This window comes from Ruegeria sp. AB5, assembly GCF_056542645.1.
The window spans coordinates 1-54453 of the sequence record NZ_JBQGAE010000011.1 but is presented as its reverse complement, the minus strand read 5'-3'; the positions used below and the strand labels follow the sequence as shown (position 1 = coordinate 54453).

63 protein-coding genes, 1 tRNA gene and 1 pseudogene (1 of these 65 only partly in view) are annotated in these 54453 nt (G+C 56.6%); 26 read left to right on the top strand and 39 right to left on the bottom strand.

Annotated elements, in window-relative coordinates; genetic code table 11:
* The 7 genes from ACR0L4_RS17060 to ACR0L4_RS17030 form a co-directional block, all read right to left on the bottom strand.
* Positions 1-48, bottom strand: the 5' portion of a protein-coding gene (locus tag ACR0L4_RS17060) for a M16 family metallopeptidase (RefSeq protein WP_480514314.1). Its footprint begins 1263 nt before the window's first position; the window shows 48 of its 1311 coding nt (coding positions 1-48); its start codon is at positions 46-48; its stop codon lies beyond the left edge, outside the window.
* A complete protein-coding gene (locus ACR0L4_RS17055; protein WP_480514313.1) occupies positions 45-1385 on the bottom strand; it encodes a M16 family metallopeptidase in 1341 nt (446 codons plus the stop codon). The genes ACR0L4_RS17060 and ACR0L4_RS17055 overlap by 4 nt, the downstream gene beginning before the upstream one ends.
* An 82-nt stretch (positions 1386-1467) precedes the next feature.
* On the bottom strand, positions 1468-1983 hold the full coding sequence (locus ACR0L4_RS17050) for a DUF3035 domain-containing protein (protein WP_480514312.1): 516 nt from the start codon (positions 1981-1983) through the stop codon (positions 1468-1470).
* Positions 1984-2033: 50 nt separating this feature from the next.
* Positions 2034-2504, bottom strand: coding sequence for a signal peptidase II (gene lspA / locus ACR0L4_RS17045; protein WP_480514311.1), 471 nt, complete (start codon positions 2502-2504; stop codon positions 2034-2036).
* Entirely contained in the window at positions 2504-4093 is a 1590-nt protein-coding gene (purH, locus tag ACR0L4_RS17040) for a bifunctional phosphoribosylaminoimidazolecarboxamide formyltransferase/IMP cyclohydrolase (RefSeq protein ID WP_170751433.1), read from the bottom strand. Before purH ends, lspA begins: the two co-directional genes overlap by 1 nt.
* Before the next feature lie 22 nt (positions 4094-4115).
* Positions 4116-5855: a heparinase II/III family protein gene (locus ACR0L4_RS17035; protein ID WP_480514310.1), complete on the bottom strand. Its 1740-nt coding sequence runs from the start codon at positions 5853-5855 to the stop codon at positions 4116-4118.
* Positions 5856-5945: 90 nt separating this feature from the next.
* On the bottom strand, positions 5946-7202 hold the full coding sequence (locus ACR0L4_RS17030; RefSeq protein WP_480514309.1) for an RsmB/NOP family class I SAM-dependent RNA methyltransferase: 1257 nt from the start codon (positions 7200-7202) through the stop codon (positions 5946-5948).
* 89 nt (positions 7203-7291) lie between these two features.
* Here ACR0L4_RS17030 and ACR0L4_RS17025 point away from each other — a divergent pair, with 89 nt between their 5' ends.
* A complete protein-coding gene (locus ACR0L4_RS17025) occupies positions 7292-7474 on the top strand; it encodes a DUF1674 domain-containing protein (protein ID WP_480514308.1) in 183 nt (60 codons plus the stop codon).
* Between the two features lie 4 nt (positions 7475-7478).
* On the opposite strand, the gene ACR0L4_RS17020 is transcribed toward ACR0L4_RS17025, so the two are convergent.
* Positions 7479-8333 (bottom strand): LysR family transcriptional regulator, encoded by an 855-nt coding sequence (locus tag ACR0L4_RS17020; RefSeq protein ID WP_480514307.1) that lies wholly within the window; start codon positions 8331-8333, stop codon positions 7479-7481.
* Between the two features lie 99 nt (positions 8334-8432).
* Here ACR0L4_RS17020 and tmpA point away from each other — a divergent pair, with 99 nt between their 5' ends.
* From tmpA to ACR0L4_RS17000, 4 genes are all read left to right on the top strand, one after another.
* Positions 8433-9569: a 2-trimethylaminoethylphosphonate dioxygenase gene (gene tmpA, locus ACR0L4_RS17015; RefSeq protein WP_480514306.1), complete on the top strand. Its 1137-nt coding sequence runs from the start codon at positions 8433-8435 to the stop codon at positions 9567-9569.
* Positions 9566-10156 carry a (R)-1-hydroxy-2-trimethylaminoethylphosphonate oxygenase gene (gene tmpB, locus ACR0L4_RS17010; RefSeq protein WP_480514305.1) on the top strand — a complete coding sequence of 197 codons (591 nt, stop codon included), beginning with the start codon at positions 9566-9568 and terminating at the stop codon, positions 10154-10156. Before tmpA ends, tmpB begins: the two co-directional genes overlap by 4 nt.
* Positions 10153-10821, top strand: a complete 669-nt coding sequence (locus ACR0L4_RS17005) for an ureidoglycolate lyase (protein ID WP_480514304.1) — start codon at positions 10153-10155, stop codon at positions 10819-10821. The genes tmpB and ACR0L4_RS17005 overlap by 4 nt, the downstream gene beginning before the upstream one ends.
* A 91-nt stretch (positions 10822-10912) precedes the next feature.
* Positions 10913-11764 (top strand): hypothetical protein, encoded by an 852-nt coding sequence (locus tag ACR0L4_RS17000; RefSeq protein WP_480514303.1) that lies wholly within the window; start codon positions 10913-10915, stop codon positions 11762-11764.
* 6 nt (positions 11765-11770) lie between these two features.
* Here the strand turns inward: ACR0L4_RS17000 and dapB are convergent, their stop codons facing one another.
* Positions 11771-12580 (bottom strand): 4-hydroxy-tetrahydrodipicolinate reductase, encoded by an 810-nt coding sequence (gene dapB / locus ACR0L4_RS16995; protein ID WP_480514302.1) that lies wholly within the window; start codon positions 12578-12580, stop codon positions 11771-11773.
* A gap of 91 nt (positions 12581-12671) precedes the next feature.
* Between dapB and rbfA the strand changes: the two genes are divergently transcribed.
* The 7 genes from rbfA to ACR0L4_RS16960 all read left to right on the top strand — a co-directional run bounded on the left by rbfA (position 12672) and on the right by ACR0L4_RS16960 (position 18066).
* Positions 12672-13067, top strand: a complete 396-nt coding sequence (gene rbfA, locus ACR0L4_RS16990) for a 30S ribosome-binding factor RbfA (protein WP_142640024.1) — start codon at positions 12672-12674, stop codon at positions 13065-13067.
* Complete coding sequence (locus ACR0L4_RS16985; RefSeq protein WP_480514301.1) at positions 13064-13801, top strand: phosphodiester glycosidase family protein; 738 nt, start codon at positions 13064-13066, stop codon at positions 13799-13801. The genes rbfA and ACR0L4_RS16985 overlap by 4 nt, the downstream gene beginning before the upstream one ends.
* Positions 13802-13861: 60 nt before the next feature.
* The gene (gene truB, locus ACR0L4_RS16980) at positions 13862-14767 is read left to right on the top strand and encodes a tRNA pseudouridine(55) synthase TruB (RefSeq protein ID WP_480514300.1); all 906 of its coding nucleotides are present in this window, start codon (positions 13862-13864) and stop codon (positions 14765-14767) included.
* 21 nt (positions 14768-14788) lie between these two features.
* Positions 14789-15292, top strand: a complete 504-nt coding sequence (locus ACR0L4_RS16975) for a DUF1643 domain-containing protein (protein ID WP_480514299.1) — start codon at positions 14789-14791, stop codon at positions 15290-15292.
* A gap of 95 nt (positions 15293-15387) precedes the next feature.
* Positions 15388-16395, top strand: a complete 1008-nt coding sequence (locus tag ACR0L4_RS16970; protein ID WP_480514298.1) for a calcium-binding protein — start codon at positions 15388-15390, stop codon at positions 16393-16395.
* 144 nt (positions 16396-16539) lie between these two features.
* Positions 16540-16809 (top strand): 30S ribosomal protein S15, encoded by a 270-nt coding sequence (rpsO, locus tag ACR0L4_RS16965; RefSeq protein ID WP_170751405.1) that lies wholly within the window; start codon positions 16540-16542, stop codon positions 16807-16809.
* A gap of 393 nt (positions 16810-17202) precedes the next feature.
* The gene (locus tag ACR0L4_RS16960; RefSeq protein ID WP_480514297.1) at positions 17203-18066 is read left to right on the top strand and encodes a hypothetical protein; all 864 of its coding nucleotides are present in this window, start codon (positions 17203-17205) and stop codon (positions 18064-18066) included.
* Between the two features lie 145 nt (positions 18067-18211).
* Here ACR0L4_RS16960 and ACR0L4_RS16955 read toward each other — a convergent pair whose 3' ends face one another.
* Genes ACR0L4_RS16955 through ACR0L4_RS16945 form a run of 3 tightly spaced genes read right to left on the bottom strand, consistent with a single transcriptional unit; the run spans position 18212 to position 21882 of the window.
* Complete coding sequence (locus ACR0L4_RS16955) at positions 18212-19291, bottom strand: ATP-grasp fold amidoligase family protein (RefSeq protein ID WP_480514296.1); 1080 nt, start codon at positions 19289-19291, stop codon at positions 18212-18214.
* 11 nt (positions 19292-19302) lie between these two features.
* Positions 19303-20202 (bottom strand): hypothetical protein, encoded by a 900-nt coding sequence (locus ACR0L4_RS16950; protein ID WP_480514295.1) that lies wholly within the window; start codon positions 20200-20202, stop codon positions 19303-19305.
* Positions 20203-20223: 21 nt separating this feature from the next.
* On the bottom strand, positions 20224-21882 hold the full coding sequence (locus tag ACR0L4_RS16945) for a glycosyltransferase family 2 protein (protein WP_480514294.1): 1659 nt from the start codon (positions 21880-21882) through the stop codon (positions 20224-20226).
* Between the two features lie 273 nt (positions 21883-22155).
* Here ACR0L4_RS16945 and ACR0L4_RS16940 point away from each other — a divergent pair, with 273 nt between their 5' ends.
* From ACR0L4_RS16940 to ACR0L4_RS16915, 6 genes are all read left to right on the top strand, one after another.
* Positions 22156-23031 (top strand): carbon-nitrogen hydrolase family protein, encoded by an 876-nt coding sequence (locus ACR0L4_RS16940; RefSeq protein WP_480514293.1) that lies wholly within the window; start codon positions 22156-22158, stop codon positions 23029-23031.
* Between the two features lie 90 nt (positions 23032-23121).
* The gene (gene infA / locus ACR0L4_RS16935; RefSeq protein ID WP_005978431.1) at positions 23122-23340 is read left to right on the top strand and encodes a translation initiation factor IF-1; all 219 of its coding nucleotides are present in this window, start codon (positions 23122-23124) and stop codon (positions 23338-23340) included.
* Between the two features lie 11 nt (positions 23341-23351).
* Positions 23352-23930, top strand: a complete 579-nt coding sequence (locus tag ACR0L4_RS16930; protein ID WP_480514292.1) for a Maf family protein — start codon at positions 23352-23354, stop codon at positions 23928-23930.
* Entirely contained in the window at positions 23927-24949 is a 1023-nt protein-coding gene (locus tag ACR0L4_RS16925) for a ribonuclease E/G (protein ID WP_480514291.1), read from the top strand. The genes ACR0L4_RS16930 and ACR0L4_RS16925 overlap by 4 nt, the downstream gene beginning before the upstream one ends.
* Positions 24946-25128 carry a DNA gyrase inhibitor YacG gene (locus tag ACR0L4_RS16920; RefSeq protein ID WP_480514290.1) on the top strand — a complete coding sequence of 61 codons (183 nt, stop codon included), beginning with the start codon at positions 24946-24948 and terminating at the stop codon, positions 25126-25128. The genes ACR0L4_RS16925 and ACR0L4_RS16920 overlap by 4 nt, the downstream gene beginning before the upstream one ends.
* Before the next feature lie 79 nt (positions 25129-25207).
* A tRNA-Phe gene (locus ACR0L4_RS16915) sits at positions 25208-25282 on the top strand.
* Positions 25283-25305: 23 nt separating this feature from the next.
* Here ACR0L4_RS16915 and ACR0L4_RS16910 read toward each other — a convergent pair.
* The 3 genes from ACR0L4_RS16910 to ACR0L4_RS16900 form a co-directional block, all read right to left on the bottom strand.
* A complete protein-coding gene (locus tag ACR0L4_RS16910) occupies positions 25306-25686 on the bottom strand; it encodes an SDR family oxidoreductase (protein WP_480514289.1) in 381 nt (126 codons plus the stop codon).
* Positions 25679-26134 carry a nuclear transport factor 2 family protein gene (locus tag ACR0L4_RS16905; protein ID WP_480514288.1) on the bottom strand — a complete coding sequence of 152 codons (456 nt, stop codon included), beginning with the start codon at positions 26132-26134 and terminating at the stop codon, positions 25679-25681. Before ACR0L4_RS16905 ends, ACR0L4_RS16910 begins: the two co-directional genes overlap by 8 nt.
* A 61-nt stretch (positions 26135-26195) precedes the next feature.
* The gene (locus ACR0L4_RS16900) at positions 26196-26657 is read right to left on the bottom strand and encodes a DMT family transporter (RefSeq protein WP_480514287.1); all 462 of its coding nucleotides are present in this window, start codon (positions 26655-26657) and stop codon (positions 26196-26198) included.
* 106 nt (positions 26658-26763) lie between these two features.
* On the opposite strand from ACR0L4_RS16900, the gene ACR0L4_RS16895 reads away from it, so the two are divergent.
* A complete protein-coding gene (locus tag ACR0L4_RS16895) occupies positions 26764-27375 on the top strand; it encodes a TetR/AcrR family transcriptional regulator (RefSeq protein WP_480514286.1) in 612 nt (203 codons plus the stop codon).
* A 76-nt stretch (positions 27376-27451) separates the two neighbouring features.
* Here the strand turns inward: ACR0L4_RS16895 and ACR0L4_RS16890 are convergent, their stop codons facing one another.
* Positions 27452-28861 carry an aminotransferase-like domain-containing protein gene (locus ACR0L4_RS16890; RefSeq protein WP_480514285.1) on the bottom strand — a complete coding sequence of 470 codons (1410 nt, stop codon included), beginning with the start codon at positions 28859-28861 and terminating at the stop codon, positions 27452-27454.
* A 120-nt stretch (positions 28862-28981) separates the two neighbouring features.
* Here ACR0L4_RS16890 and ACR0L4_RS16885 point away from each other — a divergent pair, with 120 nt between their 5' ends.
* Complete coding sequence (locus ACR0L4_RS16885) at positions 28982-29371, top strand: DUF983 domain-containing protein (protein ID WP_170751368.1); 390 nt, start codon at positions 28982-28984, stop codon at positions 29369-29371.
* A 102-nt stretch (positions 29372-29473) separates the two neighbouring features.
* On the top strand, positions 29474-30319 hold the full coding sequence (locus ACR0L4_RS16880; RefSeq protein WP_480514284.1) for a methylenetetrahydrofolate reductase: 846 nt from the start codon (positions 29474-29476) through the stop codon (positions 30317-30319).
* Positions 30320-30391: 72 nt separating this feature from the next.
* Here the strand turns inward: ACR0L4_RS16880 and ACR0L4_RS16875 are convergent, their stop codons facing one another.
* From ACR0L4_RS16875 to ACR0L4_RS16815, 13 genes and pseudogenes are all read right to left on the bottom strand, one after another.
* Complete coding sequence (locus ACR0L4_RS16875; RefSeq protein WP_480514283.1) at positions 30392-31366, bottom strand: SDR family NAD(P)-dependent oxidoreductase; 975 nt, start codon at positions 31364-31366, stop codon at positions 30392-30394.
* A gap of 195 nt (positions 31367-31561) precedes the next feature.
* The gene (locus tag ACR0L4_RS16870) at positions 31562-31723 is read right to left on the bottom strand and encodes a YobI family P-loop NTPase (protein ID WP_480514282.1); all 162 of its coding nucleotides are present in this window, start codon (positions 31721-31723) and stop codon (positions 31562-31564) included.
* Positions 31711-32322 (bottom strand): annotated as a pseudogene (locus ACR0L4_RS16865) (YobI family P-loop NTPase). The gene ACR0L4_RS16870 and the pseudogene ACR0L4_RS16865 overlap by 13 nt, the downstream one beginning before the upstream one ends.
* 62 nt (positions 32323-32384) lie before the next feature.
* Positions 32385-33323 carry a 3,5-dioxohexanoate:acetyl-CoA acetone transferase gene (gene kce / locus ACR0L4_RS16860; RefSeq protein WP_480514281.1) on the bottom strand — a complete coding sequence of 313 codons (939 nt, stop codon included), beginning with the start codon at positions 33321-33323 and terminating at the stop codon, positions 32385-32387.
* Between the two features lie 4 nt (positions 33324-33327).
* A complete protein-coding gene (locus ACR0L4_RS16855; RefSeq protein ID WP_480514280.1) occupies positions 33328-34356 on the bottom strand; it encodes a branched-chain amino acid ABC transporter permease in 1029 nt (342 codons plus the stop codon).
* The gene (locus tag ACR0L4_RS16850; RefSeq protein ID WP_480514279.1) at positions 34353-35216 is read right to left on the bottom strand and encodes a branched-chain amino acid ABC transporter permease; all 864 of its coding nucleotides are present in this window, start codon (positions 35214-35216) and stop codon (positions 34353-34355) included. Before ACR0L4_RS16850 ends, ACR0L4_RS16855 begins: the two co-directional genes overlap by 4 nt.
* 1 nt (position 35217) lies before the next feature.
* Positions 35218-35925 (bottom strand): ABC transporter ATP-binding protein, encoded by a 708-nt coding sequence (locus ACR0L4_RS16845; RefSeq protein WP_480514278.1) that lies wholly within the window; start codon positions 35923-35925, stop codon positions 35218-35220.
* On the bottom strand, positions 35918-36646 hold the full coding sequence (locus ACR0L4_RS16840; RefSeq protein WP_480514277.1) for an ABC transporter ATP-binding protein: 729 nt from the start codon (positions 36644-36646) through the stop codon (positions 35918-35920). Before ACR0L4_RS16840 ends, ACR0L4_RS16845 begins: the two co-directional genes overlap by 8 nt.
* 50 nt (positions 36647-36696) lie before the next feature.
* Positions 36697-37977, bottom strand: coding sequence for an ABC transporter substrate-binding protein (locus ACR0L4_RS16835; RefSeq protein WP_480514276.1), 1281 nt, complete (start codon positions 37975-37977; stop codon positions 36697-36699).
* Between the two features lie 43 nt (positions 37978-38020).
* Complete coding sequence (locus ACR0L4_RS16830; RefSeq protein ID WP_480514275.1) at positions 38021-38944, bottom strand: 3-hydroxyacyl-CoA dehydrogenase family protein; 924 nt, start codon at positions 38942-38944, stop codon at positions 38021-38023.
* A gap of 3 nt (positions 38945-38947) precedes the next feature.
* Positions 38948-39733: an SDR family NAD(P)-dependent oxidoreductase gene (locus ACR0L4_RS16825; RefSeq protein ID WP_480514274.1), complete on the bottom strand. Its 786-nt coding sequence runs from the start codon at positions 39731-39733 to the stop codon at positions 38948-38950.
* Positions 39734-39744: 11 nt separating this feature from the next.
* Positions 39745-40089, bottom strand: coding sequence for a cupin domain-containing protein (locus ACR0L4_RS16820; RefSeq protein ID WP_480514273.1), 345 nt, complete (start codon positions 40087-40089; stop codon positions 39745-39747).
* A 61-nt stretch (positions 40090-40150) separates the two neighbouring features.
* Positions 40151-40987, bottom strand: coding sequence for a cyclase family protein (locus ACR0L4_RS16815; protein WP_480514272.1), 837 nt, complete (start codon positions 40985-40987; stop codon positions 40151-40153).
* Between the two features lie 214 nt (positions 40988-41201).
* Here ACR0L4_RS16815 and ACR0L4_RS16810 point away from each other — a divergent pair, with 214 nt between their 5' ends.
* The gene (locus ACR0L4_RS16810; protein WP_170751342.1) at positions 41202-41948 is read left to right on the top strand and encodes an IclR family transcriptional regulator; all 747 of its coding nucleotides are present in this window, start codon (positions 41202-41204) and stop codon (positions 41946-41948) included.
* Positions 41949-42134: 186 nt separating this feature from the next.
* Here the strand turns inward: ACR0L4_RS16810 and ACR0L4_RS16805 are convergent, their stop codons facing one another.
* The 10 genes from ACR0L4_RS16805 to ACR0L4_RS16760 all read right to left on the bottom strand — a co-directional run bounded on the left by ACR0L4_RS16805 (position 42135) and on the right by ACR0L4_RS16760 (position 50345).
* Positions 42135-43247, bottom strand: a complete 1113-nt coding sequence (locus ACR0L4_RS16805; RefSeq protein WP_170751340.1) for a cytochrome c peroxidase — start codon at positions 43245-43247, stop codon at positions 42135-42137.
* 8 nt (positions 43248-43255) lie between these two features.
* On the bottom strand, positions 43256-43561 hold the full coding sequence (locus ACR0L4_RS16800; protein ID WP_170751339.1) for a hypothetical protein: 306 nt from the start codon (positions 43559-43561) through the stop codon (positions 43256-43258).
* Positions 43562-43629: 68 nt separating this feature from the next.
* Positions 43630-44436 carry an amidohydrolase family protein gene (locus ACR0L4_RS16795; protein ID WP_170751337.1) on the bottom strand — a complete coding sequence of 269 codons (807 nt, stop codon included), beginning with the start codon at positions 44434-44436 and terminating at the stop codon, positions 43630-43632.
* Positions 44437-44457: 21 nt separating this feature from the next.
* Entirely contained in the window at positions 44458-45324 is an 867-nt protein-coding gene (locus ACR0L4_RS16790; RefSeq protein WP_480514271.1) for a dioxygenase family protein, read from the bottom strand.
* A 10-nt stretch (positions 45325-45334) separates the two neighbouring features.
* Positions 45335-46639: a TRAP transporter large permease gene (locus ACR0L4_RS16785; RefSeq protein ID WP_480514270.1), complete on the bottom strand. Its 1305-nt coding sequence runs from the start codon at positions 46637-46639 to the stop codon at positions 45335-45337.
* The gene (locus ACR0L4_RS16780; protein WP_480514269.1) at positions 46636-47187 is read right to left on the bottom strand and encodes a TRAP transporter small permease subunit; all 552 of its coding nucleotides are present in this window, start codon (positions 47185-47187) and stop codon (positions 46636-46638) included. Before ACR0L4_RS16780 ends, ACR0L4_RS16785 begins: the two co-directional genes overlap by 4 nt.
* Positions 47188-47217: 30 nt before the next feature.
* Positions 47218-48291, bottom strand: a complete 1074-nt coding sequence (locus ACR0L4_RS16775; RefSeq protein WP_480514268.1) for a C4-dicarboxylate TRAP transporter substrate-binding protein — start codon at positions 48289-48291, stop codon at positions 47218-47220.
* A gap of 33 nt (positions 48292-48324) precedes the next feature.
* Complete coding sequence (locus ACR0L4_RS16770) at positions 48325-48780, bottom strand: OsmC family protein (protein WP_480514370.1); 456 nt, start codon at positions 48778-48780, stop codon at positions 48325-48327.
* Between the two features lie 18 nt (positions 48781-48798).
* Positions 48799-49464 (bottom strand): malonic semialdehyde reductase, encoded by a 666-nt coding sequence (locus ACR0L4_RS16765; RefSeq protein ID WP_480514267.1) that lies wholly within the window; start codon positions 49462-49464, stop codon positions 48799-48801.
* Complete coding sequence (locus tag ACR0L4_RS16760) at positions 49461-50345, bottom strand: fumarylacetoacetate hydrolase family protein (protein WP_170751324.1); 885 nt, start codon at positions 50343-50345, stop codon at positions 49461-49463. Before ACR0L4_RS16760 ends, ACR0L4_RS16765 begins: the two co-directional genes overlap by 4 nt.
* Positions 50346-50429: 84 nt before the next feature.
* On the opposite strand from ACR0L4_RS16760, the gene ACR0L4_RS16755 reads away from it, so the two are divergent.
* From ACR0L4_RS16755 to ACR0L4_RS16740, 4 genes are read left to right on the top strand one after another with little or no spacing between them, the layout of a single operon-like run.
* The gene (locus ACR0L4_RS16755; RefSeq protein ID WP_170751717.1) at positions 50430-50816 is read left to right on the top strand and encodes a YciI family protein; all 387 of its coding nucleotides are present in this window, start codon (positions 50430-50432) and stop codon (positions 50814-50816) included.
* A 51-nt stretch (positions 50817-50867) separates the two neighbouring features.
* Positions 50868-51524: a GntR family transcriptional regulator gene (locus ACR0L4_RS16750; RefSeq protein ID WP_480514266.1), complete on the top strand. Its 657-nt coding sequence runs from the start codon at positions 50868-50870 to the stop codon at positions 51522-51524.
* Between the two features lies 1 nt (position 51525).
* Positions 51526-52824: a malonyl-CoA decarboxylase domain-containing protein gene (locus ACR0L4_RS16745; protein WP_480514265.1), complete on the top strand. Its 1299-nt coding sequence runs from the start codon at positions 51526-51528 to the stop codon at positions 52822-52824.
* Positions 52821-54344 (top strand): malonate--CoA ligase, encoded by a 1524-nt coding sequence (locus ACR0L4_RS16740; protein WP_170751317.1) that lies wholly within the window; start codon positions 52821-52823, stop codon positions 54342-54344. Before ACR0L4_RS16745 ends, ACR0L4_RS16740 begins: the two co-directional genes overlap by 4 nt.
* The last annotated feature ends 109 nt before the right edge of the window (positions 54345-54453 follow it).

Below are 54453 nucleotides of genomic sequence, written 5' to 3'. Positions count from 1 at the left end.
AGGCAAGGCGCAGACAAAGGCAATCAGAGTCGCAAGAATCCGTCTCATTGCGTCACCTCATCATCTTTCATCAACCAGCCAGTGACCGCGGTTTCTGGCTGCAACACCTCGCGGGCCGCCGCAATGATCTCATCCCCGGTCACGGCCTGCAGAATGTCGGGCCAGGCCTGCACATCCTCAACGGTCAGGCCGCTGGTCAGGGCACGGCCATAGCGGTTGCCGATCCCGTCCACATTGTCGCGCGCATAGGTCTGGGAGGCGCGCAACTGCATCTTGATCCGGTCGAGATCCTTTTGGTTCACGCCCTCGGCAATGAACGCGGCCACGGCTGTGTCCATTGCGTCTTCTGCCTCTTGCAACGACACGCCTTCAGCAGGGACCACCAGCAGATCAAAGGTTGTGTCATCCAGCGAAACGCCCCGGTAAAACGCCCCGGCATAGACGACAACCTGCTCTTCGAGCTGCAGTTTCTCGTTCAGATAGGAAGTTGTTCCGCCCCCGAGAAGTTCCGCCAACAGAAACAAAGCGGCTGCCTTTTCCTGTTCCCCCGGATCGCGTTCCGGGGCCAGATAGCTGCGCTGCACATAGGGCTGCGCCACGCGTGGGTCCTTGTAGGTCAGGCGACGCTCGGCATTGTGCGGTGGTTCTTGTGAACGCATCCGTTCAGGCAAGTCGGGATTGGCAGGGATCACGCCATAGTACTGATCGGCCAGCGCGCGCACCTTTTCAGGTTCTACATCGCCCGTGACAACAAGGATGGCGTTGTTGGGCGCATAGTGTGTCTGGTAGAAGGACAGGGCATCATCCATATCCAGCTCTTCCATCTCGTGCATCCAGCCAATGATGGGAACGCCATACCGGTGGTTGAGATACTGGGCAGCACCCATCTGCTCGCCGAACAGGGCACGCGGACTGTTCTCGGTGCGCTGGTTGCGTTCTTCCAGAATGACGCCCCGTTCGGTGACTATATCATCTTCGCTCAGACGAAGATTGCGCATCCGGTCCGATTCCATCTGCATCATCAGTTCCAGGCGATCCGCAGCGACCCGCTGGAAATAGGCTGTATAGTCGTATGACGTGAATGCATTATCGTTGCCGCCATTGGCCGCGACAGTGGCCGAGAACTCGCCCGGGGCCAGAGTCTCGGTGCCCTTGAACATCAAATGCTCAAGAAAATGGGCAATACCGGACACCCCTGCTGGCTCATCCGCTGATCCAACGCGGTACCAGACCATGTGCTGCACCACGGGCGCGCGATGGTCCTCGACCACGACGACATCCATGCCGTTGTCCAGCGTGAAGGTTGTGACCGCTTCTTTCCCGTCCTCGGCCAAGACCGGACCGGCAGCGATCAGGGCGGCAGATAACGCCAGAGCCCGAACCATAAGGCATCCTCCGTTTCATTTCTGACCTTAGAATTACGGTGACGCCCGCCGGGATCAAGAGAGATGACGGAAAGTTAAAGAATTATTCATTAGGCGGAGAGGACGGAGTTTCAACTCCGACGCGGCGCGCGGCTTCGGTTTCGGCAAACGGGTCAATCGCCTGCCGTTCATAGACCTGTTGATACCGATCCACGGGGAACAGGCGAAGGCCAGTCCAACGGCCCCGGCGTTTGCGGAAGGCGTCGTCATCGGCTTGCACCACTTCACGCGTGTTGGCTGGCACGCCGTATCGGCTTGAGGCCGTCACTAGGGCCGAATCCGAGGACGGAATCGCCGTGTTGGGATTCAATGCCGCTGCATTGCCCCCCAGCGCGACCACCGCATCCGCTTTTGGGTTGGGGTCCGTCAGGTTTGCACCACCCGGGGTCGGCGCGGGCAGGAAGGCATAGTCCTGTGGTTGGGTCAGCGGTTTGACCGGCAACACCGAAAACTCATCCGGTCCCTCTCCCGGAGGGTCAAGATCGCGCAGGCCAGGGTTATTGCAACCCGCCACGGCGGCAGCACAGGTCAAAGCAAGTAGGGCACGCGGCAACCGCATCAGAGTCTCCAGCCAGTTTCAGGGGCTTTTATCGCATTTCACCCGGCAGGTCACGAGGGCTTTTTGCTGTCGAACAGCACAAGTCCGATAGCGCCTGCAAAGATGAACACGTCGGCCAGGTTGAACACAAACGGGTTGGTGATGCCGCAACAGGACATGTTCAGGAAGTCCAGTACAAAACCATACAGCACACGGTCGACCACGTTGCCAAGCGCACCACCGATGAGCAGACCACCGCACAACAGCATGAGTTTGGTAGGGGATGAACGCCGCAGCCAAATGACGACGGCTGTGCAAATGGCAATGGAAATCCCGATCAGAACCCAACGCGCAGCTTCCGAGTTCCCCTGAAAGAGGCCAAAGTTGATACCCCGATTCTCGCCGTATTTGAAAACCAGCAAGGGGGGAAGAACGTCGATATTGCCTTCAGCCACGCGCATCACATGAACGACCAGACCCTTGCTGATCTGGTCGATCAGGAACGCGGCCAGCCCGGCCCAAAGCAGAAGACGACTGTGCATCAGTGGCGGAAGTGACGCATGCCGGTAAAGACCATGGCAAGCCCCGCTTCGTCCGCAGCCGCGATCACGTCATCGTCCCGCATCGAGCCGCCGGGCTGGATGACACAGGTAGCACCCGCCTGGGCGGCTTCCATCAGACCATCGGGGAAGGGAAAGAATGCATCCGAGGCTACGGCCGAGCCGATGGTCAGCGGTTGCGGCAGGTTCAGAACGTCGGCCATGCGCTCGGCTTTTTTGGCCGCGATCAGGGCCGAATCCACGCGGCTCATCTGACCAGCGCCCACACCTACGGTCGCGCCATCCCTGACGTAGACGATGGCATTGGATTTGACGTGTTTAGCAACTTTCCAGGCGAACAACAGATCGCGCATCTGTTCGTCGGTCGGGGCTTTCTTGGTCACCACCCTCAGGTCTTCCATGCCAACAAAGCCGTTGTCCTTGTCCTGCACCAGCAGGCCGCCAGCAACTTGACGCACGGTTTTGCCACCTGCGGTCACGTCCGGCAGGTCTTCAGTGGTCAACAGGCGGAGGTTTTTCTTGGCAGCGAAGATCGCCTTGGCCTCATCCGATGCGCCGGGGGCAATCACCACCTCGGTGAAGATACCGGTGATTTCCCGCGCAGTATCAGCGTCCAAAGGCTGGTTCAGCGCGACAATCCCGCCAAAAGCCGAGGTGCGGTCACAGTCGAAGGCCGACTTATAGGCATCCAGCAGGGTTGCGCCAATGGCTACACCACAGGGGTTGGCATGTTTGATGATGGCACAGGCCGCGCCTTGGGCCGGGTCAAATTCCGCGACCAATTCGAATGCCGCGTCGGTGTCGTTGATGTTGTTGTAGCTCAGTTCCTTGCCCTGATGCTGCACCGCGGTCGCCACGCCCGGACGGTTCGAACCGTCGGTATAGAACGCCGCCTGCTGATGGCTGTTTTCGCCATAGCGCAGGGTCTGTTTCAGCTCGCCTGCAAAGGCACGGCGTTTTGGCGCCTCGAGTTGCAGAGTGTCCGCCATCCAGTTGGACACGGCGGTGTCATAGGCGGCAGTTCGAGCGTAAGCCTTTTGCGCCAGCCACTGACGGAACCCATACGAGGTCTTGCCGTAGTTTTCTTCCAGCTGATCCAGAAGCGACGAGTAATCCTCGACATCCACGACCACATTGACGAAGGCGTGGTTCTTGGACGCCGCGCGGATCATCGCCGGACCACCAATGTCGATGTTTTCGATGCATTCTTCGTAGCCCGCGCCTTTGGCGACAGTCGCCTCGAACGGATAGAGGTTCACCACCAGCAGGTCGATCGCGCCAATGCCGTGTTCCTTCATCGCAGCCACGTGCGTATCATTGTCCCGTAGCGCCAGCAGACCGCCATGTACCATCGGGTGCAGAGTCTTCACGCGACCATCCATCATCTCGGGGAAGCCCGTGATCTCGCTCACGTCCTTTACCTCAAGCCCGGCATCGCGCAGCGCTTTTGCAGTTCCGCCGGTCGACAGCAACTCGACCCCGCGTTCGGCCAGTGCCTTGCCCAGCTCGATCAGGCCGGTCTTGTCGGAAACGGAAAGCAACGCGCGGCGCACGGGGTGAAGATCGGTCATGGGTCCAAAGGTCCTTTTGGCGTCAGTCGAATTCTGGCTCGTCCCGGTGAATGTCACGCACGGCATACGCTGTGTCATGCGCCTTGCTCAACGTCCACTGGATGCGCGTCGCATACTCCATTGCGCGGCCAGATAGAACGATCTGTTTTGTCGCGCGGGGCTTTAAGCGGCCTTTTTCAAGGTAAACGCTTGGCTCGACGGACAATTTTCCCACACCATCATGACGGAAAACCCAGATCTCACCGCTTTTGAGCGCCATCGACACGGCCGCACCGCCCAAATCCACCGCCGCATCCACGTCCGGGTGCAGGTGAAAACGTACATCGAAGCTGATCCCTTGCAGCCCCGAGGCATCCAGGGCCTTGTCGAACTGCCGCTTGGCTTTGTCTGTTGCAGTCAGAAGGATGTCTTCGCCCGTCAGTTCGCGCCCGTCAAATCGCAGCTCGAACGTGCGGGCATGGGTCAGGCCAAAGACTCTGGTATAGCCATCATGGCCAGCCATGAAACGGATGCCTTCGAATGCATCCTCGAATTCGACCGGCACATCACGTGGCGCGTCCACCAGCGCCTGCTGCTCGCTGCCCGCGTTCGGTTTGGCCAGCCGGGCGCTGGAGTATCCATCAAGACACAAGGTGGAATGGGACGGGGTCGCGCGACCGGCCCGTCGCCAATCCAATCCAAAACTGGCGCCAGAGCCGCAATTCACGATCAGGGGACGCCGGCCCGAGGTCAACTCGAACGCCAATGTCGACGCATGTGCATTCAGCGATGCCGCGCCAACAGGCGGAGAACTGGCGTCCACAATTGCCGTGGTCCGCGCCGCAGCCAGTCGGGCATAGCCCATGGGCAACTCGGTCGCGGCCTTGTGTTTGACCCCGCTTTGCGCCAGCGCTTGTTCCAGCCGTCCCTCAACCCCGCGACCGCCGCCATGAAACCGGGCAAGTGCCCCATCCGCGTGGCGCAAACTGCGCAATGTGGGCGCGATCCGTTTGATCGCTTCGGCCTGTGCGACCGGTGTGCCCCGCCCCACATCGCTCAGCGCGGCAGAACTCCAGCTGAGCAATGTGAACACTTCAAGCAGTTCTTCGGGGTTGCGGGTTGGAATACCACCCTGCGCATCAACCTGTCGTTCGCATTCTCGCGCCAGCGCCCGCAGGGCCGGGTCGGCCATTGCTTCACTGCCTTCCAGGGCCAGACCGGATTGCACCAGACCAGCCAACGCTTCGAACCGTGGCAGACCCGGCGTGGCGGCGTGCCAGCGTTTCGACAGAAACCAGGTTTGCTGCGCAAGAGACTGGAAGAACTGCCTGCTTTGTGTCTCATCGGCCCCGCGCAACAAAAAGACGGCGTGGTTGATCCAGCGCATCACCCGACGACCGGTCAGATCAGGCACCCATCCATGTCCACGGCCCTGCCCATGGGTGTCGATCCAGCCCCAGACCCAACGTTGCGCCTTTTTTCGGGCGCGCATGTCGCCAACCGAGGCCAGATCATCCAGCCAGGCAAAGCCGTGGCGTTCATCGTCAAAACCGACGCTTGGGGCCGTGACCTCCCACAACCCGGTGTCCTGCGCCTCAACCAGATAGCCTGCAAACAGCAGGTTGCCGGCGACCAGCTGACGGCCCCGGGCAAAGGATCCGACCGTGCGCGGTTCTGGCTGGGATACAAACCCCGTGACTGCCTTGTGCCGCTGGCTGAGACGCGCGTAGAAACGGTTCTGAAACCGCATCCACCTGCTGGTCATGGTGTCCGTTTCTGACATTGCGCGTGTTACTCTGCCCTTTGCGCTCTGTTGGCGCTTGAGACCCAACGATAGACCGCTCTGAACGTCAAGTCATCGAAAAGCGTGCGCCTAGGCGGATTTGGTCAGACAGGCGATGTAGAACCCGTCCATACCGCCGCGATCCGCCCAATAATCCGGACGAAGACGAAGGCCGCCTTCTTCGCTGATCCAACCCGGTTCGATCCCGTCGATACTCAGTGCAGTCCGGTCCACCGTCATGTCGGGGTACATGTCCAGCGCCTCTTGGACCTGCACCTCACCCTCGTCGGGCAGCAGCGAGCAGGTGCAGTAGATCAGCCGCCCGCCGGGTTTCAGCAACGTCCAGGCATGGGCCAGCATCTGCGTTTGCAGGTCGATCAAACCCCCGAATTCCGAACCATCCTTGGCGAATGGCAAATCCGGATGGCGGCGGATCGTGCCTGTGGCCGAACAGGGCGCGTCCAGAAGGATCGCATCGTATGCGCCCTGATGGTCCAGTGCATCGCCTGCGACAACAGTCGCCTGCAATCCGGTTCGTTCCAGGTTTTCACTGACCCGTTCCAATCGTGTCTGGGAAATGTCCAGCGCCGTGACCTCGGCGCCCGCAGCCGCCAGTTGCAACGTCTTTCCGCCAGGGGCGGCGCAAAGATCCAAAACTTTTTCACCAGCCTTCGGCGACAACACGCGCACGGGAATCGCCGCCGCGGCATCCTGCACCCACCAATCCCCCGTGTCATAGCCCGGCAGGGCAGAGACCTGCCCCGCATCCCGCACGCGCATCGAGCCGGTCGGCAACGCCTCACCCGGAGCATCTGCCCCCGGTTTCACTGTCAAATCCAACGGAGCCGCGGCGAAATGCGCCTGCTCCATTCCGGCAACTGCTTCTTCGCCCCAAGCCATGATCAACGGATCGCGCAGCCACTCTGGCAGACGCGGCACGCGCATCTTGGGCCATGCGGCCGGCCCTTCGGTGGCGACCTTGCGCAAAACCGCATTCACCAGCCCCTTGAGACGGCCATGATTGCGCGAACGTCCCACAATCTCGACCATCGAGTTGACCACGCCATGCGCCGCTTCTCCGTAACACAGCTCGACCGCGCCAAGGCGCAAGGCGTTGTGCACTGTCAATGCGGGTGTGCGATTCAGGTGGTTGTCCAGAAGACGATCAGCCCGTTCCAGCCCACGCAGGGTTTGCAGCGTCAGGCGTTGCGCCCGTGCGCGGTCTTCGGGCCCAAGCCGGTCCAAAGCACCTGCGGCCAGACATTCGGACAAAAGCCGCCCCTCGCCCAGAATCTGATCCAGCAGATAGATCGCGCTGCGTCGCGCCGCCGTTGCGTTTTCGGACATGGACTCGCCTTTGATTTAAACTCCGCCTGCATTGCCAAGGGCGGACGCGGGCGTATATCAAGCCCCAGCACGGAAAGGAACCCGAAGTCATGAGTGACGAGCGCAAAGACCTGCCCCCCGCCGCCCAGCGCGCGCTTGCCGAGGCGGAAGAGCGCCGCAAGAAGGCGGCAATTGAAGCCAAGGAACAGCCCAGGGAACTGGGTGGGCGCGATGGCCCCGATCCGGCCCGCTATGGCGATTGGGAGAAAAAGGGCCTCGCGATCGATTTCTAAGCCTTCAGCCCCTTAAGGCCTGTAGAAAATCGGCAATCAGGGCGCGCTGTTTTTTCGATTTGGCCCGATCCTCGGGCCATGTCAGCCAATAGCCGTCTTTGGTCTGCAATTCAGGTAAATCCAGCCTGCGCAATCGCCCCGATTGTAGGTCCGCATGAGCCAGAGGCACCGATCCGAGCACCACGCCCATACCTTGTCTTGCCGCAGAAATGGCATGTTCCATCGAATCAAAACTGATCCTGGAGGGCGGCAAATCCGTCTGTTCCGTCTTGCGTGCCCAGTCGCGCCATGCCGGTCGCTCTCCGCGCAGATCGATCAGCAATGCGCCCCAGTCCAAACCTGGCGCGGCCATCGGCACCAGGACCTCGGGTGCGATCAGCGCCGCATCACGACCTGGCCACGCCCCGCGGCCATAGCGAATTTGCAGCCACGTCCTTTCTTCATCCAGCGACGACCGTCGCGCGACTGAATCGGTCATCACCCGCACTTTGGGCCGAAGCTCTTGAAACCGGCCCAAGGCAGGCAGAACAAGCGCGTGTATGTTCGAAGAAAGCCCAGCCACCCGCAGCTCTCGTGGGGATTTGCCGAACAGGTCCTCGGTGTTGCGTTCCAACGCCTGCAAACTGTCCTGCACCAACGGCAGATAGCTTTCGCCCTCGACCGTCAGCGATACTCCGCGGGCCTTGCGCACAAAAAGCGTCCGGCCCAACCATGCCTCAAGATTGCCGATCCGTTGGCTGACCGCCGCTTGCGTCAGTCCGAACTCGCGCGCCGCAGCCGAGAAACCACCCAGCCGGCCAGCAGCCTCGAACACACGCAGCCAGTCCAGAGGCGGCAACCCGATCTTTTTCTTAGCCATAAGAATTTCCAAGCCTCAGCCGAAAGAAGGATTAATTGTCGTAATGCCACGAACGACGTATCTGCTCAACCAAAGCCCGCGCCGAACAGGAGACACCCCATGCTGCGCACCGCCACCCATGACACCTCGGTTGTGACCGTTGAGTTTGACACCGGGGCCCAGGCCCGCTTTCACGCCATCTGGCTGCGCGACAACGCGCTGGACCCGGACACCCGCGCCCCCGGCAACGGGCAACGTCTGATCACCATCGGGGACATTCCCACTGACATTTCGGTCAGCGCGGCCGTGGTTGCGAATGGCGATCTCAGCGTCACGTTCCAGCCCGAAGTCAAGACCGTGACCTTCCCGGCAGCGTGGCTGGCCGACCATGTCTATGACCGGGTTGCACCGACCGAACTTGGCCGCACCGCCCCCGGCATCACCACGTGGGCACGCGGTATCGATGCACCCAGCGCTGATTGGAACATGGTTCACGCCAACCCCACCGCCAAGCGCGACTGGCTGGCCGCTGTGGCCGAGTTCGGCTTTGCCAAACTGACCGGAGGCCCGACCGAACCGGAATCACTGCTGAAAGTCGCCGATCTGTTCGGCTATGTCCGTGAAACCAACTATGGTCCGTATTTCGAAGTACGCACCGAGGTGAACCCAACCAACCTCGCCTATACCGGACTTGGCCTGCAGGCCCATACCGACAACCCCTACCGCGACCCGGTGCCGACGCTGCAAATCCTGTATTGTCTGGAAAATTCGGCCGCGGGTGGCGATTCGATCGTCGTCGACGGCTTCCGCGCCGCCGAGAGATTGCGGGATGAAAACCCGGAAGGCTTTGCCCTGTTGGCGGGCTACCCGGCCCGGTTCGAATACAGGGGTGCGGACGGTGTTTGCCTGCGGTCGCGCCGCCCGATGATCGAACTGTCCCCAGACGGCGAACTGATCGGCATTCGTTTCAACAACCGCTCATCCGCCCCGTTCGTGGACGTGCCGTTTGACAAAATGGAGGCCTATTACGCCGCCTACCGCCAGTTGGGTACAATCATTGACGATCCGGCCATGGGCGTGTCATTCAAACTGGAACCCGGCGAAAGCTTTATTGTCGACAACACACGTGTGCTGCATGCGCGTCTGGGCTATTCCGGCGCAGGCTCACGCTGGTTGCAGGGGTGCTATGCTGACAAGGATGGCCTGCTGTCCACGCTGGCAGCGATGGAAACAGCCCAACCGGAGGCCGCTGAATGAAACCCGATTTCACGACCCTGAACCGGGACAACATCGTAGATTTCATCGGCGATATCTTTGAACGTCGCGGTGACGAGGAATACCTGGGGGAACCCGTCACCATGGCCCAGCACATGCTGCAAGGTGCGACCATAGCCGAGCAGAACGGCCAGCCCGAGGAAATCATCGTTGGCGCTTTGCTGCACGATATCGGCCACTTTACTTCCGAGTTCGGCACCTACCATCCCGACGACACCGAGGACCGCCATCACGAGGACGCAGGCGCCGCAGTCTTGGAACAGTTCTTCCCCTCGGTCATCACTGATTGCTGTCGCTATCACGTGGCGGCCAAACGGTATCTTTGCGCAACCAAGCCCGAGTATTTCAACCGCCTGTCAGCCGCCTCTGTCCATACGCTGGAACTGCAGGGCGGTCCAATGAGCCCCGGGGAAGTAGCGCAATTCGAAGCCAATCCGAACCTAAGAGAGATCATCCAGGTTCGGTATCTCGACGAGGCTGGCAAGCGGGCAGATATGGAAACACCTGATTTCGCCCATTTCGCACCAATGGTGCAGCGCATGGTCGACCGGCATTTGGGCACGTCATGACCGCGCCTGCCTATATCTTCGAGGCCAGCACCAAACCCGATCTGCCGTGGCATGAGGTTCCTTTGATCCGCGCCACGGACCAGACGGTCAAAGACTATGGGTGCCTCGTCGAAGACCCTGAAACCTTCGAAATCGAGATCGTGCGCTGGCCACAACAAGGCTGGCGCCCCATCGACGAGGGCACCGGGGATGAGGGCGGTTGGGTCGAAGGCATATTCACGTGCGACTGGCAGGGCGACGTACTTTACGGTCAGAACGAAGCAGTCAAAGGGCATTATGTCCTGGGCTGGTCTGCCAATCCTCAGGCCGCGCAAACCGAACGGCAGACGGCGCCTCGGGATCAGGTTCTGCTGTGGCATATGAATTACCACCCGGATGGCGGGCAGATGTTCTGGCCGCTGGACAACAAGCCCTTCATCGTTCCGGTCGCCCTGCCCGGAGACAACCTGTCACCCGACAAAGTGGTGGCCTTCTGGTGCGACGGCTCGCGCGGCCTCTATATCCACCCCGGCATCTGGCACGAAGGGATTTTCCCGGTCGAAGACAACCAGCGCTTTCTCGACCGTCAGGGGCGCGTTCATGCGCGGGTCAGTGCAGATGTCGGCAAAGAATTCGGCGTCTACCTCGCCTGTCCTCTGCGGGCGGACAAGATCCGGGATATCTGAAGGCACTCTTTCAGAAACCCTTAACCCCAATCTGAAACATCTGTGATAGTCTCAGACCATATCCGTCAGCGACGCGAGGTATGAGATGCGCTTGAACAGACGTAGAGTTGTCCAGCTTGGCACCCTAGCAACGGCAGGGTCACTGTTGCCACCGGTGGCACTTGCCACACCCGATCAGAACGCGGGTTTCGAACAGGACCTGACCGAAACCCTCACCCGCCTGAGAAGCCTTTTGTCGGAACGTGGTTTGTCTGAAGCAGAGCCGCTGTCGATAGCGTCCGGGATTGACGACTACAACGGCGGTTTGCGTCACGACTTTGATCAATCAAACCTGTCTGCCAACGCCTTCGTCGTGCAACCCTTGGCCAGAGTTGCCGACATAGATGAAAAATCGCGCCCGGATGTTTTGCCATTCTTTCATGAGGTGGGCTGCCACCCCGCAGACGCCGACGGCCCGACCGCTATCCGCCTGATGGTGGACCTTTTGGTCGGTGGCTTCGGACTAAAGTCTTCCCGCATAGCCTTTGTCAGCGTACCACAAGCCAACGACATGCGCCCGGTGCTGGATGGTATGGGCCTGTCTTTCGCGGACAAAGTCCATCTGCGTGATGAGGCCGAGGCCCTTGCCGCACGCGATGCCTCGGGGTTTTTCTTTCCCGATCCGTTTGGTGATGAATACCTCGTGACCATGGGTGTCTACTACCGTATTGGCGATACAGATGAGCCTGCGCCAGCAGCCTATCCTCCGTCCGCCAACTGGACCGAGATCGGAGAGATCGTCATCGGCGGTGAGGTTGCGCCTTTGGGCATATCGCTTGGAGCTGAACGGCTGACCTATGCCCTGACAGGCCAGTTCCCGACCTGGGACGAACGGCTGGGCTCTTTGTTCGCACAGGTCGAACAGAGCGGCGCAGAGCCGCCCGGACTGGCCGCGTTCCGGTAGAAGGGCCTAAAGCCCCAACACATCCACCATGTCATATTGACCGGGCGCCTTGCCCTGCCCCCACAGCGCCGCTTTCAGCGCGCCGCGGGCGAAAATGGCGCGGTCGGTGGCCAGGTGACGCAGCACGATGCGCTCGCCGGGTGCTGCGAACAGCACGTCATGCTCGCCCACGATGTCTCCGCCCCGGATGGCGTGGAAGCCGATATCACCCCGCTTGCGCGCACCGGTGATACCGTCGCGGCCCCGGTCTGACACCTCGGCCAGATCGACCCCCCGCCCCTCGGCAGCGGCCTCGCCCAGCATCAGCGCCGTGCCCGAGGGCGCATCGACCTTGTGGTGGTGATGCCCTTCGATGATCTCGATGTCGAAATCCTCATCCAGCGCGGCGGCGACCTTTTTGGTCAGTTGCACCAGCAGGTTCACGCCCAAGCTCATATTCCCCGCCCGCACGATCACGGCGTGGCGTGAGGCAGGTTCCAACACGGCAATCTGCTCGTCGCTCATACCCGTGGTGCCGATCACATGCACGCAACGCGCCTGCGCAGCGAGTGCGGCGAATTCCAGCGTCGCCTCGGGCGCCGTGAAATCAATCACCGCCTGCGCCTGCGCAAACGCCTCCAACGGATCGTCGGTCACGGTGACGCCCAGCGCGGCACCGCCCATGGCGACACCCACATCCTGACCAACCCAGTCATGTCCCGTGCGTTCAACCACGCCGACCAGACGCGCCTGATCGCTGTCGGTCACGGTCTTGATCAGCATCTGCCCCATACGGCCCGAAGCCCCTGTGATGACGATCCCCGGAATATGGGTCATTGCGCTGGTCCTTTTGCATTGATTGGCTCAAAGCCTCCTACCCGGTTCGCACCCGCTTGGCAAAGCCCTGCTTTGCGCTTAGATCGGGGATATGGCTAAGAACAAATTCCACGATGGCCCCGGCCCGTCCCAACGACAGCTGCGTGTCGGCGAACTGATCCGCCGCACCCTGTCCGAGGTTCTGGCGCGCGGAGATGTCCACGACCCCGACCTGAATCGCATGTCAATCACCGTGGGTGAGGTGCGCACCTCACCCGATCTGAAAATCGCCACCGCCTTTGTGCTGCCTCTGGGCGGCAAGGGGCAGGAAGACGTGATCGAGCTGCTGGCCCGCAACAAGCACGAGCTGCGGCGCATGGTCGGCAAGAAGGTCGGGCTGAAGTTCTCACCCGATCTGCGGTTCCGGCTGGATGACACGTTCGACCGTCTCGACGACACCCGTCGCATGTTCGATCAGGACGCGGTGCGCCGCGATCTGGACGAGTGATCCGCGCATTTGTCACTTTGGGCGCTCTCCTTTGGGCGGCGCAGGTCGGCGCGGTCACTTGTGAAAAGCTGACCCATGAGGACAAGCGCTATACCATTTGCGAGGTCGACGCCGCCGCCGAAGACCTGCGGCTGTTTCTGAACGATCAGAATGGCGACCTGCTGGGGCATTTCTCGGCGGTGAATGAGGCGCTGGAACCCGCTGGCAAGCGTCTGGCCTTTGCGATGAATGCAGGCATGTATCACGACGACCGCTCACCCGTTGGTCATTATGTCGAGGACGGGCAAGAGCAGATGCGCGTGATCCCGAACCCCGGTCCCGGAAATTTCGGCCTGCTGCCCAATGGCGTGTTCTGCATCCGTGAGGGCCGCGCCGATGTGTATGAGACGCTCGCGTTCATTGATCAGGCCCCCGAATGTCGTTTCGCCAGCCAATCCGGCCCAATGCTGGTGATCGACGGAGAGCTGCACCCAAGGTTCCTGCCTGATTCGACTTCGGTTTATGTCCGCAATGGCGTGGGCACCAGCGATGATGGCACCCGCGCGGTGTTCGCCATTTCCGAGGATTACGTCACCTTCCACCAATTCGGAAGCCTGTTCCGCGATGTGCTGGAAACGCCGAATGCGCTGTTCTTCGACGGCAATATCTCTCGCATGTATGACCGCGCGAACAGCCGATCCGATGTTGGCTTTTCTCTGGGGCCGATTGTTGGTGTGGTCGAAGACACGCCCTGAAATTGACAGGGCCAGACCGATCCGCTAACTCGCGCGCCTCGGCATAGAACAAGGTGCACAATGGGACGCAAACGCAAGGGTCGCGACATTTCCGGTTGGCTGGTGGTGGACAAGCCTGCGGGCATGACCTCGACCGCCGTGGTCAACAAGGTGCGCTGGGCAATGGACGCAAAGAAAGCGGGCCATGCGGGCACGCTGGACCCCGAGGCAACCGGCGTTCTGGCCGTGGCTTTGGGTGAGGCGACCAAGACCGTTCCCTATATAACCGACGCTTTGAAGGCCTATACCTTCACCGTGCGCCTGGGTCAGGCCACCAATACCGACGATGCCGAGGGTGAGGTGATCGCAAGCAGCGATGCGCGCCCCTCGGATGATGAGATCAAAGAGGCCCTCGCGCCCTTTATCGGTGAGATCATGCAGGTGCCGCCCAAGTTCTCGGCCGTGAAGATCGACGGCCAACGCGCCTATAAGCTGGCCCGCGATGGTGAGGATGTGGAACTGGCCGCGCGCCCTTTGTGGGTCGAGGAACTGGTTCTGGTCGACCGCCCCGACGCCGATCACGTCACGCTGGAAATGACCTGCGGCAAGGGCGGTTACGTCCGCTCGATCGCGCGCGATCTGGGTGCGGCGCTGGGATGCTACGGCCATGTCCGAGAGCTACGCCGCATCTGGTCCGGCCCGTTCGAGACCAAAGATGGGCTAAGCATCGAACAGATCGACGAGATGGCCAAGACCACCGCTCTGGATGACTACCTGCACCCGCTGGAAACCGGCCTGTCTGACCTGCCCGAGTTGAAATGCACCCCCGAAGGCGCCACCCGTCTACGCAATGGCAATCCGGGCATGGTTCTGGCATCCGATGTGGAATACGGGGATGAGGCCTGGGCCTCCCTGGATGGTCAGGCTGTGGCCGTGGGGATCTATAAATCCGGCGAATTGCACCCCAGCCGGGTGTTCGTCACGTAATCTGCGTGCTAGTCGAAACCCATGATCACCCGCACACATACCAAGGGCGACGCGCCCTCGACCGCTGTTTATTCCGATTGCGAAAAGTACCGCTATAGCCTGACGCGCATCTGGGATCCGTCAGGGCGCAAGGCGCTGTTTGTGATGCTGAACCCGTCAACCGCTACTGAGGTGCAGAACGACCCAACGGTTGAACGCTGCGAACGCCGGGCACGGGCGCTGGGGTTCGGGGCGTTTCAAGTCACCAACATCTTTGCCTGGCGCGATACCGACCCGCGCAAGATGCGCGCCGCCGCCGATCCGGTGGGGCCAGAGAATGACACGGCCATTCTGGACGGCGTGGGTTGGGCCGATCAGGTCATCGCTGCCTGGGGCACCCATGGCGCGCATTTGGATCGGGGTGCTGCAGTCGAAACCCTGCTGCGCGGCACCGCGCAACCTTTGTTTCATCTGGGCCTGACAAAGGACGGACACCCGAAACATCCGCTCTACATTGCCTACACGCAAAGCCCCGAACCATGGTGACAAAGGGTTAACCACGTCCCCAGCTTGGCTTTGACCAAACGGGGAACGGAGTGGGATATTCAACCCTCGGAGCAACGTGTTTTCGGAGGGGTCCCATGTTTCTGGCCGGATTGCTTGGAGTGGCAGCGCTGGGCGGTGCTGCCTACGCGATGAGCGATGTGTTCGCGGCAGAGGATGAGCCAGAAGAAGAAGCTCAGGACAGTGTCGAAGACTTGTCCGACGGAGAGTTTCTTGACATAGGCGAAAACGTGGACCCTCCGGACTCTCCTGATGAGCCTGAGCTATCCGATGGAACAGTGATTTCCGAACATCAGGGAGATCTGGTTATCGCAGGCACCGACGGCACAGATGCAATCGTCGGGCAGGATGGAACCGATCAGATCAACGGCTATGGTGGCGATGATTCTATCGATGGCGGGTATGGCGATGATGTTTTGCATGGCGGTGACGGGCAAGATGTGATTTTCGGCGGGCATGGAAATGACGTGCTGCACGGTGAGGACGGAAACGACCTGCTGGCAGGCGATGAAGGCGATGACTCGCTTTATGGTCATTTCGGTGCGGATGAACTGAACGGCGGTGACGGCTCGGACACCCTCTTTGGCGGTCAGGGGGCGGATGTTCTGACTGGCGGCGACGGCGGTGACGCACTGCATGGTGGCTATGGCGACGATACCCTGTCCGGCGGCGAGGGCAAAGACGTACTGTTCGGTGGTGAGGGCGACGATCTGCTGCTGGGTGATGACGATGGCGAAAGCGACTTTCTGAACGGTGGTGCCGGTGACGACACCATTCTGACGCGGTCCGGGGATGTGGCCAATGGCGGTCAGGGGGCGGACGATATCGTATTGAACGCCAAGGAGGCGGACAAGGAAGTCACCGTGATGGGTTTTCAGCCCGGCGAAGACACGTTGCTGATCACCTGGGATGACCCGACCGACCCGGACATCCAAATCGAACAGGATGAGAACAACCCGAACCTGACCCGCGTTGTAGTTGACGGGCAAGAGGTTGCCCATGTCTACGGAGCCGAAAGCATGACGGTGGACGACATTCAATTGATCGCCGAGGCGGAGCTGGAGCAATTCAGCCCAACCGGCTGACCCCGCAGAAAACTCTTTGCCATTCCCTGAAAAAGCGCCTATACGCGCCCATCCGCATCGGAATCGGTGCGTTTTTCTCCATGGGCCTGTGCTGGACGACATCCCGGCCTGCGCCATCAACTCTAACCTTCAAAGGAGACCCCGATGTCGATCACTGCCGCTGAAAAAGCACGTGTTATGAATGAATTCGCAACCAAAGAAGGCGACACCGGTTCGCCTGAAGTCCAGGTTGCCATCCTGACCTCGCGCATCAACACCCTGACCGATCACTTCAAGACCCACAAGAAAGACAACCACGGTCGTCGCGGTCTGCTGAAGATGGTTGCTCAGCGCCGCAAGCTGCTGGACTACCTGAAAGGCAAGGAAGAAGCACGCTATCAGGACCTGATCAAAAAGCTGGGCATCCGTCGTTAAGCACGACTATTGCATCCGGATGAGAAACCTGCGCCCGCCATTTGGTGGGCGCTTTTCGTTTGAAGACCTTGAACTCTCAGACGTTTTGGGCGTCCGCTCAGGCCAGGTCTGCGCGTTTTTTTTGAGAACACTGGCAGCCCTAGATGTCAGGGCTATGTGCCCCCCGGCTTTTGCATCATTTGTTGGAAGCTGTGAGGCGCGACGGACACGAATGAATGACAATCCGAGGCGGCGACGCAATTTCATCTACCGCGTTGAAGACTGCTTTGCCGGCCCCAACCGCGTGGCGCCTTTGTGGCACAATCGCAAACACCCAAAAATGACGGCGGATTTCGTTGCAAGGAATGCTATCCGCTACACCCGTACTCTGTAATGTTCGGAAGGCGCGCTTAAATGGGATCAGTTCAGGACATGATGTTTCTTGTAAGAGGTCAGAAATTTGATCCTGTCGCACAGCTATTGGCGGATCACCTGAGCAGGACCGGCGCGCATGTTGCGGTCGTTGCAGACGAGCGTCTGGGGCGGACGGATACTGGCACATTCGAAAAGATTTCAATGACCGAGGAGGCGCTGGGGGAACTGGGTCTGACAGACCTTCCGGCAGACTGGGGCTGGTTTTGCGGCGACATGTGCTACTATATGGCGGCAGCGCAGCACCCGGACTGCAACAAATTCTGCTTGATCGAATCCGATGTGTTCCTGCCCGCCGATATGGCATCGGGATTTGTCAAAGCGGTTGCTTCGCACCCGGCAGAAGCAATCGCGGCACATCTCAGCCCCAACCATGCGGCCCCGAAACGTTTTGCCCGCGGGCTATCGTCCTTCGGTCTTGATCCGAGTTGGGGCTGCATTTTTCCGGTGACGCGGGTTACCAGACCGGTTCTGCACGATATGCAAACATTACGAAGCGAGGCTTTGGCGCAAGGTATCCGCCTCAATGACGAGGCGATACTGACCGGGGCTGTTCAGCGCGGTCGCCACAGCCATGCCTCACTTGAAGAGGTTCTGCCCGGACGCGTCAGGCCAGAGTGTTTCGCCACCAATCCCCCGCATCTGTTCGAAGCCGTCTCGGCAGACACTACGCTATCCAGTTTGGTCCACCCTGTTGTGACTTTTGAAAAAGTGATCGAGCGCATCAATACTGGCGAAAAGAACTATTCCAGACACCGGTTGCGCAAGGTTCTGCGCGCCGCCCCGAGACCAATGAAAAGACTGTTGAAGTCCGTCCTGACGCAAGCGGAAACCAAAAAGAACTAACACCTATCCCATCAAAGCGTCCGCTGAACACGCCCCGTCTTGAAACACCAATCGGACGGCAAAAACGACGCGACCTGATACATCCATTGCCCCAAGGGTTTGTCACAAGCTGGCCTTGACGTTCGATGGACCAAGCTTGCCGCTGTTATGCAGGGAAAAGTCTGGTACCATTCCAAGTCTCGCCAAGCTGCCGGTCCAGTTCCGGGCTGCGCATAGCTTTCTTGGCCCCAAACGGGCAAAGGGTGATTTCACCCAGATACAAATCATCGCCACGCAAAAAGAAATCTACGCGGGCGAATTCAAGGTCTGCACCGATTGCCTCGGCGACGGCGACCATGTCGTCATGCCGCGCCGCACGCGGCCCCGACATTGTGTCGCTGGGGTAGTACAATTCATAAGGCAGCAACGCGAAATCACGGTCGTAAATCCTCTGGATATGCTGTGTCGACCGATCCTGATCCACTTGGATAGCGCCCAATTGTCCGCCCAGCACCCATAGTTTCCAGTCGGTGATGTCCTGCCCTTCTTCGGACAGATCTTCTTCGATGAATACCCGCGGCTCGATCGTGTGATACCACCATTCTCCGGCCCAGAACCCATGGCGGTGCCGTCGCTCGAACCAGGTGTTTTGTTTGCTTAGAAGCGCGTCGCGATCCTCGACAGGCAAGGGATACCGGATAGGAATATTGTTGCCCGCCCCGAAATTGGTCTTGAGATAGTACCGCCCCGGCGCGATTTCATCATTGGCTGGCAGCGCCGGTTGCGTCGCGATCCAGACCCGACGCGTCGGGGTAAGCAGCGGCAGAACATCACGGGGCACATACAGTTCGGCCGCAAGCTTGTCCGCCGGAGGGCCATTGGGAATATCGCCGAACATCTTCATGACCAGAAGCTTTTCCGTAGCCGTCTTGGGGTCGAGGAAATCCGGCGTATGCCCATGGTTGTGACTGAAACGATTAATCGAGGTCGCCATGGCAAAAATCCGGGCCGGATCGGATCGATAGTATTCATAACCGGTCCCGGCATCCGACACAGGTAGCTGGTTGATATTGTATAGGTTGCGCGCCCGGATCTCGGCCAGCAGGTATTCGCTATAGCGCAGAAAAAGGTTCAGCCGCCGGATATCGCGATCGGTCACGAGGTCCGGGAACGCGGCCAGAATATCCTCGGGGGCTGTGGCCAGCGGCGGAAGATCGGGCAACATGTCACGGAATCGAGGTTTCACGCGAGGCTCCATCACGAAGTCACGGCACCATCATTCTGGCTGTCGTCAGCCTCGTGCTGGTTGTCGGTCTCTTCTACAAGCTCCTTTTTATCCGGGATCGGAGCGGACCTTGGGTCAATGCCATGCTTGATCAGCAATTGGCCGATGAGGCAGTCATCCGGTGGCACACCGTCATAGGTCTGCTTTAGAAAGGCCCGCATGCGACGCCCATAGAAATGGATCGACATCGTATCGTCCTGCAGGAACCCACTCAGGTCACGGCCCGGGCGCGCCATCCAGCGGCGGTTGCGGTAGGGCACGGGGTACAGCACCTGGTTGGGCTGGGCAAATTTGTCTTCGCTATGATGGTGCAACAGCCATGTGAGGGCTCTGGGTCCCCACACACCCCAGGGCATGTCCCCTGCATGGCGCGGGGTTCCGGCCTCTTTTTCAGCGATCAACTCTCGCTGCAACCAACGCGGGGACCAAGGCGGAATGCCATAGGGATCTTCGGTGTATTTAAGCAGATCGCCAAGCACCGGGCTATCGGTCGGCAGACGCAGGACACCACCATTGATCTCGTGTTCGTCAGCCCAGCCATGAAGATGGCCCGTATCGGTGGTAAAGGGCTTTACACAATAGGCATCGGTATCCGCCCAGATAATGTCGGGGTCTTGTTCCAGCATCCGGTATCGGAAGACATCCGAATGCAACGCCACGCTGCCAGTACGATTATGTGCGATGAAATCCTCGGTTGGAAGAATGTCGCGCGCATCGCACAGTTCGACACCGTCCGGCACATTCGTGACTTCATTGTAGGTATACAGGCGTACATGCTGCCCGGCATCCAGGAACGAGACGATGCACAGCTGTTCCAGAAAACTCAGCGGCCCTTCGACCCAGAGCATGCCAATCTGATAGTCCCTGGTCATGATGTCCCTTTCGATTGACTGCTATGCGCGGTGAATGATGAACTGCGCGCCGCGTCGGGTCTGTGTGAAGCCATCGCCCAGTTGCCGCAAAGCCTCGCGCATCGCCTCGCGCACCGGCATGCGGTCGTCACGCTTCCAGAACAGATCGTCACCAGCGATGACGCCACCCGGCCGCACCTTGCGAGCGGATACCAGAATATCGCGCAATACGAAATCGTACATGTGATTGCCGTCGATATAGACCCAATCGAAATAGTTGTCGGGATAGGTCTCCAGAACCTCGGCGGAAAAGCCCTTGCGCACGATGCAATTGGGAATGCGCCCGATCGTATTCATGATGTGATCGTACTTTGCGCGCATTTTGTTGGCGCTGGCATGCTGGGCGTGGGTGTGTTCGTCAGACTTTTGTGCCAGCAAATCCCAAGGGTCGATCAGAACCAGTTCGCGAGGCTGCGTAATCTCAAGGATTTCCGCCGAGAAGTCACCCTGCCAGACCCCAATCTCGGCACAGCGCGCGCCCTTGGGCATGACCTCATCCAGCATCTTGCGGCGCAAGGCCCGTCGCTTCGGAGCGCGATTCAACGCATTCTCGTCCAGAATACCCTGGATGATGTCCCGCGATTCCTGCGGGCTGGCAAGACCTGGCAAAGGGGCCTCTGCCGCGCCTGTGGTGCCCGCATCGGTAGGCGGCGGCGCAGGTGCAACGGGCCTTTGGCCGTCCATGATCGCATCAAAAACGGCTTTGGTCTCGGGCTCGTGCAGAACCTCTTCGACCCGCTGGCGGTGGATATCCACAGCGGCATTGTGCAACGCACGCAGAATAGGGTCTTGCAGCAACTCATCGACGGCCTCTCGCAAAGCGTCACGATGGCGCGCAACCGAGTGATCCTGTTCGCCCCCGATGTTCCAACGGGACCAATAGTCAAATCCGATCGTGTGGCCCGTGTGATTGGCCCGCCCGCGGTGGCGTTTCAGAATGAAGGATTTTACGGAACGCACCGCATAGTGGTTGACCTGAGCGACCGCCTCTCCCAGATCACCGGTCAGTTTCAGCTTGTCGCTTTCCTCGGGTTTGCGCGGGGCCCAGATCTCGTCGCTACCTTCGCTATGGAAGGGGCGATGCAATCCCAGTTTCTCGATATTTTCATCGGCTCGGAACAATGTTTTTATAAACCCGGACCTGTTTTCGGCGTCCTTCTCGGGCCAAGGCGCCGCATCGGTCATCTGTTCGGTAATCAAGCCGTCGGGGATATCGATCAATCCGTTATTGGAAAACATCCGCCACACCACGGGAATGACATCCGCATCGGGATAGGTTTGGCGCAAATCTGCAAGCTTGCCGTCACCGACATGAATGCTCAGAAACTCGTCCACGTCGCCCACAAACACCCAATTGCAGTCCTTGTATAGCGGATGTGCAAGTGCATGTTTCAAAGCCGATTTATGGGGCCCACGTCGCAGAACTTCATTGTACTCATGTTTGACAATCCCCAACTGCTCGAGCCGTTGGAGCATCAGATCTGTGCCGTCGGTACAATCATTTGTATAGACCAGAAAATCAGAGAATCCGATCAGGTAGTGCCAGGCGACCCACTCCAGAACATAGGGGGCTTCGTCTTTCATTGTGGAAACAAACAGGTACCGATCTTCACCTGGCTGAGACACCGTTTTGCCCGTCACTGTTTGAAGCCCCAATCATTTTTTTTCAAATTACTATAGGCAGCCCACGTCCACAAGAAGCACGGCCCCTCTCTGGGAAAGAGCAGCAGGCACCGCCGCAACTATGGTCTTTTTCCAGTTTGAACCGTTGCATTCGGCCAAATTCATCAGCACCCGTGTTGACATCCGATCTTATGTTTCATGCATTTTGGGACTCTTACTGATGAATACTCTAAAACAACTCGTGTTTTCTGAACCCCTGTCGCACGCTTTGGGCTAGGAAGGATCCTGTGAATGAAAGTCGCCACCGCCGCTTACAATCTCGACTGGCTCGACAGTTGGGCCCAGTATGAGGACAAATTGAACCACTGGGTGGATCAGGCCGCCGAGAACGGGGCCGATTTGCTGGTCTTTCCCGAATATGGTGCGATGGAGTTGTCGACGCTGGACGGGCCCGAGGTGGCGGGGGATCTTGAGCGCTCGATTCAGGCCGTCTCAGGGCGAATGGAAGAGGTACACGGTTTGCATCAGCGCCTCGCGCGTGAATACAAGACATATATTCTGGGCGCTTCTGCGCCTGTTGTGACCGGGACGGGGCGACCGGTAAACCGGGCTGAATTCTATACTCCGGATGGCTTTCAAGACCATCAGGACAAACAGATCATGACCCGGTTCGAGCGTGAGCAATGGGACATTGCCCCGGGCGGGCCGCTCAAATTGTTCGACACGGCGTTGGGCAAGATCGGCGTGCTGATCTGCTATGACAGCGAATTCCCCCTGCTGGGCCGCGCACTGAGCGAGGCGGATCTGATCCTTGTGCCGTCCTGCACCGAAGCCCTCTCGGGGTATTGGCGGGTTCGGATCGGGGCGATGTCGCGTGCCTTGGAAAATCAATGTGTTACGGTCATGGCATCGCTGGTGGGGAACAATGATTGGTCCGAGGCCGTGGATATGAACACCGGAATGGGCGGCGTTTTTGGCCCGCCGGACAAGGGCTTTCCACAGACCGGCGTTCTGGCCGAAGGGACTCTGAATCAACCGGGCTGGACCTATGCCGATATCGACCTGAGCGCCATCACCGATGTCCGCGCCGATGGCCATGTCTTGAATCGAACCCATTGGGACGAGCAAACAGCCCGAGTCGAATCCGTCACAATCTCCGCGCTTTAGTGATTCCGCCCTTGAAATAAGGGTAGAATAAGCTCATTTAGGCGCACATCCCCGCAGATTCTGTGGGTGCAACTTAAGTGTGGAGACAACATGGCCAAGGAAGATACGCTCGAATTTCCCGGTGTCGTGAAGGAACTCCTGCCTAATGCGACGTTTCGGGTCGAGCTGGAAAACGGCCATGAGATCATCGCGCATACGGCAGGCAAGATGCGCAAAAACCGCATCCGCGTTCTGGCTGGCGACAAAGTTCAGGTCGAGATGACCCCTTATGATCTGACCAAGGGTCGGATCAACTACCGCTTCAAGTAACGCCTTACCCTATGGCGTTCATTCTCGGATCGGGCAGCCCAAGGCGGCTGGACCTGCTGGCCCAGCTTGGCGTGCAGCCCGATGCCGTTCGCCCTCCTGACATCGACGAAACGCCTTTGAAGGGCGAACTTCCGGTTCCTTATTGCAGCCGTATTGCGCGCGAAAAAGCGCAGGCTGTTCAGGCGGATAGTGCGGATATTGTCCTGTGCGCCGATACCACGGTAGCGCTGGGGCGTCGGATTCTGGGCAAGCCCGAAAACGCAGGTGAAGCGGCCGAGTTTCTGCACGCTCTGTCCGGGCGCAGGCACCGGGTTGTAACCTCGGTCGCAATCCGGAGTGGCGATCGGGTTTTGCAACGTGACGTGGTCTCTCAGGTCAAGGTGAAACGCTTGTCCGACGTGGAAGTAAACGCTTATCTTGCGACAGGGGATTGGCAAGGCAAAGCAGGCGCCTACGCCATCCAGGGCCCTGCCGGGGCGTTCATTCCGTGGATTTCCGGCTCATTCACTGGCATCGTAGGCCTGCCGCTATCCGAAACGGCAGCACTTCTTCAGGCGATAGGCTACCCTTTGTACAGTGAGGCATCATGAAAGGCCGTACAATCGTTCTTGATCACATCGAAGGTCGTGAAGCTGCCGCTCTGATGGTCGATGGAAAGCTTGACGATTTTCTGATTGCTGGCGATGCCCCGTTCCCCGGCACGATCTACCGCGCGCGCGCTGACCGCCCGGTCAAAGGGCAAGGCGGCATGTTTCTCACCACCCCAGGCGGGCCTGCCTTTCTGCGTCAAGTCAAGGGCCTCGCGCCGGGCGCGCTTCTTTTGGTACAGGTGACAGGTTTTGCAGAACCCGGCAAAGCGCTGCCGGTCACCGACCGGATCCTGTTCAAAAGTCGCTACGCGATTGTGACGCCCGAAGCTCCGGGTCTGAACATTTCGCGTAGCATCAAGGATGAAGATGAACGCGACCGCCTGCTGGAAATCGCCCATGAGGTCATGGCTGACAGCGCGTATGGTCTGATCCTGCGGTCATGCTGTCAGGGCGAGAATGCGGACGAGATTGCCGAAGATATCAACGCCATGCTGGTACAGGCCGAGCAGGTTCTGGACGATCCCGGAACGGAACCCCAGATCCTTGCGGAGGGCGACGGCCCTCATATCCTGGCCTGGCGGGATTGGACCGAGCCCGCAGATGTCGTGACCCAAGAGGGCAGTTTCGAACATCACGGCGTTTTGGACGCACTGGATGCGGCGCGCAGCAGTTCCGAGCCCTTGCCCGGTGGCGGGCATCTGTTCATCGAACCCACACACGCGCTTGTGGCCGTTGACGTGAATACCGGTGCAGATACCTCTTTGGCGGCAGGCACCAAGGCAAACTTTGCTTGCGCCAGAGCGTTGCCTCGCGCGCTAAGGATCCGGGGTTTGGGCGGGCAGATCACGTTGGATATGGCGCCCATGCCCAAAAAGGACAGGCGGGGCTTTGAACAAGCCTTGAGGGCCGCGTTCAAAGCGGATGGAATCGAAACAACGCTGGCTGGCTGGACGCCGCTGGGCCATTTCGAACTGCAGCGCAAACGCGGGCGTATTCCGTTGCAAGAGGTGCTGGAATGAGCTGCCCGATCTGCCAGCAACAGACGCTTTCCAAGTACCGTCCGTTTTGCTCAAAGCGCTGCGCAGATCTTGATCTGGCAAAGTGGTTGAACGGATCATATGCCCTACCGTCACAGCGTGAAGAGGTCATTGAAGACGAGCCCACCGAGGCCAATGACAACGCCCACCGTCCGCACTGAAAAAATGTCAAAAAGCCTCTGGACACTGCGGGATGCAAGTCATAGAAGGCCTGCACCCAACGGCAAACACCGTTCCCGTGCCCGGGTAGCTCAGGGGTAGAGCAGTGGATTGAAAATCCTCGTGTCGGTGGTTCGATTCCGCCCCCGGGCACCACAAAACATCACAACCCATTGAAATTAAATAGAAAAAATAGAAGAGTTCGATTTGTTGCGGGTTCCCGCACCATTTCCTGCAACAAATAGACCATTTACGTCATCCAAAGAAGAGGCACTTAGCAGCACGAAGCGTTGGACGCCCGCGGCAAGTGCCGCCTCAAGACCAGGCTGCATTGCTCCCAATGAATCCACGGTGTCTGTGGGTGCTACGAGGTAAACAGCTCTGACGCCTTCGAAAGCATCCGTGAACGTAGACCGATCGCTCCAATCGAACCGTAAATCATCTTTGTTTCGAGGGCTGCGTGTTCCTACGCGGGGGGTCAGCCCTTTTGCATGAAGCTGTTTGACGACGCGGCTGCCAGTCTTGCCGGTGCCGCCGGTGACGAGAATGTTCTTAGCCATCGATAAAGTCTCCCAGTTTGGATTTCAGAACTTCGACGCCTCCGACAGCATTCAGCAGAACCAGAGGATTCCAATAGTCGCGGTAGCGGGTGATTCGTCCGTTTTTGACCTTAATGACCGAGATGTAGTTTTGGTCATAGCGCCCGGCTTCCCCTGCACCTTTGCAGGAAAATTCCAACACAAAGGTTTCACCGTCTTTGGCAACATGGGTGACTGCCGGGCTCATGGATTCAAAACCGATGAGGCCCCCAGCTTTTGGCAGATAGGCGGCCATCGTGTCTCGGCCGCGGAGCTCTCGCACCGAGCCTTCTGGAGCAAACGGGAACTCGAACACGATGCCTTCGTCACACATGTCCAGGAAGTTTTCGCCTGCTTCTGCGATGATTGCATCTCCGAGAGCGCCGCGCAGCATCGCGCCAAAGCTGGGTATGTTGTTTGTGTCAGACATGATCTCATTACCTCTTGTTGTTCCCTTTACGGGAGGGTTGTTCTGTGAGTGATGACTTGGCTTATGTCGCTTTTCCAAACTGCATGATCAGAACACCTGCAATCGACAGCACAGCACCAGTGATGCGATAGAAGTCGGCTGGTCGAGGAGCGTTCCCAAGAAGCCCGTTCTGGTCCAGGATGAGTGCCATCGTCATTTGTCCAGCGACTACTGCGGCAATAAAAGCGGCGGCCCCAAAGCGTGGGATCAGAACCATGGTCGCCATCACGTAAATGACACCGATCACACCTCCTACCCACGCCCAGGGAGGAGCCGCATATAATGATGATAAGCTTGGCAATGTCGGTCGAAGCCATGCGATGCCGACCACGAGGCAAACGAATGAAATTCCAAACGACAACAGAGTTGCCCAGAGTGGGTGACCAGCCACGCGGCTAAGCTCTGCGTTCATTCCGGCATGGATGGGTATCAAGGCCCCGCAAAGCAGAGGCGCAAACCACAGAATTGCGATTTTCGGGTCCATCTTCGCGTCCTTTCCACAAGTGCCAAAATTGGGTTGCAGTATTTGAGGGTTTGCTCCAAACTGCGTCAGAACGATACCGTTTCGTCCTATATATGGGAGAATCACGATGGAACGCAATAGTTCCGACGTAAAAAATCCTGATCGACCGCGTCGTAAGCCGGCCGGAGCTGCCGTATTGCAAGACACGGTGACGGAAGCAATCCAACGCGCCTTGTTTGAGGAATGGGCGGAAACGGGTTACTCGGCTCTACGAATGGAGCGCATTGCGGCTCGTGCAGGTGTCGGAAAGGCGGCGCTCTATCGCCGGAGCAAATCAAAGTTTGAACTGGTGACCGAAGCGGTGAAATCAGCAGCCACGAATATCACTCCAATTCCGGACACAGGATCATTTGAGAAGGACGTTGCCAGGCTTATGCGCAGGATGGCCGCAACTCTGCGCCATCCGCTTGTGAGACGGATTCTACCGGACCTGCATGCTGAGCACGCTCGTTCTGATGAATTGGCAGAATTGCTGGAGAGTGTGACAAGGGATCGCCGGGCCCAGGCAATGGTCATGCTGGACAGAGCTATTGAGCGTGGTGAGCTGACAAAAGACACAGATCGGCAAATGATCCTGGATATGTTTATCGCACCGCTCTACTGGCACCTCATTGTTCAGCATCGACCTGTCAGATCAGCAGACATCCAACGATTTACCAATCTGGTGCTAAGTGTATAGAAATAAACAGTAGCCATAAAGCAAATTGAAGAACTGAGACGAAGGTCGCTTCAGATATTCGTCACCGCCTAACAGCCTAGGGAACCCAATTCAGATGGGTAATCGCATAATTCAACGCTTCGAGATCTTCAGTCAGCTGGCTGTATGAGATTGGCCCTCCCAGGCACACCCTGACCGCTTCGTCGGATGCACCTGTTACCATAAAGGCATTGCTCGGCATAACTCCGACTTGACGATTGGCCATATGGCTCATCACGTCAGCTCGGCTCGACCCTTCGGGCAGCTTGAGCCAGATATTGAATGCTTCGTTGCTGCCGACAAAGTCTTGGTCCTGCATAATCTTGGCCGCCAAGTTCTGTCTGCGGTTCGCCTCCTTGCGGACGAACTTTTGCACCGCCGCGGCTGTACCATCCTCGATCCATCGCGCCATCAGAGCTATTGTGATCGGTGACGCCATGACATTCGATGCCTGCAAAGCACGCGTGAAGTGGGTTTTCGACAGGCCAGATGGAGCTACCGTGAGTGCCAGCCTCAAACCAGCGCCCAGACACTTCGAAAGACCCGCGATGTACCAACCCAATTCGGGGATCTGTTGTGAGATAGGCGGTGGAGCTTCCGACGACACAAAGCGACAGGCGTCATCTTCAATCAAAGGCAAACCGTACTTGTCCAAAACGGACGCGATCTGCTGACGTCTCTCCACCGGAATTGTAAGAGTCAGGGGATTTTGCAGCGTCGGGTTCAGATAAAGAGCAGAAGGTGCGTGCTCTTGGATAGCGGCATCCAGATCATCAGGAAGAATACCGCTGTCGTCTGATCTCACGCCGACAAGCCGAATACCGAGTTGGGCTGCGATGGCACGAATACCAGGGTAGGTCACTCGCTCACAGAGCACAGTGTCTCCCGGCTTGGAGAGCAGTGTCAGGATAGACAGAAGGCTGGCATGTGCGCCAGGCGCGATTGCCAATTGGTCTGCTGAAACGTCGATACCATTGATGTTCATCCAGCGTGCTGCGGTCTCCCGGTCTTGCCGGCTCCCGATAATGGATTGGTAGCGAAGCAGAGGAACGAGGTTCGCAGCGACATGTGTGAGGCCTTGTTCCATACGAGCCACCAGAGCCGGATCATCTGGCTCCGGGGGCATGTTCATGTTCGGATCTTCTTCCAGCGCGCGGCGTGGGTCTGCTTTTTCTGAAGTTTCTTCTGGTTTCCGGATAAACGACCCCCGGCCGACAAAGGTGTCGATATACCCTCGCTTCGCAGCCTCAGAGTACCCGCGAGACACCGTTGTGAAGTCCAATCCAACAAGCTTGGCGACGCTACGTTGAGGTGGAAGCCTGTCACCTGCCTCAAGCACACCTGTCTCTACATCATGTCTGATCGCCTCCGCGATCTGGACATAGAGTGGTTTCCCGTCGTCGCGCAGATTCGGTGTCCATGACTTCAAGGCATCGTTCCATTCAATATAGAAGATTGTGTCTGTCATCTTTACCAATATCACAGGCTTAATTCAACATATTGTCGCACATGCCATCTCATTGATTGGTTATTGATTGCATTTTGTCAGAAGATGAACTATCTGAGGCGCGACCAAAGGAGATCAAAGATGTCCGACCTTACAATTGACGCCCACGACGACAGTGAAGAGCGCCCCATCAAACCCGCGATCATGAATGGGATGCACCTCAAGTGCCCCAAATGCGGGGAAGGCAAACTACTGCACAGCTACATCAAAGTGAACGATGAGTGCTCGAATTGCGGTTTGGATCTGAGCCATCAGCGGGCTGATGATGGTCCGGCTTATCTTACGATCCTGATCGTTGGCCACCTTATGGGGTTCGCGTTGCACATCGCCTGGGTGACATTGAGGCCAGAGCCCTGGGTCTTGGCACTCAGCATGTCTGTGATTGCAGTAGTCGGTGCCTTGGCACTGCTGCCGGTCATGAAAGGCCTGATTGTCGGATACCAATGGGCCAAACGAATGCACGGGTTCTAGCCAGCCTACTTTTGCAGACTAGCCATGCGCCTTTGGCTTGCTTCTGCTGCCAAGCTTCGAGGTCATGCCGAACGAGTCCGGCATTTGAAGCGGGAGGATTCCTTGATGGATTTGGATTTCTTTTCACTTGAAACGACAGGAAAAACGATTGCGGATCTCACAACAGCCGCACCCCTTATTCCTGCGAGAACCCCTGTCAATGTGGCCTGGCTGAACGATGAGGATGATTACGACAGGCTGCGAACGGTGCGCCGGATCGACGATGCCGGACTGTTGCCGGTGCCGATATTTGCAGCTCGACGCCTTCAATCAAAGAAACACGTGTTTGACCTGACCGAAAAACTCCGGTTCGCCGGCGCACAAGGACAAGTCATGGTCGTTGGTGGTGACCCATCAAATGCGTCGGGGCCATTCAACAACACGATGGATCTCCTTCGAACCGAGTGGATTGAAAAGTACGCGATCAAAAGGGTCACCTTGCCAGGGTTTCCAGAGGGAAACGCAGCCATAGGTTATCGTTCGGATGTGGCCTTACTAGGAGAAAAGGTAAAGCTTTTGGAATCCTGCGGGTGCAGCGTGAGCATAACCACTCAACTTGCCTTTGATCCCAACAGAATTCTCAACTGGATAAGCCAGCTTCGAAACGTGGGTGTTGGCCAGCCGATCCAAATTGGAATACCTGGGCCGACCAAAAGGGATCTCCTGCTCAGGTTTGCACGCTCATTTGGGGTTTCGGCTCGCGGGTTGAACAACGTGAGTGACACCGTGGACGGGATCGTTGATTTCTCCCGTCTGGTCTGCTTGATCGAACAAGGGCTGCAACGACGCAATTTGGCTGATGTTGCGGTTCACCTTTATCCCTTTGGTGGCACGAAGGCTGCCGTTGAGTGGCTTACTGCGGTTAAGGCGCGGCATACGTGGGATACTTCGTGTAAAATGCTAGCTTGAGGTAAAAAAGGCCGGCCATTGAGGTCGGCCATGCTGGTTTTTCGAGAGGGCTTCTTGTTATTGTTAAGGGTATCACGCCGCCAGAGCGACTGAGTCCTTTCCAGCGGGGATCCGAAGTGGACATGTGCTGTCGGTGACGGCACTCCAGATTGCCTGAACGACATCCTCGGAGAAGGTGAACTCCTTCCCTTCGGTGTTCATGAAGGCCGCCATGGTCTGCTCGACGAACGGCTTGTAATCTTCAGGCGTTTCATTGGCTTCTGACATCAGTGCCATTGCGTTCTTGCCAAAATTCGTCGCTGGGGCCTGACCCGGTAGAACGATGTGGGCGCGAATGCCCAGAGGGGCCAGTTCAAGGGCAAGACATTCGGTGAAGGCGTTCACTGCTGCCTTGCTTGCTGTGTAGACCGAAGCCAGAGGCAGCGGTTTGAGTGTGACGCTGGAAGAGACATTCACAATCACACCTGATCCCGTGGCGCGCATTTGCGGCAGCACGGCACGGACCAATTCCATGGTACCGAACGTGTTGGTTTCAAAAATCTGGCGCATGTTATCTTCTGATGTGCCCTCAAAAAGGGAAAGCCAGCCGACGCTTGCATTGTTCACCAAAGCGTCTATGGGCCCCGCAGGTTCCACAGCCTTTGCAATACCGGCAGTGGACTGCATGATCGTCCAGGCGAGCGAACCCTTGCGCCGCTCCAAGACGTATCCACCGTCCTGCATTGGGATCACGTGAACCAGTACCATGCCCAAAAGATTGCGGGACGGAAACGAAAATCCGGAGACACGGCTCGTCGGCATTGGGACCGCATCGCTGATGAGGCTTGGTTGAACGCCCGAGGCGTCCGGCTTCGAGTTCAGGAGTTGGTGGATGCGATGGTCGCCAACAAAGTGGAGGCAACGGACCGTATCGCGAGCCAAAGCGGAGCAACAGCGGCGATAGTCGAACAGGTCGCTGAAGATGTCGAAACAAATGCCCTGCGGATAGCCGGGCGGCTTGTGGACCGCGTATGACCAGGCTTCTGCCGAACCCGTGATCGGGTTCATCCGCTTTCCTTTCGGTCGGTATGCCAAATCATTGGAGTATCGCGACCGTGTGGTGACCGTACTTGCCCGTCGCCCCCAGAACATTGATCTGCGTAACATCGCTTCGGCTCCTGTCATCACTCGGGGTTTCGGAGGACTTGATCTGACCATTCGGTGCAAGGATGGTTCCAGCACGTTGTTGAAAGGGGCCAGCCCTCAGAAAGCGAGCGAATTCGCGAAGCTTGTCGAAAAGGACTGGATCGCCGACATCACTGAGAGGCTCACACCCGCATTTTCATTCACTAGGCTGTTTATTTCACGCAACATCATAAAAATTTCTGCGTCATAGAAACGGTCTAGATTCTCTATAATCTCCAAGTCGCAATTGGTTCACTGAAAAAGTAGGCTATTTCTTCTAAGTGACGGTTTAATATGGACTCTTGGTCGTCTGCAGCTGGAGGTATCTCTAAGTTTTTCAACGAAACGCTCTTGAGTGATAGGCCAAAACTTGCGATGCAAAAGTGATGCAGCTTTGTCCAAAGAAAAACGGACGCAATCGCAAATATGCTCAAATTTGTCCAATTGCTTGATGCGAAAGGGTCGAAGAAAGGACCGCTAAAGACGCTTTCACGATGATGAAACACGTACCACGGCGAGGCGATGCCAAGCGTAGTGTACAGTGATGTAAGGATTGACCAAACGCCGGATGACTGAATTCCTTTGAAGCACGGCAGTGGCAGCCTGTTTACGTCGGCACCGTATAGCATTTTCTGAAGGATGCTTGTCTAAATCTCTTGACGCGTCACATCCTTGCTGACCGCATCTTCGTCCGGAACAAATGCGGCTAGAGAAATATGCAAAGCCCTTGGTCGATGCTTGGTCAAGAACGACTGGATTATTCCGCTCTTACCAGATCCATAAATCCTGTCAGAAGCGCGCTGAATGTCAAAACTCTCACTCGCATGGTTCGATCTCATTGGGGTGCTAGGGATTCCAAAATTATGTTGCTCGATGAGAGTTGATGTCAGTTACCCTAGCCTCAGAACGCAACGCAGTCTCCCCCTTTCAAATCCAGAATTTCCCTTGCTTCATCAGGGGTCGCAACCTGACTGCCCAGATCTTCTACGATACGTCGAATTTTGACGACTTGTTGAGCGTTGTTTTCGGCCAGTTTTCTACGAGAGATGAACAGACTATCTTCAAGACCGACGCGAAGGTTGCCTCCCATCTGACTCGCCGTCGTGGCAAGCGACATCTGAGCTCCACCTGCTCCTAAAACCGACCAACGATAGTCGTCACCGAAAAGCCGGTCGGCCGTGCGTTTCATGAAGATCAGATTGTCGACTTCGGGTCCGATTCCGCCGAGGATGCCAAAGATGAACTGAATAAAAATGGGTGCCTTGAACAGCCCGATATCCATGCAGAATTTCAAGTTATACAAGTGGCCGACATCGTAGCATTCATGTTCGAATTTGATGTCATGCGGCGCGAGCGTTTCTGCCGCTTCGCGAATGTCCCGGAACGTATTACGAAAGATGTTCTGATCGGAGTTCGCGACATAGTCTTTCTCCCAATCAAATTTCCAATCATCATCGCCATACCGGTTGGCCAATGGGTGAAACGAGAAGTTCATCGAACCCATGTTCATCGAGCACATCTCGGGGCTGAAAGTCTTGGCCGGGTTGATCCGGTCTTGAATAGACAGAGTTAACGATCCTCCGGTCGATAGGTTCACAACGGCGTCAGTCGCCTGTTTTATGCGGGGTAGAAATGGCGCAAAGTCACTTGGGTCGACCGATGGCGAGCCATTCTCCGGGTTGCGGGCATGCAGGTGCAGGATCGACGCTCCGGCCTCGGCGGCCTCGATCGCCTGCCGCGCGATGTCATCATAGGTGTACGGAAGTGCATCCGACATGGTTGGTGTGTGGATCGCTCCTGTTACAGCACATGTAATGATGGTCTTTTTCTGACGGGCCATGGGTTCAGTTTTCCTTGGATTGTCCGATGTGCTTTACGCGATAGCCCAGCGGAAAAAGTTGCAGACCATAACGACTACGGATCACGCCCCAGATGCCTTTTGGCGCCTTGAGCATGACGACTATTGCGACCACGCCGAGAACGATCAGGTAAGTTGTTCCGAGGTCGGCCAGCGTTTCGCGCAGTGCAAAGAAGACGAGCGTGCCTATGATTGGTCCTTCGATGGTACCGATGCCGCCAATTACGACGATAAAGATGACGAAGGCGGTCCAGTCATTGACGCTGAACGCCGCATCCGGTGATATGCGCAGCTTTTGCAAGAAGATGAGCGCACCAATCATCGCTGTGAATGCCGACGTGACGACATACACAATGAACTTTGTGCGCCAGATATCAATGCCGAGGCTACCAGCGGCCAGTTCGTTGTCGCGAATTGCCGTCAGCGCCAACCCTTGGCGCGAGCGCAGGAAGAGATACACGGCAGTCACCACCAGCACAGCGGCCCCCAACGCCAACCAATAACTGAGCGCTTCTCGCATCGCGCGCCCGGACGCCAGTGATTTCACGATGGCAACGGGTAGCGACGATCCTGACCCTCCGCCAAGCGCTGAGATTTGTGCGAAGCTCAGTCGAAAGACCTCTGCGATGACCCATGTACCTATAGCAAAATATGCGCCTCGGAGCCTGAAGATCAGAACAGCAACCGGGATCGAAATCAAAGCCCCCAGCACTCCCGCTGCTGCAATAGCAACCAAGGGGTTCAGCCCACCCAGCATCGTAAGTGCGAATAGCATATAGCCGCCGAAGCCCACATAGGCCTGCTGGCCAACCGAGACGAGACCGGCGTAGCCCGCCATGAGGTTCCAAAGGGTGGCAAGTGAGAGATAGAGAAACAGCTCTCCCATCAAGCGCATGTCGGCGCGGCCTGCCCACCAGGGCGCTGCAATCAGAACAAGCAGAGCAATTGCGGTGAGGATCGCAGTAGCTCGGGCTGCTCTTGATGATCGAGATACGGAATAACCTTGTAGTTTCATCCGGAAATCCTCGGGAAGAGGCCGTTCGGACGAATGGCAAGAATGACAAGGAAAGCGATATGGCCGGCCAGCACTTGCCAGCCCGGATCAATCTTGGCTCCGATTGTCTGCGCGACGCCAAGGATAACGCCGCCAATCAACGTACCCCAAAGGTTGCCTAGCCCACCGATAATTACGGCTTCAAAGCCGAAGATCAGGCGGCCCCCGCCAATGGACGGATCAAAGCTTGTCCGAATACCAAGCAGGATACCGGCGATTGCTGTCACGCCAAGGGCCAGCGCCATTGCCAGGCCAAAGATATGCCGACGATTGAGACCCATGAGCTGTGCGATGTCTTGATTGTCAGAAACCGCTCGGAACGCGCGCCCAAGCGCGGTGTGATAGAAGGTCCATTGCAGCCCCCAAATCACAGCGATCGCTATCCCGAAGGTCAGTAGCGGTAATATCCCGAGGGTCACACCGCCCACTGCGACGCTGGTTGTTTCCAAAGCACCAGCATTCAGTGTTTGCGGGTCGGCCGTGTAAACCTCCAGCAATCCGTTCTGGATAATTACACTCAGCCCAAAGGTCACAAGCAGCGGTGGAAGAATATCGTCTCCCAGAGTTTGGTTCAGCAGGCCGCGTTGAAGGGCATACCCGATTGCCGCCATAACGGGAAACACGATCACCAGTGCGGCCATCGGATGCATCCCTGTCGCGGTCGTCACGGTCAGCCCGAGATATGCCGCCAAAACAATCAGATCGCCATGGGCAATATTTACGAGCCGCATGACCCCAAAGATCAACGACAGACCTGCGGCAAACAGCGCGTATAGCCCGCCCAGCAAAGTTCCCTGCACGATAGCGTTAAGCCATTCCATTTTATTCGATCCCGAAATACGCGCGCGAAATGTCTTCGCGCGAAACGGTGTCAGACGCGCTTTCCAGTGAAACGCGCCCCTCCTGCAGGCAGTAGACCCGGCTAGAGACCGACAGTGCCTTGGTGATGTCCTGTTCGACGATGATCGCACTCATGCCCTCACCGATGATGCTGGGCAGAGCGTCGTAGATACCTTTAATGATAATCGGCGCCAGCCCGAGGCTGATTTCGTCGAACAGGATGAGGTCTGGATTGGACATCAGGGCACGCCCTATGGCGACCATCTGCTGCTGGCCGCCCGATAGCGATGTAGAGGCCTGATCTTTGCGCTCATCAAGGATCGGAAACAGATCATAGACAGCTTTCAGATCCCAAGGGCCTGAGCGACCAACTTGGGCCCCGATCATCAGGTTTTCTTTGACCGACAAGGATGGGAATAACTGGCGACCTTCTGGAACCATAGCGAGGCCAAGCTCTGCAACCTCGTCTGCGCGAAGCCGGCCGATATCCTGACCTCGGTAGTGAATCTGATCCACGCCGTTCGTTAGCAACCCGGTGATTGACCGCATCAGGGTCGTCTTGCCTGCGCCGTTGGCACCAATGATGGCCAGAACTTCTCCCTCGCCGACGTCCAATTCGACATCATAGAGCGCTTGGAAATCGCCGTAGTAGGAGTTCAAACCACGTGTCTGAAGAATTGAGTCAGGCATCGGCTTCGATCCCCAGATAGATTTCTTTAACTTCAGCGCTTTCCATGATTGCCTGCGGCTCGCCCTCGGCGATCTTCTTTCCGAAGTCTATGACGATCAGACGATCCACGACGGCCAGCAGGGCGTGCACAACATGTTCGATCCAGATGATGGTGACGCCAGAGGCGTGGATGTCTTTGATGGTCTGGACCAGTGACTTGCACTCGGCTTCGGTCAAACCACCAGCAATCTCATCCAGCAACAGCAGTTTGGGCTTGGCGCAAAGCGCACGTGTTAGTTCCAGGCGTTTACGCTCCAGCAAAGTCAGGCTACCGGCAAGAACGTTTGCCTTGGGCAGCAGTTCTGTTTGGTCCAGAACCTCCAGACAAAAGTTTTTGGCCTGGTGTCCATGCATGCCAGCTGATTGCGTGGCGGCGATCATCGCGTTTTCGAAAACAGTCATGCCCGAAAACGGCTGCGGGACCTGAAAAGAACGCGCGATGCCTGCATGGCTGCGCTTTGCCGCGCTCCACTTGGTGACGTTCTGCCCACTGAATTCTATCACCCCGGAATTGGATTTGAGCGTCCCCGTGATCAAGTTGAACATCGAGGTTTTGCCGGCGCCGTTGGGGCCTATTACCCCGAGTGCCTCGCCTTGCTGAACCTCATAGCTCATGGCATCGGCGACAGTTACTGCGCCAAATGCCTTGCTCAGGTCTTGGAGTCTCAAGATTGTCGTCATGTTTCTCTCGGATGGAGGGTTCGGCGCCAAGATTGGCGCCGAATGTCTGGTCAGCCCAGCAGTTTCATGTCTGCCGTTGCCGGAACTTCGGGCGCGGTGCTGTTCGCAACAATCTGCAGCTCATAGGCGCCTCCGGACTTCTGCCACTGGCCACCGACCAGCGGAGTTTTGGTGACGTTGTTCATCGGCCCATCACCCCAGTTCACCGGCCCGACAATTGTGTTCAGGTTGGTTGAGGTGATTGCCGAAATGATCGAAGACGGGTCTTCCAGATCATCCGCCCGTTTGATGACATCAGCGACGACCTCGAACAGAGCGTGTTTAAAGCCAAGGGGTTGAGTCCAGGGTCGACCCGACTCTGCGGTATAACCATCGGCAAGGTCTTTCGAGGAAATGCCGGTGAGTGAGGACGAGAACGGATGATGCGGGGACCACCAGACCTCGGTCGACAACCCGTCACCGCGGTCTCCCAGCGATTCAATGACGGATGGGAACAGAAGTGCCTTGCCAATGGTCACGACCTTCGGGTTGAACCCTTGCTGGGCGGCCTGGCTCCAGAATGTCGCGAAATCAGGTGGGATCATATTGCCAGTGACAATTTCGCATCCAGCAGCCTTGAACGCTGCGATCTGGTTTGAGAAATCGTCGGATAGTGGCTGATAGCGACCGGGATCTGTCAGCGTATATCCCGCGGCGGCCAGCGGTTTAGGCAGGCCGAGCTCCGCATCACCCCAAGCATTACCGTCGGCGTCGTTGGGGAAAAGACCGCCAACAGTCTTGGTCACGCCAGTCTTGTCCCACATGTCGAGGAACGCTGCGATCACGTCCTCCAAACCCCAGAAGAAGTGATAGGTCGTTTCAAACCCCTCACCCGGAACACCATTGCGACCAAAGAAGTAAGGCTGCCAAGGGCAGTCGGTCGTGATGCAGGGAACTTCGTTGATCTCTGCCTGATCAGCGACAGGGTTCACCGTGTCCGGTGTTGAAGCCGCCACGATGATATCAACCTCATCGCCCAAGATCAGGTCAGCGGCAACCTCGGCTGCGCGGTTGGGGTTGGATTGGCTGTCTTTCGAAATGATCTCGACATTCCAAGTCTTTCCATTGTTGTCCAACCCGGCCGAAAAGACCTGCTGAATGGCTTGAAGCACGTACTCGTCGGCCTCGGCGAAACCAGCCAGTGGACCGGTACGCGGGCTGACATTGCCAATCCTTAGCGTCGGGTTTGCCGCATAAGCGCGCGTTGCCCGGAGGATGGCCGGAGCAGCGATTGCCGCCGTAGCCCCGGCAATAAAACCGCGCCTTGTGGCCGTCTTAAAAGTCTTTGTCATTGCGTCCTCCCTTCACCGGCCTCCCGCCAGTGTTTGATTGATCTTACAAAGTCTTCTCGAGATTTTTCAGATGTTTCGCCACACGTTGGCGAACCTGATCCGCCTCGCCCTCGGCCCATTTTCTGAAACCTTCGCCTGATTTCATGCCAAGCTTACCTGCATCGACAAGCGACTTGAGGTAAGATGAAGGTCCCTTATGCGCTTCGAGATCGTGCAGTACGTTTTCGTGGATATCGAGCGTCAGGTCGGTGCCAACCAGATCTGCGTTCTCCAACGGGCCAAGGACCGCCAAACGCCGCCCAAAGCTGGACTTGATCACAGTATCAACGGCTTCCGCGTCGCAAATACCGTTTTCCACCAGACTGACCGCTTCGCGCCACAACGCATGTTGAAGGCGATTGCCGATAAAGCCGGGCACGTCCTTTTCGACCATCACCGGAGTTTTTCCTGCGTCCTTCAGCAGATCGAACATGGTTTGCGCGATCTTGGGATCTGTCCATTCCGTCTTGATAACTTCAACTAGCGGGATCATATGCGGCGGGTTCCACCAATGCGTCCCCAACGAGCGGTTTTTCAGCCGCAAACCGGACATGATCTGAGTAATCGGCATGACCGAAGTATTTGATGCGAGTATGCAGGTCTCTGGTGCATGCGCCTCGATCTCGGCAAAGATCGCTTGCTTGAGCTCCAGCTTTTCCGGTGCAGCTTCGAACACTGCGTCGGCATTTCGAACCGCACCTTCGGTCGTCGCATAGATCTCAATCATTTTGAGGGCTTTTGTGATTGTGACCTCGTCGTCTCCCATCGCGGCCATGCTGGCGCGGATGCGGCCAGGCAGGGTAGCGCGCGCCTCTTCAACGGGATCTGTGATGGCGACATATTGACCTGCTTTTGCTAAGGTCAGGGCGATACCGTGCCCCATAAGTCCCGCGCCGATTACCGCTATCTGCTGCTTTTTACGCACCATTCTTTAACCCGCCGTGTATCCGCCGTCGGCATGAAGGATATGCCCGGTGTAAAAATCAGATGCCCTCGACGCGAGAAACAGAAGCGGACCCGCAAGGTCTTCTGGCTCACCCAGCCGCCCCTTTGGAACACGGGTCAAGAAGCCATCGCGCACTGCCTTCGCATCGTCGGTGTCTTCAAACATCCAAGCCGTCAAAGGCGAGCGGAATACCGTTGGCGCGATCGCGTTGACGGTGATCCCTGTTGGACCCAGCTCACATCCCAAGGCTTTGGTCATCCCGTTCACGGCGGCCTTTGACGCGCAATATGCCGTGTAACCGGCTGGGTGGCCAAGGATACTACGAGCAGAACTGACGAAAATGATCTTGCCGTATTCGCTTTGCTTCATGTGCGCCGCCGCCGCGCGTGCCAACAGCCAGCTTTGGTTCACGTTGGCGTCCATCACTGCGTCGAAGGTCTCTGGCGCCATTTCGTTGATCGGCGCAACTTTGTTCATACCAGACGCGACAACGAGAATATCGAGCTTGCCAAAGGTGTTGACGGCCTCATCAACCAATGCGTCACACGATGCTTCATCGGTCGGTCGGGTATTGATGGTCACTACCGTTGCACTAAGTGCCTCGCACTCTTTGGCAATGTCATTGAGCGCTTCTTGGTTTCCCGCCGCCAGAACAAGGTTGCAACCAGCCCCGGCCAGGACGCGTGCCGCTACCATTCCAAATGCGCCCGAAGCTCCGGTGATCAGTGCGACGTCATTTTTTACGTCAAACATCTTAAGTGGATCAGACATTCTTTTCGTCCTTAGCTTTCTGGCGGATACGGAATGACCACCAGCATTTTGCAGGTGTGGTTGGCGCGGTTCTCTATTTTGCGCACTTCGCCCGGTGCGATCGTGCAGCTATCCATGGGCCCAAGATTGGTTTCTGTGCCGTCAACGATGATGGTCATCTCGCCCTCCAGAACGACGTAGACTTTCTCAAAGGGCGTGGAGTCCGGCCCAGCACCACCGCCTGGCAAAAACTGGCTGAAGCCAATCCACTGATTTGTCGGCCCACCCTCTTCGAACCCTTGCAAGCGAAGCCCATGACACCCGAAGTGGTTCGGTGCTTCGTAGGGTGACGCGTCTTGAAACCGCTTCAGATGCATGTCCGTCTCCGCTCAAGGTTATTGGCGGCCGCCGGCGAACCGGCGACCAGTCCGTGAGTGTTCAGAAGTCTTCACCAGCTTCGATGCGGTAGGATTGGTTCTTGTCGATCATCGCGACCAAGCGGATGATGCAACCGTCGCCACGGTCCCAATTCCAGGGGAAGAACGCGAAGGTGCACCGCTTGCCGGTCACTGCATCCAGATCGCCGCCGACGTTTTCAATTCCGAGAATGCCTTTAGAGAACAGCATGTTGTGCACTGGCTCCCACTCGGGGAAATCAACTTCCCACGGAGTTCCGCCTGACCATTCAAGATACTCTTTTTCGAGATGAGGCATGATCGGACCGTTTCGCTGCGGACCAATGGCCGTGGCCAGCGGGTGATCGTTTGCCTGGGTGTCGTGGCCAACGACTTTCACGCCTTTCTCGATCATCCACTCAGCGGCGGAAGGAACGAGACCCGGGCAATAAGCAAAATAGTCGCCATCTTCATACTGCTTATGCCAGCCGGTGTTAATGATCAGCACATCGCCTTTGCGGATTGCATGACCACAGGCATTTTCCAGATCATCTCCGGTGATTTGTTCCCATTTCTTTTTGGGAACGGAAACCACCAAACCCGAGCCAAAGAAATGGGGGAGCGGAACCTCGTCGATAAACGGCGTTCCCTGAACGACATGCGCCGGTGCATCAATATGCGTGGTCACGTGCATCGTAGTGGTAATCGTCTGAGACAACACTCCCGACTTAGCCATGTAGTGTTTGCGGTCAATCTGGACGTCTTTGAAATAGGGCCAGTTAGGGCATTGAAACCCGTATCTGTGACTCAGGTTGTGGAACTCCAAGCCCATGTCATTGTCTGTGTTGCCCTGGAACTCGATGCCGCGGATTTCAACCATTGGGCATATCTCCTCTGTTCGCCGACGAAGTGGCGTTGGTCGATTTGAATTGAATGGGTGGCCTCCCCGTCTGTCCCGTATCATGATGCATACGCCCCGCAATGCGGTCAACTTAAAACTCACATTACGGTTGACTTGCACCGTATAGCGGTACAGATTTCCAGAGCACCTGACATCTGCAGCGGCAGAACCAAGAAATGAAGGGGAGATGTAAATGCCTGATAAAAATGACAAAGGTGGCATTCAGGTCATTTCGAGAGCAGTTTCGATTCTGCGTGCTCTAAAGGAAAGTCAGTCCGGGATGAGCTTGGGGAAAATCGCCGAACGCGTTGGCCTGCCCCGCTCTACAGTACAGAGAATCACAAGTGCCCTTGCGGAAGAGAAGTTTGTTATTTCCGATGCGAATGGAGGCGGTCTGCGGCTCGGCCCTGAACTGAACGCCCTTGCAGGGGCGGCCCAATACAGCATTGTTGAGCACTGCCGGCTTCTCTTGACTGAATTGACGCGAAAGACCGGAGAAACAACTGACCTAGCAGTTATGCGCGGTATCGGTATGGTTTTTCTGGATCAGGTTCCCGGCGTGTACCGATTGACGACGGTCTCGCAAGTGGGTGAAGTATTTCCATTGACCACCACCGCGAATGGCAAAGCATGCCTTGCCCAACTCAGTAAAGATGATGCGATCAAGCTTATTCGAAATGAATGGGACCGGAATGGCATCCAGAGGAACTTAGACGAGTTCTTGTCCGAACTCGCCGTGATCCGAGAACAGGGCCTTGCCTATGACATAGACGAGCATTCTGCCGGTGTTTCGGCTATCGGATTTTCCTTCGTCGATTGGGTTGGAGATTTGCACGCAATCTCCATCCCGGTACCAACGACCCGATTCTCAAGACAAAAAGCAACTATTGAACAAGCGCTTATTGAAACAGCCGCCAATATCCATCAAACTTTTCAATGACCTAACAAGCGGAAAATGGGCTAGGTGAAACCGTGTACCCCGGCTGACACAATCGTTCACGACAATTGGAAAGGACTCGGGAGTACATTTTCTTGGTTAGATGAAGCACAGATTCCAAGATCTGCAACGGTCGCCTAGGCCGCAAGCCAGATAGCCCATTTCCGAGCCGTTAACACAAGCGCTGTATTAAGGCACTTTGGACAATGACTCCAAAAATGCAACTAAGTCTGCAATCTCCTGCTCAGACAAATTCAACTCCGAGAGTATGGCTTCACCGTCGGTGTGTAATCTTTCCGTTTCAATTTCGCTGTAGTGCCTGATCACCGCATCCAAGTCGATCAGACTGCCGTCATGCATGTAAGGTGCGGTTTCGGCCACGCCTCGCAAGCTTGGTGTACGAAAGGTCCCAAAATCTGAGTGGCGCCTGCGTACACTGCGAACCACCCATGCACCTTGCTTTTCCGGATCGTCGCTCCAGTTGCCGTCCAATGTGTAGGCGTTTGAAAGCAAAAAATTCAAGCCACCGAACCGCCCTTCGTCGACCTCGGCTTCGCTCAGGAAGTATGGTACTCCAGCGTCATGGAACTCATTGTTGGAAAATCTCGGACCATTGTGGCACGACACACAGTTTCCATGCCCTATGAACAGCCGAAGACCTCGCTGGGCAGCTTCGGGGTAGTTCGCGGCCGCTGCTAAATCTTGGTTCTCCAATGCATCGCGGAAAGCGTCAAATTGTGTCCGGTCTGTAACCAACGTTTCCAAGTAGGCGGATAGAGTTTTGGCTGTGTTCACTAGCACAAGCTCTGGATCTTGATTTTGGATGTCGCCAAATATAGCTTCAAAATCATCAATGTAGAGACTTTCCGAGATAGCTGTTTTTAGGCTTTCTTTGCTGTGCGCCATCTCTTGTTCTTCGATGATCGGATGCAAGCTGGCTGCCCACAGGCTATCGCTCTTGCCGCTCCATCCATACCAGCGGAGACCGGCAAGGTTCCGCAGTGATGGAGTGTTTCGATTTAGCAGGACACGGCCAAGCGCCCGTGCATCGGACGTTGTAAATGCCTGTTCAGGATCATGACAACTTGCGCAAGAAAATGCACCGTCGACAGACAGCACAGGATCGTTGAATAAGGTCGCTCCTAGCGCGATCGCTCTTGTATCGTTTGAAACCCTGTTACTTGGGTCCGACTGAAACGAATTTGGCCATGGTCCGAAGGACAGTGTTTGTTGAATTTCGTCATCAGACAACAGGACTTCAGCACGAACGGTTCCTGTTAGGACAACAAGCGCTGTTGTCACCAACACCCTCATTTTAGCACGATGTCAGAAGTGTAGGAAACCGATCGCCCGCCGAAGGTGGCGTCAACTTGCAGCTCCCACAGCCCCGGCATGTGAAACAGCATGTTGTCTACGCGGAACACCCGGTCGCCTAATGCGGTGATATTGGGTGTGTAGTTTAGCCCGTGTTGGTGAGCAGGCATTATTGCATCGATGCGTACTTCGCTCACGGCAACATCGCCACAGACTGTCACAAGAATGGAAAACGGTTGGGCTAAAGGGATCTCGTCAACGGCCAAGTAAGTCTCGGGTGCGTTTTGAGTTTCCGAACTCATAGGTTGCCCTGCCGTTTCACAAGCGACGGCTGCGCCCGATGATACTAGAAACCAAACAACCCAGCGGATCATTCTGATGCCAGCAAACGTTCTGCGTTTGCGTATGCGATGTTGTCTGCGATTTGGTCTGGAAGCAAATTCAACCATTCACGAGAAAAATCAGCATGAGGTCCTACGTAGTACCAACGCTCTGGGGCGAAGGTATCCGTGCCAACCATAAACCGATCAGGGTGCGCTTCGAACGCAGCCTTCCAATCCGGGTCGATACGGCCTCGCGAAGCCATATCCGAACGGAACGCCAGATCGGCCCAAAGCCTGGGATAGGTGTCCAAAGCTTCAGACACTTTGGCCGGGTCGTCAAAGCCAGAATGGGCCCATAATACCCGAGCGTCGGGCCAGGCCTCAAAAATCAGATCAACCGCTTCTCGATCCCCGTGGTGATGTAGAATGAGGTTCCGCTCCCTTGCCAGTGCGATCATACGCTGGATAACAGGCGTCTTAATGTCGTCTCCGTAAGCATGGAATTCACCAATGGCTTCGTATTTGTTCTTCGCCAGATTTGCTTGCAAGTAGTCGATTACAGTTTCATCGTGCATCCATGTGTTGATTTCACCACGACGGCGATAAGGGCGTAGTGCCGGAACAACGATACCCGGTGCTGCTGCCAACAAAAGTTGAGTGCCATTGTCATCCGAGCTGGAGACGAGGGCTTTACGAATGCCCGCATCCCGAAGGATTTTGGCTACCTGTTCGGGGGGAACCAGTTTGACGGCATCGTGGCTGTAGTGAATATGCGCGTCAAAGATCGGTCGCTCTTCTGCCATGGCCGTACCGCAAAACAGCGCGGCAACCAAAATGAAGATATGTTTCAGCACCTCAAGCCTCCTCAATATCTTTCAGACTCTGGCAAGTGTAACGTCGAAATTCACATGCAAGAAAGGTTCGGCGATCTTATCGGAAAGCTCCATGCCTTCGGGAAATTCTGAAGCCGGTCTTTCGACATAAGTCATCACCAAGTCATCCCGAACACCAAACACTGTATCCTGATCCAGATAAGGATCGTCGTCGGGGAAAATCTCGGTCACCAAAGATCGGTAGCCTGCGGCTTTGACGATATAGTGCAGGTGCGATGGTCGCCAGGGATGACGGCCACACACCCGCAAGATATCTCCGACAGGACCATCTGATGGCACAGTGTATTCGACTGGCTTGACGGTCGTGAATGCATACATACCGTTTTCACCAGTGGTCATCAGGCCATGAAAAGAATAGGTGTCCTGTTCTTCGTCCTGGCTTGCATACATTCCATTTGGCGCCGTCTGCCAGATGTCGAGTTCTGCACCGGCAATCGGACTACCCTCGACATCCCGGACAACGCCCTCGGCCAGCAGAACCGGCCCACCGTAGTGACGCTTCATATCACCGCCGAATGGCAGTGGCGGTGCGCCAGAGACGTGAAAAGGCCCAAGAACAGACGAGCTTGTGGCGTCTTGAGTTGAATGGAGCATATCCACCAGCGATGACAGGCCCAACACGTCCGAGGCCAAGACAAACTCATGCCTGTCTTCGGTTTCCACAGCGGCGCACCCCTCCAGAAAAGCAATGCCCGTGCGCCATTCGTCATGCGTCAGGTTGGTTTCACGGGCGAAATCGTGGAGGTGCTTGACCAGAGATCCCATGACTTCTCGCGTCCGCGGATCAGTGTCCTTGGACAGGTATCCCATGAACACGTCGGTTATATTGTCTTTGGTGACAGAGCGCATTTTGGCCTCCTTAAATCAGGGCAAGGCTGAGGATCGGGAATTCGATCAGAATGAACAGAACGATTAACATCACTAATGCGAAGGGCAGCGCGCCCATAAACACATCCTTTAGCGAGATGCGATCATCGTTGATCGTGGATTTAATGACAAAGCAGGATATGCCCAGCGGCGGGGTCAAAAGCCCTATTTCAGCTCCGACCACGGTGATGATGCCAAACCAGATCAGCGACATATCCAACGCTTCGGCCATGGGCAGGAACAACGGGACAACGATCAGAATGATGGATGCCGTATCGAGCAATGTTCCCAAAAACAGCATCAGCAGGACATAAAGCAGCACGATCGACCAGAAGGACGCGGAATTCCCCGCAAGCAGGTCCTGCAACTGGTTGGGTAGTCCAGCGAGGCCCAGCATGCGGCTGTAGATCGACGCTGCAGTGATCAGGAACAGGATCGCCGCTGTGATATGGCCGGTCTCCAGCAATGCGTCCCAAAACGCGCGTGGTGACATTGACTTGCGTAGGACCGCGATGATCAAAGCGACGAAGGCACCAGCGGCCCCTGCTTCGACTGCGGTCAACCAACCCGTATAAATCCCACCAAGAACGATAGTGATAATGCACAGCGTTGGTAGCGTTTTGGATGCGATCTCGCCGCCGGACATCCATTCGGTGTCTTCGACGACCCGGCCCCCAACGAATGATGGTGTGAAACGTCCCATGGCCCAGATCGCGCCGACATAGGCGATTGCCAGCATGATGCCCGGTATAACTCCCGCAAGGAACATGTCCCCAACGGATTGTTCGGCGACGAACGAGTATATGATCAACATGGCCGAAGGCGGGATGATCATGCCCAGCACCGAAGAACCGGCCACCACGCCAACGGCAAAACGCGGATTGTAGGCCTGCGCCATCATCTGCGGCACCGAGACTTTGGTGAACACGGATGCCGAAGCAATAGACGACCCTGTAACTGCGGCAAAGACGGCGTTGGCTCCGACGGTTGCCATGCCGATACCGCCTTTAACCTTGCGAAATCGCATGGTCATGACTTCATAAATGTCCCTGCCCAACCCGGCCTTTGAAACAATGAGCCCCATGAAGGTAAACAACGGGATGGTTGCAAAGCTGTATTCCATAGCGCTGTCGCCAACCGCCACTTTCAACAGATTCAGCGCCAGCGTGAAATTGTCCCGCATCAGCCAGATCGACACGAACGAAACCACGCCCAGCGCAATCGGAATGTAGACGCCCGCGTAAATCAGAAAGACAATGGCAACGACCGAGATCAGGCCCATCTCGATCGGCGTCATTCTGCGGCCTCGTCATGCTCAGGGGTGCGGACAAGTTGCGGACGGTCCTGCGCCGTGACGACCTTGAGCAGGAAGATCACGCAGGCAAGCGCAGTACCGCACGCGATGACCAGTTTGACCGGCCACCAGGGCAATGTGAAAAGACCGGGCACTCCGAAGTAGTCCTGTGTCTCCCACATATGCAGGAATTCCGGAAAGGTCACATAGGCGATCAAGGCCATGAAGATTGCCGAGATGGCGTTGATGATGCGCCTCAGGTTAGCCGTTAGCCCAGGACGGCGATGGTGCAGCAAGTTCAGAAACCCATCCGAGCGCGTCAGCCGGTCCACTCTGACAACGTCTGCCAGTTGCAGAAAGACAATCATCACGACCGAAAACTGGACCATTTCGTAGGTCCCGCGCAGAGGGGCTGAAAACAGGCCACGCGCGATGACGTCGACATTCAGAACGACCACCAACGCAAGGACGACGAGCGTGCCCAAAGCGTTGGCAGTTATTGCAAGCGAATTGGCGACCCGCGACAGAACGGCAACTGCGGTCTTCAGCATGTATGGCCCCTTTCTCGGGTCTCCGAACGATTATTCGGTCGTCCAGTCACGCACACCAGTGAAACCGGCATCCTGAAGCTTGCCAAGATAAGCGGCCAGCATATCCGTGCCCTGCTCGCCGTTCTCATTCAGCGTTGCAGCCCATTCCTGCGCAACATTGGGCATCGCATTTGCCCACGCAGCGCGGTCTTCGTCCGAGATTTCAATGATCGATCCACCAGCTTCTACAAAGGCATCTCGTGACGCAGCGGCTCGATCCATTGCAATGCCTGCCACGTGGTCACGGTAGTCGATAGCCACGGCCTGGAGTACGTCTTTGACCTCGTCAGGCAGACTTGCCCAGTAATCGGCGTTGACTGTGACTGTTTTTGTATTCACCGCGCCAAGGTCTGCCTTCAACATGTAAGGGGCAACTTCTACGATCTTGAACGTCTTGGAGGCTTCCGGCCAAATCATCACGCAATCGACAAGGCCGGTTTGAACCATGTTGTAGAAATCAGTGAGGCCTCCGCGAACGCCCGCCGCGTCCTTGATACCCTCGAGATAGCGCAGGTTCAGGCCGGCACCCGCGATCTTGCGTCCTTCAAGGTCTGCAACTTTCTCGACCGGCTCTGAGCAGAACAGTTGATATGTGTCGAGTACAACGCCCGTCGCCAGGTAAACTTGGTTTTGCGCAGCGAACTCATTCTGCATGGCCGGGTATTCTCGCGCGATCTCGTCAACCGCCTTGGCGACGGCACGAGAATCCGATGCCACAAAGGGTGTCGACCCCGATATCCCCTGGCTAGGTAGCTTAGAAGAATGGAAGATGGTCGTGACGATGCCTATGTCACCAAGACCGAGCTGAATACCTTCCAGAACGCCTTTCGGCTTTACGATTGAACCGCCATAATTCTCTTGCCAATTAATCTTGTAGTTGCCGGAGGCGGCCAATCGCTTGTCCACTTCCGGAATGAAGTAATTGGTAAACTCCTTCACCCATAGTGCCCGATCTGGGTAGCCATCGATGACAACGGCAGAAATGGTTTCTTCCGCTGCTGCGGGAAGCGCCATGACGCTTGCCAGAGCCGCTCCGATAAGGCTGCGTTTGGTCCAGTTTTTCATTTCTCTCCTCCCAGAAAGTCGGGCCTTTTGTTTCTATTGGTTTGTTTTGACCCAGTTGACGGTCAGGTCAGTACCTGCCGCTTCAAATAGTTTTGCGATGGCACAGTACTTGGCTGTCTCTTCACCCACGCGTGTCAGTTCCTCCTGACTGGCGGGCTTCTCACAATTCAAGGTGAGCTCGATTTCCGGAAACGAAACATCGATCTCCTCCTCCACAAGGACACCGCGCCCGTTTAGCCTGCATTTCGTGTTGATTGTCACAGTGCCCAGGTCAATTCCCAAACTGTGAGTGTTCTTCTGACCGATGACATTGGTACAGGCGATCAGGGCTGCCATTGCCGTTTCGGTCGGGGACGAGCCAAGATTTGTTCCGCCGCGTTCGACAGGTTCGTCGACAATCACATCCAGATCGCGAATTGAGATCTCGGTGCGCGTATGCGTCGGGTACTGAGCTGTCGTGCCGTAAGTCACGACAGGTTTTACTTTCATAGCCACAGCGTCACTTCCTCATGCATAAGAGCAAACCTTTTCGAATGGGAAACGCGGAAGCTTCTGGAACAAACCGGACTCGTCCGCGTATCCCAGATTGCAAAGAAAATTGGACTTGAGCGTCGTGTCCGCGAAGAATTCCTTATCGACGATCTTGTTCGAAAAGCCTGACATGGCCCCGACGTCCAACCCGACAGCCCGAGTCGCAATCATGAAGTAAGCGCCCTGAAGCGTGCCATTTCGAAAGGCAGTGTCTGCCACGTAGTCGGGCTTGTTTTCGAACAAGGGCCTGCGATCTTCGTGCGGGAAAAGAAAAGGCAGTTCCTTCCAGAACTCCATGTCATAGGCAATGATCGCCGTGACCGGGGCATCCATCATCTTTGGCACGTTCTTGGGCTTCAACGACTTGGCAAGCCGCTCTTTGCCCTCAGGGCTTTTAACGAAAGTAAAGCGGGCGGGTAGAGTATTCATGCTGGTCGCGCCGTTGATCGTGATGTCGTAGATCTCTTCAAGTAGGTCGTCGGAAACAGGCTTGTCGGTCCACGCGTAGTGCGATCTGGATTCGCGCAGGATCAAGGCGATCGCGTCGTCCGACAGGCGTGGAATGCGTTCGCGCAGATCGCGGTGATCCTGCTGCGCCTTGGCGCGAAGTGCCTCCAGCTCTGCCCCGATCGGTGCGCTCATGCTGCGGCCACCTTTGACCTGGCGTCTTTTTCGTCGACGATTGGGCTGGCGCAAATGCCGATACCTTCAATCTCGACCTCGACGGTTTCACCGGGCTTTAGCCAACGTGGATTGGGCTTTTTGGCGTGGCCGACACCCGGTGGTGTACCCAACGCAATCAGGTCTCCGGGCTCTAGAGTGGTATATTCCGAAATCGTCGCGATGACCTGACGAACGCCCCAGATCATGTTGGCGGTGTTTGAGCTTTGTAGGATTTCATCGCCCACACGGCTTTCGATCTTCAGACCGGACGCTCCTTCGGGTAGTTCGTTAGGCGTTACGGTGAAAGGACCGATCGCGCCAGTGTCATCGAAGTTTTTTCCGGGGGTCCATTGAACGGTTTTGCGCTGATAGTCCCGTACCGACCCGTCGTTGAACACGGTGTAACCAAAGACATAATCCAGGGCGTCCTCTTCCGAGATATGCCGACCTCGTTTTCCGACTATCAGCATAAGCTCGGCTTCGTAGTCCAGCTTCTCAGAACAGGCAGGCCGCACCATGGGCTGACCCGCCGCCATGATCGAGTTTTTCCCACGCATGAACAGCGTCGGATACTCCGGAGTATCATATCCGCCTTCCTTGATGTGGTCCGTGTAGTTCAACCCCATGCAAATGATTGTGCCGGGCGCGACCACGGGCAATGCTGGTGTGATAGATGACAAAGGCACTCTGTCTGCCGCAGAGACTTTTTCAGCCACCGAATCGGCCAGCTCAGGCCTGGCTATCAAACCCATCAGATCGGAACCGATGGCAGGTTCCAAAGATGTTAAATTCACTGCGTTTTCACCGTTCACGGCGAAAACAGCTGTACCTTCCAAAGACTCTCCCACCAGGTATTTCATTGTAACCATCCATTTTTAGTTCACTTGATTTTTGCCGACTATTTTGCCATATGTCAAATAATATCGATATTTTTGGAGACCCAGATGGTTGCTTGGGCGGACTACAAATCAGAAGCAAAGAGCCGTGGTGCACTTGCATTCGAGCTTTACGTTGCGCATAGCACGCCTGCCAGATCGCCCGAAGATGTTAAGGCATCGCTTGCAGACCACTTGGCCTATCAAGCTCAGCTTGAACGCGCAGGGCAGTTGGCTTTTGCCGGCCCAATGTCGGATGAGACAGGGGAACACATGCAGGGGGTGGGGCTGATCATTTATCGCGCCGACAGCCTAGAGGCCGCTCACAAGCTGGCCGAGGACGATCCGATGCATAAAAGCGGGGCGCGCAGTTTTGTGCTTCGGCGCTGGATGATTAACGAAGGCTCTCTGAACCTCTCAGTCGGCCTATCGACCGGAACGAACGTCCTAAGTTAAAAGCGCCCAGAAGATTGCACATTCTAAAAGGAACCGTCGGATATGGACGCCATGCTTGACACTGAGGGCAAAGAGACATCAGCCACTCATGGTGCGTATCGGAGGCTGCGCGAACTGATCCTGACCGGCGAATTGCCTCCTGGGCAAAAACTCAAGATCGAGCAACTTCGCGGCATTCTGGACACTGGAGCAAGCCCGGTTCGCGAGGCTCTTAGCCTATTAACCTCGGATATGTTGGTCGAGCGTATTGACCAGCGCGGGTTCAGGGCTGCGCCAGTGAGCAAATGTAACTTTGAGGAAATCCTTCTATTGCGCTGCAACCTCGAGGAAACCGCGTTGCGCGCCTCTATCGCAAACGCGGATGCGGCCTGGGAGGATCGGCTTGTTTTGCGTCACCACCGTATGAAAAAGGCAGGCCAAAATGGGACACTCGACTTTGAAGACGCGCACAAAGCGTTTCATATGGCGTTGTTGGACAATGCGAAACTGCCGCTACTGCTGCGGTATTGCTCGCAGTTATACGACTTGAACATTCGCTACCGCTATCTGGCAGCCGGCGGGTCGAGCTACAAAAAGCGGAACATCGCCGCCGAACATCATCACATTCTGGACGCCGCGTTGGATAATGACGCAGACGGCGCGACCAAGCACTTGATCGATCACTACCGTCGAACGGGTGAATACCTGAGCAGCCAGATGGATACCTGAAATGCAACGGAATTGGTTTCTGGGAGATCTATTAAACCAATTGCTGGACCGTCCTGACAAAAGGCGTGGCAAGGATGACAAACGACCCATTGCTGAACTTTGCGAGGCGCTTTTGTCCACAGAAGGTGAGATATCAGGCTTCACGCTCGCGTCCACCATACTTGATCGCTACCAGACCTTAGATGACGCAGGAAAACTGGACTTTTTTGTCTATTTAAATGACCAGCTTGAGTTAGACGCAGAACAACTGTCTGACACGGCGCGCCTCTATGCCAATGATCGAAATGTCAATCTATATCAAAATCTTAGTGAAGCCGCGGAACCCAAGCGGCAAGAGTTATTGCGCCGACTGAACCAGCCGTCTGGTGCGACACAAGAACTTGTGGCTATGCGCGTTGATCTGCTGCGCTTTCTCAAATCCAATGCCAAACTCAAGCGAACCGATATTGATTTTGTCCATTTGTTGCGAAGCTGGTTCAATCGGGGCTTTCTTGTTCTCAAGCAAATTAGCTGGGATACGCCTGCGCGCGTTCTGGACAAGATCGTCACTTATGAGGCGGTTCATCAGATCAACGATTTGGACGATTTGAGGCGCAGGCTCTACCCACCTGACCGTCGTTGTTTTGCGTTCTTCCACCCCTCAATGCCCGATGAGCCGCTGATTTTTGTCGAAGTGGCTCTTGCAACTGAAATCCCGGGCGCGATCGATACGCTTTTGTCTGAAACTCGAGAACCAATTGAAGCCGAACAGGCAAAAGTCGCGGCGTTCTATTCCATTTCAAACTGCCAAAAGGGTTTAACGGGAATCAGCTTTGGGAATCTGTTGATCAAACAGGTTGTTACGGAACTTTCGCGTGAGCTTCGAGGGCTAGATACCTTTGTAACGTTGTCGCCGATACCAGGGCTGAACCGTTGGCTGGTCGGCGAAACAGAACATCCGGAACATGGCCATGCCGCCGAGGCCGTACTAGCAGCGACGGCCTCGCCTCAGGACGTGCGGGCGATGGCCGCTCGGTACTTGATGCTCGCCAAGCGCGAAGACGGGATGCCGTTGGATCCCGTGGCTCGCTTTCATCTGGGCAATGGTGCTGAGCTTCATGAACTACACGCTTGCGCAGATCTGTCGCCAAATGGGCGCGCCCAATCCGGAGGCGCGATGGTCAACTACCTTTACGATTTGAACAAAACAGAACGTCACCACGAAGAATTCGCGACACATGCCACAATCCAAGCCTCGCGTTCAGTTTGTGCGGCTTCAACTGCAGCGCTTGCGATCAAGCCAAGGGAAAATACAGCGTGACCAACACCCTCTACGACAGCTTGTTTGCCCGCCACGAGGGCAACAGGGCTCCATTCCTGCAACTTGATGATGGCAGGGTGGTTTCCTATGACGCGTTTCTAAAGCGCGCCGCACAGATCGCGCATGTTTTGCGGAACAGCGGAGTTTCTCCTGGGGATCGCGTCGTAGTGCAGGCCCCCAAACTGGCTGATACGATTGCGCTCTACGCTGCTTCGGTTCAGGCAGGCGCTGTCTACCTGCCCCTTAACACTGCTTATACATTTGCAGAGTTGGACTACTTCATCTCTGACGCTCAACCAGCGATGATCATTTGCGACAGCAACGACGAAGTTGAAATCGAAAGATTGGCTGCCCGATCTGGCGCAAAGCTGCTGACCCTCGGCGGCGATAGTTCAACCCTGAGCCTTGCAGCAGACGCGCAGCCTTGCGTATTCGAAACCATGGAACGCGCGCCAGACGACCTCGCGGCACTGCTATACACATCTGGAACGACGGGTAGGTCCAAGGGCGCGATGCTTAGCCATCAAAATCTGCTATCCAATGCCAAGGCCCTTGTGGATATGTGGGATATTACAAACAACGACAGCTTGATTCACGCGCTGCCGGTCTTTCACACGCACGGGCTTTTCGTGGCGATGAATACGTCATTGCTAGCCGGTACCAAAGTTCGGCTTATGGAAAAATTCGACATTGGCATGATCCTGGAAGAATTGCCTCACTCGACCCTTCTGATGGGTGTCCCCACTTTCTACACCAGATTGCTGGCGGATGACGGTTTCACCAAGGAAATCACAGGAAGCATCCGTCTGTTCATTTCCGGTTCAGCCCCATTGCTGGCCGAGACCCACGTGGCGTTCGAAACGCGCACCGGCCACCGCATCCTTGAGCGCTATGGAATGACTGAGACGAACATGAACACCTCGAACCCATATGACGGTGAGCGTCGCGCAGGAACTGTCGGCTTGGCGCTTCCCGGCACCGAGGTGATCGTTACCAATCCTGAAACTGGAGAACCGCTGCCACGGGGCGAGGTTGGAATGATCGAAGTAAGAGGGCCCAATGTGTTCGAAGGCTATTGGCAGATGCCCCAGAAAACCGCCCAAGAGCTACGGGGAAACGGGTTCTTCATCACCGGAGATTTGGGCCAGTATAGCGAGGACGGCTATCTGTCGATTGTAGGCCGGTCAAAAGACCTGATCATCACTGGTGGTTACAACGTCTATCCCAAAGAAATTGAAGACGTCCTGAATGATATCGAAGGTGTCCTTGAGTCAGCGGTCTTCGGGATTCCCGACACCGAATTTGGCGAAGCTATCATTGCCACACTGGTTGCTGAGCCCAGCGCGCAACTTAACATGGAACAGATCGCGGGAACCATCAGAGACAAGCTATCGCGTTTCAAACATCCGCGCTGCTACGAACTTGTCCCGGACCTGCCGCGCAATACAATGGGAAAGGTCCAAAAAAATGTGCTGCGCGAACAATACACGCAAAAAGAATTACCAATGGGTGTGTCCTAGCAGCCGGCTGAAAAACACAAACCAACCACGACCCTTTGATCTGACTGCCTCACCCTTCGAACTGCCAACTCATCAGGAGCTTCACCATGACCCGCATGACGGCAAAAGA

Excerpts from the sequence above, each read along its gene's own strand:
- ACR0L4_RS16750 (WP_480514266.1), top strand. The coding sequence starts at position 50,868 with ATGCTTGACACTGAGGGCAAAGAGACATCAGCCACTCATGGTGCGTAT.
- ACR0L4_RS16910 (WP_480514289.1), bottom strand. The coding sequence starts at position 25,686 with ATGGCTAAGAACATTCTCGTCACCGGCGGCACCGGCAAGACTGGCAGC.
- purH (WP_170751433.1), bottom strand. The coding sequence starts at position 4,093 with ATGACCGATCTTCACCCCGTGCGCCGCGCGTTGCTTTCCGTTTCCGAC.
- ACR0L4_RS16775 (WP_480514268.1), bottom strand. The coding sequence starts at position 48,291 with ATGAAAAACTGGACCAAACGCAGCCTTATCGGAGCGGCTCTGGCAAGC.
- ACR0L4_RS16770 (WP_480514370.1), bottom strand. The coding sequence starts at position 48,780 with ATGAAAGTAAAACCTGTCGTGACTTACGGCACGACAGCTCAGTACCCG.
- ACR0L4_RS16855 (WP_480514280.1), bottom strand. The coding sequence starts at position 34,356 with ATGAAACTACAAGGTTATTCCGTATCTCGATCATCAAGAGCAGCCCGA.
- ACR0L4_RS17050 (WP_480514312.1), bottom strand. The coding sequence starts at position 1,983 with ATGCGGTTGCCGCGTGCCCTACTTGCTTTGACCTGTGCTGCCGCCGTG.
- ACR0L4_RS16745 (WP_480514265.1), top strand. The coding sequence starts at position 51,526 with ATGCAACGGAATTGGTTTCTGGGAGATCTATTAAACCAATTGCTGGAC.
- ACR0L4_RS17005 (WP_480514304.1), top strand. The coding sequence starts at position 10,153 with ATGACCGCGCCTGCCTATATCTTCGAGGCCAGCACCAAACCCGATCTG.
- ACR0L4_RS17025 (WP_480514308.1), top strand. The coding sequence starts at position 7,292 with ATGAGTGACGAGCGCAAAGACCTGCCCCCCGCCGCCCAGCGCGCGCTT.
- ACR0L4_RS17030 (WP_480514309.1), bottom strand. The coding sequence starts at position 7,202 with ATGTCCGAAAACGCAACGGCGGCGCGACGCAGCGCGATCTATCTGCTG.
- ACR0L4_RS16950 (WP_480514295.1), bottom strand. The coding sequence starts at position 20,202 with ATGACCAGGGACTATCAGATTGGCATGCTCTGGGTCGAAGGGCCGCTG.
- ACR0L4_RS16850 (WP_480514279.1), bottom strand. The coding sequence starts at position 35,216 with ATGGAATGGCTTAACGCTATCGTGCAGGGAACTTTGCTGGGCGGGCTA.
- ACR0L4_RS16800 (WP_170751339.1), bottom strand. The coding sequence starts at position 43,561 with ATGAGTTCGGAAACTCAAAACGCACCCGAGACTTACTTGGCCGTTGAC.
- ACR0L4_RS16785 (WP_480514270.1), bottom strand. The coding sequence starts at position 46,639 with ATGACGCCGATCGAGATGGGCCTGATCTCGGTCGTTGCCATTGTCTTT.
- ACR0L4_RS16890 (WP_480514285.1), bottom strand. The coding sequence starts at position 28,861 with ATGACAGACACAATCTTCTATATTGAATGGAACGATGCCTTGAAGTCA.
- truB (WP_480514300.1), top strand. The coding sequence starts at position 13,862 with ATGGGACGCAAACGCAAGGGTCGCGACATTTCCGGTTGGCTGGTGGTG.
- ACR0L4_RS16960 (WP_480514297.1), top strand. The coding sequence starts at position 17,203 with ATGGGATCAGTTCAGGACATGATGTTTCTTGTAAGAGGTCAGAAATTT.
- ACR0L4_RS16920 (WP_480514290.1), top strand. The coding sequence starts at position 24,946 with ATGAGCTGCCCGATCTGCCAGCAACAGACGCTTTCCAAGTACCGTCCG.
- ACR0L4_RS16815 (WP_480514272.1), bottom strand. The coding sequence starts at position 40,987 with ATGGTTGAAATCCGCGGCATCGAGTTCCAGGGCAACACAGACAATGAC.
- tmpA (WP_480514306.1), top strand. The coding sequence starts at position 8,433 with ATGCTGCGCACCGCCACCCATGACACCTCGGTTGTGACCGTTGAGTTT.
- ACR0L4_RS16845 (WP_480514278.1), bottom strand. The coding sequence starts at position 35,925 with ATGCCTGACTCAATTCTTCAGACACGTGGTTTGAACTCCTACTACGGC.
- ACR0L4_RS16970 (WP_480514298.1), top strand. The coding sequence starts at position 15,388 with ATGTTTCTGGCCGGATTGCTTGGAGTGGCAGCGCTGGGCGGTGCTGCC.
- ACR0L4_RS16930 (WP_480514292.1), top strand. The coding sequence starts at position 23,352 with ATGGCGTTCATTCTCGGATCGGGCAGCCCAAGGCGGCTGGACCTGCTG.
- ACR0L4_RS16830 (WP_480514275.1), bottom strand. The coding sequence starts at position 38,944 with ATGGTGCGTAAAAAGCAGCAGATAGCGGTAATCGGCGCGGGACTTATG.
- ACR0L4_RS16975 (WP_480514299.1), top strand. The coding sequence starts at position 14,789 with ATGATCACCCGCACACATACCAAGGGCGACGCGCCCTCGACCGCTGTT.
- ACR0L4_RS16835 (WP_480514276.1), bottom strand. The coding sequence starts at position 37,977 with ATGACAAAGACTTTTAAGACGGCCACAAGGCGCGGTTTTATTGCCGGG.
- ACR0L4_RS17055 (WP_480514313.1), bottom strand. The coding sequence starts at position 1,385 with ATGGTTCGGGCTCTGGCGTTATCTGCCGCCCTGATCGCTGCCGGTCCG.
- rpsO (WP_170751405.1), top strand. The coding sequence starts at position 16,540 with ATGTCGATCACTGCCGCTGAAAAAGCACGTGTTATGAATGAATTCGCA.
- ACR0L4_RS16810 (WP_170751342.1), top strand. The coding sequence starts at position 41,202 with ATGCCTGATAAAAATGACAAAGGTGGCATTCAGGTCATTTCGAGAGCA.
- ACR0L4_RS16825 (WP_480514274.1), bottom strand. The coding sequence starts at position 39,733 with ATGTCTGATCCACTTAAGATGTTTGACGTAAAAAATGACGTCGCACTG.
- ACR0L4_RS16885 (WP_170751368.1), top strand. The coding sequence starts at position 28,982 with ATGTCCGACCTTACAATTGACGCCCACGACGACAGTGAAGAGCGCCCC.
- ACR0L4_RS16760 (WP_170751324.1), bottom strand. The coding sequence starts at position 50,345 with ATGAAATACCTGGTGGGAGAGTCTTTGGAAGGTACAGCTGTTTTCGCC.
- ACR0L4_RS16790 (WP_480514271.1), bottom strand. The coding sequence starts at position 45,324 with ATGCGCTCTGTCACCAAAGACAATATAACCGACGTGTTCATGGGATAC.
- ACR0L4_RS16765 (WP_480514267.1), bottom strand. The coding sequence starts at position 49,464 with ATGAGCGCACCGATCGGGGCAGAGCTGGAGGCACTTCGCGCCAAGGCG.
- ACR0L4_RS16925 (WP_480514291.1), top strand. The coding sequence starts at position 23,927 with ATGAAAGGCCGTACAATCGTTCTTGATCACATCGAAGGTCGTGAAGCT.
- ACR0L4_RS16755 (WP_170751717.1), top strand. The coding sequence starts at position 50,430 with ATGGTTGCTTGGGCGGACTACAAATCAGAAGCAAAGAGCCGTGGTGCA.
- ACR0L4_RS17020 (WP_480514307.1), bottom strand. The coding sequence starts at position 8,333 with ATGGCTAAGAAAAAGATCGGGTTGCCGCCTCTGGACTGGCTGCGTGTG.
- ACR0L4_RS16940 (WP_480514293.1), top strand. The coding sequence starts at position 22,156 with ATGAAAGTCGCCACCGCCGCTTACAATCTCGACTGGCTCGACAGTTGG.
- ACR0L4_RS17035 (WP_480514310.1), bottom strand. The coding sequence starts at position 5,855 with ATGTCAGAAACGGACACCATGACCAGCAGGTGGATGCGGTTTCAGAAC.
- kce (WP_480514281.1), bottom strand. The coding sequence starts at position 33,323 with ATGGCCCGTCAGAAAAAGACCATCATTACATGTGCTGTAACAGGAGCG.
- rbfA (WP_142640024.1), top strand. The coding sequence starts at position 12,672 with ATGGCTAAGAACAAATTCCACGATGGCCCCGGCCCGTCCCAACGACAG.
- tmpB (WP_480514305.1), top strand. The coding sequence starts at position 9,566 with ATGAAACCCGATTTCACGACCCTGAACCGGGACAACATCGTAGATTTC.
- infA (WP_005978431.1), top strand. The coding sequence starts at position 23,122 with ATGGCCAAGGAAGATACGCTCGAATTTCCCGGTGTCGTGAAGGAACTC.
- ACR0L4_RS16895 (WP_480514286.1), top strand. The coding sequence starts at position 26,764 with ATGGAACGCAATAGTTCCGACGTAAAAAATCCTGATCGACCGCGTCGT.
- lspA (WP_480514311.1), bottom strand. The coding sequence starts at position 2,504 with ATGCACAGTCGTCTTCTGCTTTGGGCCGGGCTGGCCGCGTTCCTGATC.
- ACR0L4_RS16780 (WP_480514269.1), bottom strand. The coding sequence starts at position 47,187 with ATGCTGAAGACCGCAGTTGCCGTTCTGTCGCGGGTCGCCAATTCGCTT.
- ACR0L4_RS16820 (WP_480514273.1), bottom strand. The coding sequence starts at position 40,089 with ATGCATCTGAAGCGGTTTCAAGACGCGTCACCCTACGAAGCACCGAAC.
- ACR0L4_RS16905 (WP_480514288.1), bottom strand. The coding sequence starts at position 26,134 with ATGTCTGACACAAACAACATACCCAGCTTTGGCGCGATGCTGCGCGGC.
- dapB (WP_480514302.1), bottom strand. The coding sequence starts at position 12,580 with ATGACCCATATTCCGGGGATCGTCATCACAGGGGCTTCGGGCCGTATG.
- ACR0L4_RS16875 (WP_480514283.1), bottom strand. The coding sequence starts at position 31,366 with ATGAACCCGATCACGGGTTCGGCAGAAGCCTGGTCATACGCGGTCCAC.
- ACR0L4_RS16840 (WP_480514277.1), bottom strand. The coding sequence starts at position 36,646 with ATGACGACAATCTTGAGACTCCAAGACCTGAGCAAGGCATTTGGCGCA.
- ACR0L4_RS16900 (WP_480514287.1), bottom strand. The coding sequence starts at position 26,657 with ATGGACCCGAAAATCGCAATTCTGTGGTTTGCGCCTCTGCTTTGCGGG.